This window comes from Lysobacter sp. BMK333-48F3 (genome assembly GCF_019733395.1).
Taxonomy (GTDB): Bacteria; Pseudomonadota; Gammaproteobacteria; order Xanthomonadales; family Xanthomonadaceae; genus Lysobacter.
In genome coordinates, this window is record NZ_JAIHOO010000001.1 from 2,657,844 (window position 1) to 2,714,333 (window position 56,490).

The following is a 56,490-nucleotide window of genomic DNA, read 5'->3' on the forward strand; positions in this document are numbered from 1 at the left end:
GCACAACGTGCAGGCGCTGGACGCCTGGTACGGCAAGCTGCCGGCGCAGGAGAAGGCGGCGCTGGAATGGTCGCTGGACGATCTGATGATCGGCGGCGAGAGCGAGGCCGCGCGCTTCCCGCCGTACCTGCAACTGGGCAATGCGCGGTTGGCGGTGCGCTACCGTTTCGAACCGGGCGCGGCCGACGACGGCATGACCCTGGCGGTGCCGCTGCACCTGCTCAACGCGCTCGACCCGTCCCAGCTGTCGTGGCTGGCGCCGGGCTTCGTCGCCGACAAGGCCGCGGCGCTGATCAAGTCGCTGCCGAAGATCCTGCGCCGCAATTTCGTCCCGGCGCCGGACTTCGCCAAGGCCTTCTACGAGGCCCATCCCAAGCCCGAGGCCGACGACCTGGCCGGGACGCTGGCGCGGTTCCTGCGCAAGCTCACCGGGGTGGAGGTGGCGGCGACGGATTTCGAGCCCGACACGATCGAAGCGCATCTGCGCATGAACCTGCGCCTGCTCGACGCGCCGGGCGGGCGCGGCAAGGGCGAGGGCGCGGTGCTGGCCGAATCGCGCGATCTGGACGAGTTGCGCGCGCGCTTCGGCGAGCGCGCCGCGCGCGCGTTCGCGGCGCGCGCCGCCGACGGTCTGGGCCAGCGCGGGCTGACCGTCTTCCCGGAGCAGGCGATACCGGTGTCGGTGCCGGGCGCGGCCGGAGTGCCGGCCTTCCCGGCCCTGCACGACGACGGCGACAGCGTGTCTCTGCGCGTGCACGCCGAGCGCGACGCGGCGCAGCGCGCCCACCCCGACGGCGTGCGCCGGCTGCTGGCGCTGGGCCTGGGCGACAAGCTCAAACAGGCGCGCAAGCAACTGCCGGTGCAGCCCAAGACCGGCTTGTTGTATGCCGCGATCGAATCGGCCGCGCCGCGCCAGGAGCGCGCGTCGGCGACCCGCGACGCGCAGGCCAGTACGCCGCAAGGCCGCGCCGCGCAGGACCGGCCGCGCGACGGCGACCGGCTGCGCGAGGACCTGGTCGACGGCGCCCTGCAATCGCTGTTCGGCAGCGACGAGGAACTGCTGGCGGTACGCGACGCGGCCGCGTTCGAAGCGCGCCGCGAAGCGGTGGCCAAGCGCCTGTTCGGCGAGGCGATGGAGCGGCTGAAGCAGGCCGAGGGCATCCTGACCGCGGTCGCCGAGGTGCGCGCACGGTTGGAATCGCCGTTGATGGGGTGGGCCAGCGGCAACCTCGACGACATGCGCGCGCAACTGGCGACGCTGACCCCGCCGGGCTTCCTGCGCGCGGTGCCGACCTCGGTGTTGGCCGAGTACCCGCGCTATCTGAAGGCCTTGTCGGTGCGCAGCGAGCGCGCCCTGCGCGATCCGGTGCGCGACCAGGCGCGCATGCTCGAACTCAAGCCTTTCGTCGACGCCTACGCGCAGGCCGCGGCGCAGGGGCGCGAGAACGAGGCCGGCTGGCAGTCGCTGCGCTGGGACATCGAAGAACTGCGGGTGTCGCTGTTCGCCCAGGAACTGGGCGTGCGCGGCGGCGTCTCGCCGAAGAAGCTGGCGCAGCGGCTTGCGTCGCTGCGTTCAAGCTAGGGATTGGGATTGGGATTGGGATTGGGGCCTTTTGTAGGAGCGGCGTAAGCCGCGACAACCGCAGCGACATATGCAAGCGCGGTGGCCGAAGCCCGGACGCTCCGGCCTTCGGCCACCGGCGTGGTATCGCACCGCTGCGGCGGTCGCGGCTCACGCCGCTCCTACACGAGCCGTACGATTCCCTACTCCCTATTCCCTATTCCCGTCCCGAATCAATCCAGCCGCTTGACCTTGGCCTTCGGGATCTGGCCTTCGACTTCCAGGTACCAGGCGCCCATCATGCCGGGGCGGATGGTGACCTTGGGCGCGCTGACCGGCTTGCCGATGTACAGCGAGCCTTCGATCACCCGCCAGCGCTGGCCGTTCTCGAGCTGGATCACGTCGCCGTTGGCGAAGCCGCGGAAGTCGCCCTTGACGGTCGAGCTGACCGGGTCGGCCTTGACCTTGGAGAACGGGTCGTTGCGTTCGGCCAGCACTTCGCGCTTGGCTTCGGCGACGACCGCGGTGCGCTCCTGGCTCAGCAACTGGTTGAGCAGGGCCAACTGCTCGGCCGACAGGCCGTCCAGGCCGGTGGCCTTCATCTGCTCGGCGCTGAAACGCTGTTCGACCGGGACGTACTGACGTTCGGCACCGACCGCGCCGGCGGAAACGGCGAGCAGGACGGCAAGGCTCAACGAGGACAGCGCACGCATGGGAAGACTCCAGAAGACGGGCGGAAGGAAAGCGTTGCGGACTTACTTGGTGCGGGTGACCTTGGCGCGGGTGTTGTAACCCTGCACCGCCAGGTACCAGGCGTTGCCGATCAGGCTCGGGGTGATGCGCACCTGCGGCGAATCCAGCTTGACCCCGGGCAGGTTGGCGTTGTCGTCCTGGCGCCATTCCTGGCCGTTGTCGAGCACATAGGTCTGGCCGCGTTCGAAGCCGGCGAAGGCGCCGGTCATGCGCGCTTCGATCGGCTCCCTGGAGCCCGAGCCGAGGAAGCCGCGGTTCTCGTGCTTGACCTGCTCGCGGGTCTCTTCCTTGGCCTTGACCACGGCCTTGCTGGTTTCGCTGTCGAGGGTGCGGTTGAGCCAGGCGTTCAGGTTGGCCAGCTGTTCCGGGCTGAGCCGGTCCAGGCCGGCGGCCTTGAATTGTTCGGCGCTCATCTGCTGCTCGATCTTGGCCTGCGCGAACGCGGCCGGCGCGGCCAGCGCCAGGGCCGCGGCGATGCAGGCGGCGAGCAGCGGGCGCGTCAGGGCGGAGTGAATCGCGGACATCTGTGCTGTTCCTCGGGACGGATGCTCGCTAGTGTAGTCGCTGGTCCCCCTGGCTTCGCACCCGAGCCGCTCCCGTTGTGAACGCGTCCGCCGCCGAACCCCGTCCCGCCCCCGCCGATGTCCTGGCCCTGCCTGCCGCGCGCAGCCTGGCCGCGCCCTTGCGCAAGGCGCTGACCGCGGCGGCGGCCCAGGCGCAGGCGGGCGAGGGCGCGCTGGATGCGCCGGAGGTGGTCGTGGCGACCCTCGACGCGCTGGCCATGCTCGACGCCGACAGCGACACCGTCGCGGCCGCGATCCTGCACGCCTTTCCGGGTTGGGCGGCGGCGTTGGGGCCGGGACTGGAACGCGACTTCCCGGTGGTCGCGGCGCTGCTCGACGGCCAGCGCGCCGCCGGCCAGGTCTGGGCGCTGCACGCCGAACAAGGCCGCCGCTCCGGCACCGAGGGCCTGCGCCGGCTGCTGCTGGCGATCGTGCGCGACCTGCGGGTGGTGCCGATCCTGCTCGCGCGCCAGCTCGCGCGGATGCGCCACGCCGACCGGCTAGCGCCGGACACGCGCCGCGAACTGGCCGCGCTGACCCGCGACATCCACGCCCCGCTGGCCAACCGGCTCGGCATCTGGCAGCTCAAGTGGGAGCTGGAGGACCTGGCGTTCCGCTACCTGGAGCCGCAGACCTACCAGAAGATCGCCCGCCTGCTCGACGAGAAGCGCGGCGACCGCGAACGCTACATCGAGCAGGTCAAGCGCACCCTGCGCGAGGCGATGGCGGCGCAGGGCGTGCAGGCCGACGTCGCCGGCCGGCCCAAGCACATCTACAGCATCTGGAAGAAGATGCAGCGCAAGGACGTGCCGATCGGCGAGCTCTACGACCTGCGCGCGGTGCGGGTGTTGGTCGACGACCTCGGCTCGTGCTACGCCGCGCTCGGCGTGGTCCACGCCCAGTGGACGCCGATCCCGAGCGAGTTCGACGATTACATCGCCCGGCCCAAGCGCAACGATTACCGCTCGCTGCACACCGCCGTGGTCGGGCCGGAAGGCAAGACCCTGGAAGTGCAGATCCGCACCCACGAGATGCACCGCCAGGCCGAGCTCGGCGTGGCCGCGCACTGGAAGTACAAGGAAGTCGGCAGCCACAGCGCCGACGCCGCGTTCGACCGCAAGATCGCCTGGATGCGGCGCCTGCTCGACGCCAAGGGCGGCGACGAGGCGGCGCTGGCCAGCGAGCTGGACACCGAACTGGTCGAGGACCGGGTCTACGTGCTCACTCCCAAGGGCGAGGTGATCGACCTGCCGGCCGGGGCCACGCCGCTGGACTTCGCCTATCACGTGCACACCGAGGTCGGCCATCGCTGCCGCGGCGCCAAGATCGACGGCCGGATCGTGCCGCTGGACCACAAGCTGCGCAGCGGCGACCGGGTCGAGATCCTCACCGCCAAGACCGGCGAGCCGCGCCGCGACTGGCTGGTGGCGGCGAACGGCTTCCTGGCCAGCAACCGTTCGCGCGAGAAGGTGCGGACCTGGTTCCACAAGCTCGACCGCTCGCGTAACGAGAGCGCCGGGCGCGAACTGCTGGACAAGGAACTGCGCCGGCTCGGCCTGCTCGGCGCCGACCTGGCGCCGGCGCGCGAACGCTTCAATCTGGCCAACGACGGCGACCTGTACGTGCAGGTCGCGCTCGGCGACCTGGGTCCGCACCAGGTCGGCCGCGCCCTGCTCGAGCACGAACGCGCCCTGGCCGCGCCGCCGCCGGCGCCCGCGCCGGGCACCGGCGCCGGCACCACGACCGTGCTGACCCCGCCGGCGCCGCGCAAGACGGCCGGCAAGAGCACCGACTTCACCGTCGAGGGCATCGGCAACCTGCTGGTGCAACTGGCGCGCTGCTGCCAGCCGCTGCCGGGCGAGCCGATCGTCGGCTACCTGACCCGCGGCCGCGGCGTCAGCGTGCACCGCCCGAGCTGCGCCGCGTTCGAGCGCCTGGCCGCGGCCCAGCCGCAGCGGGTGCTGCCGGTGGAGTGGGGGCGCAAGGGCAGCGGCTACGAAATCGACATCGAGGTGCTGGCGCTGGACCGCAAGTGGCTGCTGAAGGAAGTCAGCAACGTGATCGCCCAGGGCAATGCCCACGTGATCAGCATCCGCAGCGACGTCGAGCGCAACGGCGCGCAGGTCCGGCTGCGGCTGCGGCTGCGGGTGGCCGACTACGGCCAGTTGTCGACCCTGCTCGGCAAGCTGTCAGCGCTGCCGGGCGTGGAGTACGCGCAGCGGCACTGAACCGGCGCGACCGCCGGCACGAACCGTCGCTGTGACCCGCGTCGACGAGACCGCGGCGCGGCCAGTGCGCCGCATCGCACCGGCATCGCGATCGCGACGCGGCGGTCATCCGCCGGCGCTATCCTGTGCCGGTGAATCCGGATCCGCCGTCGCCGTCGCCCGCCTCTCCCGTACCCATCGAGCCGTCGCCGGGCGACTGGAGCCGGTTGCGTTTCGACGACCAGGCGCCGCCGCGCGAGACCACGCCGCGTCTGCCGCAATGGGGCTTGCGTGCCGGCATCGCGCTGGCGGCGGTGGCGATGCTGATCTTGATCCTGGAACGGCAGGCGCTGTCGGAATGGCTGTGGCCGGACACTCGCGCCCAGGTCTTGCGCGAGCAGGCGGCGCAGGCGCTGGCGCAAGGACGGCTCAGCGCCGCCGACGGCCGCGGCGCGCGCGAACTCTACGAAGCCGCGCTGGCGTTGGACCCGGACCGCAACGACGCCCGCGCCGGCCTGGCCCGGGTCGGCCTGGCCGCGTTGGCCCAGGCCGAGGCGGCGATCGCCGCCGGCCGTTTCGACCAGGCGCGCGAGCGCCTGAGCCTGGCGCGCGAACTGGCCACCCCGCGCGACCGGGTCGAACCGCTGGCGCAAAAGTTGCGAGAACGCGAAGCCGCGCACGCCGGGCTGGACCGGCTGGTCGCCGCCGCCGCGGCCGCGCGCGCGCAAGGCCGGCTCGACGGCGAGCCCGACGCGGCGCTGCCGTTGTACCAACGCGTGCTGGAACTGCAGCCGCAGCACGATGCCGCCCTGGAAGGACGCGACGACACCCTGGCCGATCTGCTGCAACAGGCGCGCGCGGCCCTGCAGCGCGGCGAACTGGCGCGCGGCGCGCAGGAGGTGCAGCGGGTGCAGGCCGCCGATGCCGGCCATGCCGACCTGCCGGACGCGCTGGCGCAGTTGGAAACCCAGGTCGAGCGCCACCGTCGCGACAGCGAGCGCGCGCTGCGGCGCGGACGCCTGGAGCAGGCCGCGGCCGGTTACCAGGATCTGCTCGCGGTGCATCCGGACGACGAGGCGGCGCGCCGCGGCCTGATCCAGGTGGCCGAAGCGCATGCCGCGCGCAGCGAGCGCTACGCCGCCGACTTCCAGCTCGCCCAGGCCGAGATCGAGCTGGCCCGCGCCCGCGCGTTGGCGGTCGACGCGCCCGCGGTGGCGAGCGCGCGCCAGCACCTGGAACGCGCGCGCGAATCGCGCAAGCGCCTGCAGCAGGAGCCGCCGGCCCTGCGCCGGCATTCCTTGCAGCGGCTGTTGGCCGAGGCGGCGGCGGCCGAACAGCGCGGCGACTTGCTGACCCCGCCCGGCGACAGCGCCTACGACAAGCTGCGCGCGGCGCAGGCGATCGCGCCGCAGGACCCGTCGGTGCGCGCCGCCGCGGCGCGCCTGCTGCCGGCGGCGCGGCGTTGCTTCGAACGCGAACTCAGCGGCAACCGGCTCTCGCGCGCCGGCGAATGCCTGGCCGCGCGGCGCACTCTGGAGGGCGGCGGCAGCGCAGTGCGCGAGGCGGCCGCGCGCCTGGCCCAACGCTGGGTCGCGGTCGGCGACGAGCGCCTGGGCGCCGGCGAACTGCGGGCGGCGCGGGCGGCGGTCGACGCCGCGCAGGCGCTCGATGCCGCTACGCCGGGCCTGGGCGAACTGGCGGCGCGGGTGCGCAGCGCCGAGGCCGCTTCCAACTGAGACCCCTGGATTTGAAGCTCCTGGATCTGAGACGCCTGGACCTCGGCTGAACACGCGTCGCCGGCGCGCTGGGCGATAATGCCGGCCCCGACCCGCCGCGAGTCCCGTCCGCCGTGCCTGCCGCCCGTATTCCATTGGCCGTTTCTCCGCCGTCGCCGCTGCGCGCGCGGGCGGGGCGCGGAGCCGGGCGATGAACCGCTTCGACAGCCACGCCGATCCGGCGCTGCGCGTCACCGTGGTGCTGTGCACCTACAACGGTGCGCGCTACCTCAGCGCCCAGCTCGACAGTCTGCTAGCCCAGGAACGCACGCCGGACCGGGTGACGATCGCCGACGACGCCTCCAGCGACGCCAGTTGGACCTTGCTCGAAGCCTTCGCCGCGCGCGCCCGCGCGCGCGGCATCGAGGTCGATCTGCAGCGCAATCCGCGCAACCTGGGCTACCTGCGCAACTTCGAGGCGGCGCTGGCCCGCACCGGCGGCGGGCTGGTGTTCCTATGCGATCAGGACGACGTCTGGCATCCGAACAAGATCGGCGATTTCGTCGAACGCTTCCGCGCCGACCCCGGACTGACCGCGCTGCACAGCGACTCGCGCCTGGTCGACGGCGAGGGCCGCGATCTGGGCGGACGCATGTTCCAGGTCCTGGAAGTGGCCGACGGCGAGCTGCAGGCCCTGCACGAGGGTCGCGGTTTCGAGGTGCTGGTCCGGCGCAACATCGTCACCGGCGCGACCATGGCGATGCGCCGCGAACTGATCGACCGCGCCTTGCCGATCCCCGCCTTGCCGAGCCTGGATTCCAGCCGCCTGGGCTGGGTCCACGACGAGTGGCTGGCGCTGATCGCCGCCGCGACCGGCCGCATCGATTGCATCGAGGCGGCGACGATCGACTACCGCCAGCACGGCAACAACCAGATCGGCGCGCGCCGGCGCAGCCTGGCCGAGCGCCTCGGCGGCGGCAGGCAGCGCCGCGAGCACATGCAGGCGATGGTGGCCAAGCTGGAGTCGCTGCGCGCGCACCTCGACCGCGCCGGCCTGGCGGTCGACGCCGGCAAGCGCGCGGTGCTCGACGAGCGCCTGAACCATCTGCAACTGCGGCTGGGCCTGTCGCGGCGTTTCCTGCAACGCTGGCCGCTGATCCGCGAAGAGTGGCGCCATGGCCGCTACCGGCGCTACTCGGCCGGCCTGCGCTCGCTGGTCTGCGACCTGCTGGGGCTGCGTTGATGGTCGCCGCGGCCGCGCATCCCAACGTCATCGACGCGGCCGCCGCCGGCGCCCGCGGTGCCGACGTCAGCGCCGTCATCGTCACCTACCACCCGCAGACCGACCTGCTCGACGGCGTCATCGCCGCGGTGCAGGGCCAGGTCGGGCAACTGCGGATTTTCGACAACGCCAGTCCCGACCCGGCCTTGGACGCTTACTTCGAGGGCCTGCGCGCGCGCGGCATCGAGGTGTTCCGCTCGCCGCGCAACGTCGGCCTGGGCAGCGCGATCAATCACGCCGCGCGCGCCGCGGGCGAAGCCGGCTACCGCCATGTGCTGTTGATGGACCAGGACAGCACGGTCGATCCGGACATGGTCGCGCAATTGCGCGACGCGCTGGATCGCCTGCGCGCGCAAGGCCCGGTGGCCGCGGTCGGGCCGCAGTTCCGCGACGCCCGCACCGGCGCGGTCGCGCCGTTCGTACGGATCGGCTTCCCGCTCAACCGCAAGCTCTACGGCGGACCGGGGCAGACGGTGGACTGCGATTTCCTGATCACCTCCGGCAGCCTGCTGCCGCTGGACGTGCTCGGCGCGGTCGGCGGCATGGACGAAGGCTTGTTCATCGATAACGTCGACATCGAATGGAGTTCGCGCGCGCGCCATCGCGGCTACCGCCTGTACGGGGTTTGCGACGCCGGCATGCAGCACCGCATCGGCGACCTGGTGCCGCTGGCCTCGTGGTTGCCGTTGCGCACCGTGGTGCACAGCCCGACCCGGCTGTACTACATGATGCGCAACCGGGTGTTGTTGTATCGCCGCGCCGAAGTGCCGCGGCGCTGGGCCGCGCAGGACCTGCCGCGGCTGCTGCTGAAGTTCGCCGGCACCGCGGTGTTCCTGCGCCCGCGCCTGGGCTATCTGCGGGCGATGCTGCGCGGGCTGCGCGACGGCCTGTGCGGGCGGGACGGGCCGATGCCGAGCGACCGGGCCGGCCGCCAGGGCCGAAGCCCCGATCCGAAGCGATAGACCCGCGCGCCGGCCGCCTGCCGGGAGGCTGCGTCTGCCCCCCGCGCTGCTGCCGTGTCCGGCTGGGATCGGCACGCGGCCGGGCTTTGCCCATCCTGGCGACAGCCCCGGCCGAGCCCTCGCAACGCCCCGTCGCGCGCGCTGGCGCGGACCGGTCTGAACGCCGCCGCACCGCACCGTCGGCCCCGGCCCGGCCCGCGAACGCCTGCGCTAGACTTGCCGCGACTCCCCGTACGGTAAGCCCGTGGCCCGCATCGATTACGACGAAGACCAGCACGACGACGACAGCGACGACGGCCGCGCGCCGACCTGGCGTCGCCGGCTGGTGACCTGGGGCCTGGCCGCCGCCGGTCTGGGCTTGGGGTTCCTGATTCCGTACACGCTCTACCTCAATCATGAAGTCGGGCAGCGTTTCGGTCAGCTGCGCTGGCAGATCCCGACCCGGGTGTATGCGCGCCCGCTGGAACTGGCGCCGGGCCTGGCCCTGGATGCGGCCACGCTGAAGACCGAACTGGACGCCGCGTCCTACCGCGAAGACGGCGGCGCCCGCCCGGGCACCTATGCCCGCGACGGCGGCCGTTTCACCATCGCCAGCCGCGGCTTCAACGACGTCGACGGCAAGGTCGCGCCGCGCCGGATCGAAGTCACCGTGTCCGCCGGCCGCGTCGCCGCGCTGCGCGACCTGACCACGCGCAAGGCGCTGCGGGTGGCGCGCCTGGACCCGGCGCGGATCGCGACCCTGTACGGGCAGAAGCAGGAAGAACGCCGGCTGGTGCGGATCGAGGAAGTGCCCGAGTTGCTGGTCACCGGCCTGCAGGCGGTGGAAGACCGCGATTTCAACCACCACCTCGGCATCGATCTCAGCGGCATGGCGCGCGCGGCGTTCAAGAACGTCGCCGCCGGCCGCGCCAAGCAGGGCGCCAGCACCCTGACCCAGCAGCTGGCGCGCAGCGGCCTGCTCGGCATCGGCCAGGAGCAGACCCTGACCCGCAAGGGCAAGGAAATCATCTACGCCCTGTTGATCGAGGCGCGCTACGACAAGCGCACCATCCTGGAGGCGTATTTCAACCAGGTCTATCTCGGCCAGCGCGGTTCGCAGGCGATCCACGGCGTCGCCGCGGCTTCGGAGTTCTGGTTCGGCCGCGACCTGCGCGATCTCAACACCGAGCAGATCGCGCTGTTGATCGGCATCGTCCGCGGCCCCTCGTACTACGATCCGCGGCGCAATCCCGAGCGCGCGCTGGAACGGCGCAATTTCGTCCTCGGCGAAATGCACGAAACCCAGCTGATCGACGACAAGGAATATCAGCGCGCGCTCAAGACCCCGCTCGGCATCAGCCAGAACCCGGGCAACATCGCCGCCAACCGCTTCCCGGCCTACGTCGACCTGGTCCGCCGCCAGTTGGCCCGCGACTATCCGGCCGACGCGCTGGCCGGCGCCGGCCTCAGCGTGATGAGCGGCATGGCGCCGTCGGCCCAGGCCCAGGCCGAGGGCGCGGTGGCGCGCACGCTCAAGCGCCTGGACAGCAAGCGCCGTCCGCCGCTGCAGGCCGGTCTGGTGGTCACCGACGTGCACAACGGCGAAGTGGTCGCGGTGGTCGGCAGCCGCGAGTTCACCCAGCACGGTTTCAACCGCGCGGTCGAGGCGCAGCGCCCAGTCGGTTCGCTGCTCAAGCCTTTCGTGTACCTGTTGGCGCTGGCCCAGCCGGGCCAGTTCAACCTGGCCTCGTGGGTCGACGACTCGCCGGTGACGGTCAAGCTCGGCCGCGGCCGCAACTGGAACCCCGGCAACTCCGACGGCCGCAGCCACGGCATGGTGCGGATGGTCGATGCGCTGGCCATGTCCTACAACCAGGCCACGGTGCGGATCGGCATGCAGGTCGCGCCGGAGCGGATCGCCGACCTGATCAAGACCCTGGCCGGGATCGAGGCGCCGAACAATCCGTCGCTGATCCTCGGTGCGGTCGACCAGAGCCCGTACGCGATGGCGCAGCTGTACCAGTTCCTGGCGTCCGGCGGCGAAATCCAGCCGCTGCACGCGGTGCGCGGCGTGCTCGACGCCAGCGGCAAGGCGGTCAAGCGCTACGACAAGGAACCGGCGCCGGCGCAGGAAGGCGACGCGATCGCCGCGCGCCTGATCACCATCGCCCTGCAGCAGGCGGTCAGCAACGGCACCGGCCGCCAGCTGATCGGCGATGGCCTCGGCCGGCTGGCGCCGGCCGGCAAGACCGGCACCAGCAACGACGGCCGCGACAGCTGGTTCGCCGGCTGGACCGGCGATCACCTGGCGGTGATCTGGGTCGGCAACGATCAGAACCAGACCACCGGCCTGTACGGCGCCACCGGCGCGATGCGGGTGTGGTCGTCGATCTTCGCCCGCCTGCCGAGCGCGCCGTTGAAGGTCACCGACAAGGGCCTGGACTGGCAGTCGGTGATCGGCACCCACGTCACCGACGCCAGCTGCGCCGGCGCGCGCCGCTTCCCGTTCGTGACCGGCTACGCCCCCGAGTACGCGCCGTGCCCGGCGCCGCAGCCGGAAGGCGGCGAAGAGTCCGGCGGCGGCTGGCGCGAATGGTTCGGCCTCGGCCGGGACAAGGACGAACCCGCGCAACCGGCGCCGTCGGATTCCCCGCCCCCGGAGCAGTAAGTCATGAGTCGTAACCTTTTGCGCGCCGTCCCCCGCGGCGCGACGCTGGTCGCGCTGAGCGCGCTGGCCGCAGCCTGTTCGGTCGCGCCGCCGCAGCCCGGCGCGCTGGCCGAAGCCAGTTTCAACGGCGAAGCGGCCGTCGCCGCGGTGCGCGCCGCCGGCGGCGCCGCCGCGCGCGAACTCGACGTGCAGCCGATCCGCGACGCCCAGGTCGAGGACCTGCGCCAGCAGGCGGCGCAGTTGGAGCGCGCGCGCAAGTACGCCGAAGCCGCGGCCGCTCTCGATCAGGCGCTGCAGCTCAACCCCAGCGACCCCGCGCTGCTGCAGGAACGCGCCGAGGCCGCCTTGCTGCTGCACCGGCTCGACGACGCCGAGCGCTACGCCCAGCAGGCGTTCGACGGCGGCTCGCAGGTCGGGCCGCTGTGCCGGCGCCATTGGGCGACGATCGCCCGCGCCCGCCAGGGCAAGCTCGACGGCGTCAACGCGGCGATGAAGCTGGCCCAGCGCCAGGAGCATTACGATGCGCTGCTGCCGCAACGCACCCAACTGACCCAGGCCGGCAAGCAGGCCCAGGCCCGCATCGACGCGTGCACGGTCGCCGCGCCTCCACGCTACTGATCTTTCGTCTATGGAAACCAGCCGCCTTGGCGTAGCCAGTCGTGCCGCGCTGAGCGAAGGCGGCGACCTGGCGAGCAAGATCGCCGCCTTCGCCCCGCGAGCGGCGCAGCAGGACCTGTCGGTCGCGATCGCCGACGCCTTCGAAGCGCGTTCGACCCTGCTCGCCGAGGCCGGCACCGGCACCGGCAAGACCTTCGCCTACCTGGTGCCGGCGTTGCTGTCCGGGCTCAAGACCATCGTCTCCACCGGCACTCGCGCGCTGCAGGACCAGCTGTACCACCGCGACCTGCCGCGGGTGCGCGATGCGCTCGGCACCGGGCTCAAGACCGCGCTGCTCAAGGGCCGGGCCAACTACCTGTGCCGCTACCGCACCGAGCAGGCCAAGGGCGAGCCGCGCTTTTCCAGCCGCGAATACGCGGCGCAGTTCCAGCGCATCGTCGCCTGGTCCGGCCGCACCCGTTCGGGCGACCTGGCCGAACTGGAGGCCTTGGCCGAGGACTCGCCGCTGCTGCCGATGGTCACCTCGACCGCGGAGAACTGCCTGGGCAGCGAGTGCCCGATGTACGCCGACTGTTTCGTGGTGCAGGCGCGCCAGCGCGCCCAGGCCGCCGACCTGGTGGTGGTCAACCACCATCTGCTGCTGGCCGACCTGGCGCTGAAGCAGGAAGGTTTCGGCGAAATCCTGCCCGGCGCGCAGGCGTTCGTGGTCGACGAGGCGCACCAGTTGCCCGAACTGGCCGGGCAGTTTTTCGGCGAGGCGATCAGCGCCCGGCCCCTGGTCGAACTGGCGCGCGACGCGCTGGCCGAATGCAAGCAGGTGCCGGGCACGCTGGCGGCGATGCAGGCGCCGGCGCGCGAACTGGAGCAGTCGGTGCGCGCCTTGCGCGCGGCGATGGACGAACTGCCGGTGCGCGCGACCCGGCGCCGCGCCGCCGAACTGCCGGCGGTGGAGGAGGCCTTCGACGGCCTGCAGGCGGCGCTGCTGACCCTGGAGGAAGCGCTGGAACCGTTGCGCGCCTCGGCGCCGGGCTTCGAAAGCTGCCACGCGCGGGCGCGCGACTTCTCCGCGCGGCTGCGGCGCTGGCGCGGTTTTCCGCCGGCGCTGCCGGCGGTGGTCGAGGGCGCGGATGCGCCGGCTTCCGACGAGGCCGCAGGCGAGGGCGATGCGCCGGCGCGCGCAGTGCAGCGTCCGCCGAGCCAGGCCGCCTCCATCGGCGACGACGAGGCGGCCGATGGCGAACCCGGCGCCGACGGCAAGCGCGAACGCCCGCGCGGCGGCGGCAGCGTGCGCTGGTACGAGCTGACCGCGCGCGGCTTCCGCCTCAGCCGTACCCCGCTGGACGTGTCCGGGCCGCTGGCCGAGCACCGCGAACGCTCGCGCGCGGCCTGGGTGTTCACCTCGGCCACGCTCGCGGTCGGCGGCCAGTTCCAGCACTACGCGCGCAAGCTCGGCCTGGACGGGCCGCGCACCCTGCTGGCGCCGAGCCCGTTCGATTGGCAGAACCAGGCTTTGCTGTACCTGCCGCCGGGCCTGCCCGACCCGATGGTGCGGCACTACAACGACAGCATGGTCGATCGGATCCGGCCGGTGCTGGAAGCGTCCGGCGGCCGCGCCTTCGTCCTGTTCGCCTCGCACCGCGCCCTGCGCGAAACCGCCGAGTTGTTGCGCGACGGCCCCTGGCCGCTGTTCGTCCAGGGCGAGGCGCCGCGGCACGTGCTGCTGGAGCGCTTCCGCGCCTCCGGCAACGGCGTCCTGCTCGGCGCGGCCAGCTTCCGCGAGGGAGTCGACGTCGCCGGCGAAGCGCTCAGCGTGGTGGTGATCGACAAGCTGCCGTTCGCCGCGCCCGACGATCCGGTGTTCGAGGCGCGCCTGGAAGCGATCCGCCGCAGCGGCGGCAACCCGTTCCGCGACGAGCAGCTGCCGCAGGCGGTGATCGCGCTCAAGCAGGGCGCCGGCCGGCTGATCCGCAGCGAGACCGACCGCGGCGTGCTGGTGCTGTGCGACCCGCGCCTGACCACCAAGACCTACGGCAAGACCTTCCTCGACTCGCTGCCGCCCTTGCCGCGCAGCCGCCGGATCGAGGACGTGGCCGATTTCTTCGCCGGCCGCCCGCTGGCCCTAGAATCGGTTTCGTCCGCGCCGGACGGCGAGGACTACTACTACCGCTGAAGGCGGTCGCGACCAACCTGGGAGACGGGCCATGAGCGAACAGGAACCGACGGCGCGCAAGCCGCGCGTGCACGGATTGGGCGGGGTGTTCTTCAAGGCGCGCGATCCGGCCGCGCTGGCGGACTGGTACCGGCGCCACCTGGACCTGGACGTGCAGCCCTGGGGCGGCGCCCTGTTCCGCTGGCAGCGCGCCGGCAGCGGCCAGGACGCCTGCACGGTGTGGGCGCCGTTCGGCGAGGACAGCGCGTATTTCCAGCCCAGCGACAAGCCCTACATGCTCAATCTGCGGGTCGACGACCTGACGGGCACCCTGCAGGCGCTGCGCGAGGAAGGCTGCACGGTGCTGGAGCGCTACGAGGAATCCGAGCAGGGCAAGTTCGGCTATGCGCTGGATCCGGAAGGCGGGCTGCTGGAGCTGTGGCAGCCGGCGCCGGGGTATTGAGCCGGCCGCGGCGGCCTCGCCCCGCCGCGACGCCGCTCGGGCGATAATCCGCCGATGAAACTTCTGGCCTTCGAAACCTCCACCGAAGCCTGTTCGGTCGCCCTGTGGCTGGACGGCGAGGTGCGCGAACGCTTCGAACTGGCGCCGCGCCGCCATGCCGAACTGTCCCTGCCCTGGGCCGAGGCCCTGTTGGCCGAGGCCGGCATCGCCCGCAGCGAACTCGATGCGATCGCGCTCGGCCGCGGCCCCGGCGCGTTCACCGGCGTGCGCCTGGCGATCGCCGTCGCCCAGGGCATCGCCCTGGCGCTGGACCGCCCGCTGCTGCCGGTGTCGACCCTGGCGACTTTGGCCCTGCGCGCGCCGGCCACGGCGGGCGAGGGCGCGCCGCGACGGGTCTATGCGGCGATCGACGCGCGCATGGGCGAGGTCTATACCGGCGCGTTCGAGCTGCGCGACGGCGAGGCGGTCGCGCTCGACGGCGAGCGCGTCTGCGCGCCGGACCAGGCGGTCGTGCCCGGCGGCGACCCGGGTTGGCTCGGCGTCGGCACCGGTTTCGCCGCTGCCGACGGCGCGCTGGCCCAGCGCCTGGCGCCACGTTTCGACGCGATCGACGCGCAGGCCCTGCCGCACGCCGCCGACCTGGCCCGGCTCGCCGCCGCCGCCTACGCGCGCGGCGAAGCGGTCGCGCCGGAAAAGGTCGAGCCGGCCTACCTGCGCAACAACGTCGCCCTGACCATCGCCGAGCAGGCGGCGTTGCGCAGTCGCGGCGGGTGAGGCCGCACCGCCCTCGAAGGAGAACGAACATGTCGCGCAGCACCGTATGGACGATGGCGCTGATCGCCTGCGCCGCGCCGGCCTGGGGCCAAGCCGAAACCCGCGCCGAAGTCTGGCAGGGCGAGGTCGGCAAGCTGCCGGTGGTGGTCGAGTTGAGCGGCGAGCACACGCTCGATGGCCAGTACTTCTACCGCAAGCATCTGCGCGACCTGGAATTGCAGGGCGTGCGCGACGGCAGCGGCGTGCACCTGCAGGTGCGCGACCGCGACGACCGCATCACCGAGCGCTGGGAGCTGCGCGAACGCGGCGGCGCGCTGGAGGGGCAATGGCGGGCCGGCAAGCGCAGCCTGCCGGTGCGCCTGCAACGGGTCGACCTGGCCGCGCTGCGCGCCGGCAAGAACGGCGAGCGCTACGACCGCGCCGGCGCCCAGGCCGGCGCCTACGATGCCTTGCGCCTGAGCGAGCTGAGCCTGCAGCCGGGACGCAGCGAGGATTTCCAGGGCCATCGGCTGCAATGGTGGAGCGAGCCGCGCAGCGGCATGGACTTGTTCACGGTCGAGTCCGGCTACGACGAGGCCACCCGTTCGCGTTTGAACCGGATCCTGCGCCAGCGCCTGTGGCGTTCGGCGCTCGACGCGCTGCAATGCCGCTCGGCCGAGAACAGCGATTTCGAACAGAGCGTGACGCCGCGCCTGCTCGACCGCCGCTTCCTCAGCGTCAGCCTGATGAGCAGCTACTACTGCGGCGGCGCGCATCCGGACTTCGGCGATGCGCCGCTCAACCTGGACGTGCGCGACGGCCGCGAGCTGGATCTGCAGGACGTGCTCTGGCTCGGCAAGGGCCGGCCGCCGGCCGCCGAGGCCGAGCGCCGCGACTACGACGACCCCGAGTACCAGCGTTTGCGCGACTACCGCGACAACACCCTGGCGCCGTGGATCGTCGCCACCCTGGACAAGCTGCGGCCGCAGGACATGGCGGCGCCGGCGAAGCCGGACGAGGGCTGCGATTACCGCGATACCCAGGTCTGGAACCTGCCGATCTGGCACCTGCGGCCGGAAGGGCTGTATCTCGGGCCGTACTTCGCCCGCGTCGCGCGCGCTTGCGAATATCCAGAGTGGTCGGTGATTCCCTGGCCGCAGGTCGAACGTCATCCGGGCGCGGCGCTGAAGGCGAAGTAAGCCTTCCGGGCATGCCGTCGATGACGGTGTCGGAGCATGAAGTCAGAACGCGAAATCGGAACGCGAACTCGGAGCGGACCATGCAAGCCAGGCATTGGATGCTGTTGTTGGCGACAGTTGCGGCGCAGCCCGGGTTCGCGGCGCGGGCGGAGGCGCCGCCGGCGCGGGTCATGACGGTCGCGACCGCGTCCGGCGCGAGCTGGAGCGGGCTGGTTCACCAGCGCCAGCGGCTCGGCGAACGCTGGGTGCTGAGCTTGAAGCGCGCGCAGGGCCTGCGCATCGACGGCCGGCCGATCGACGCGCCGGTCGGCGCGGACGCCTTCGCCGAAGCGCTGGACGCCGGCCTGCGTGCGGTCGCCGACAGCGGCGGCGCGGTCGACGCGATCCAGGTCGATGCCTTCCTGGTGCGCGAAACGCGCGCGGACTGGATCGCGGCGGTCCGGCGCGCGGCGGGACGGCAGACCGGCATGGTCGGCGCGCGACCCGCGGTCGATCGCGCGGTGTGGCTGGCCTTGCGCGACACGGCCCAGGTCCGCCAGGCCTGCGTCGTCGCCCAGCGCCACGGCTGGCGTTGCGCCGAACCGGCGGTCGCGACCGATCCGGTCGTCTATCGCCCCGGTTTCGTCGGCCAATCGTGGCGGCGGGTGGCGTCCGACGCCGACGCCGGCCTGGCCGAGACGATGTGGTTCGAGATCGTGCTGAGCCGCGTGCCTTCATCGCCGGGCCGGCTGCCGGGAGAATGACTTTGCCCGGATCGGAAGCCGACGATGCGGTCCGGGCGGTCCATCCGGTCCAACTGATCGCGCAAGGGCGGCGCGTATGGCTGGCCTGGCAGTCCTGCGACGCGCCGGAGCAGGCCTTGCTCAAGGGGTGCAGCGGTGTGCTGTGGGCGCCGACCCAATCGGGCTTGATCGAGCTGTGTCGGGCCGTGCGCGAGCCTCTGCGGATCGAGGACGAGACCACGTTCGACTTCGATGCCGTGCTGGCCGGATTGATCGCCCGGGCGCCGCTCGGCGGCGAAAGGGTCATCGATTGCTGGAATCTGGCGCTCGATCTGCGCACCAGCCTGGAACCCGGCCTGCAGGCCTCGCTGGCCATCGACGAGCCTGGCTACTGGGACAGCTACGACCGATTCTTTTCCCTGACCTCGGCCGGCGAAATGATCGATTTCGAGCCTTGCGAACCCGGTGACGCGGATTTCGACCGCGCCGCGGAAGTGTTGTCGAGCGCGATGGTGCTGCTGCTGGCCTTGACCGAAGGGCGTGCGGCGCGCGGCCTGTCGTGAGGGGCGGTCGCGCCTGCCGGGCTTACTCGTCGACCAGCGCCCCAGCCGGCAGGAAATTCCAGGTCCGGGTCACGTGCAGGATGTCCGGATCTTCTTCGGTCTTGGGCAGGGGCGGGTAGGGCTCGGCCAGGCGGGCGATGCGCAGGGCCGAGGCGTCGAGCAGGGCGATGCCGCTGCTGCGGATGATGTCGGCGCGCTCGACGCTGCCGTTGCGGCGCACCGCGACGCTGATCACCACCTGGCCGGCGAGGCGGCGGCGGCGGGCTTCGTCGGGGTAGTTGAGGTTGCCGACCCGTTCGACCCGGTCGACCCACTCGCGCAGGTAGCCGGCCCAGGCGTACTCGGTGGTGCTGGCGGAGACGAATTTGCGCGTCGGCCGCTTGGCGTAGCGTTCCGAGCGCATGTGGATCTCGGCGGCCAGGCGCGCCATCTCGATGTCGTGCTCGATCTTGCGCTCGCCCGGCGGCAGCGGCCGTTCGGCCGGGGTCGGGGTATTGCGGTCGCGCGGGGCGACGGTTTCGCCGCGGGTGCTGCTGACCACCCGCGCCACCGGCTGCGGCTGCGCGCTCGGCGACTGCGCGCGCAGCGCCATCTGCGCTACCCCCGCCTCGGCCTGCGGCGCCGGGCCGGACTGGTTGTCGCGCGGGCGGGTGCTCTTGTCGTGCTCGCCGCCGCCCTGGTTGTTGGCCTGGGCCAGGAAATCGGCCTGCTTGGGCGTCAGCGCGGTCTGGGTCTGGGTCAGGATCACGTCCAGGGTCGGCACCACCGGCGCAGCCTGTTCCAGGGTGTAGCCGACCCCGAGCAGGAGGATGCCGTGGACCAGCACCGACAGGACCATGGTCGCGCCGAAGCGCTGCGGCTCGCCTAGGCCGGTGCCGGGAAGCGTGGGGGCGGCGACGCTCATGCGGCGCGGGCGGCGGCCACGCGCGATTCGATCGCGTCGAACAACAGGCCGGCGATGTTGAGGCCGAACTGGGCGTCGAGCTCGCGGATGCAGGTCGGCGAGGTGACGTTGAGCTCGGTCATGTAGTCGCCGATCACGTCCAGGCCGACGAACAGCATGCCGCGCCGCTTCATCTCCGGGCCGACCTGGGCCGCGATCCAGCGGTCGCGCTCGCTCAGCGGCCGGCCGCAGCCTAGGCCGCCGGCGGCGAGGTTGCCGCGGAACTCGTCGCCCTGCGGAATCCGCGCCAGGGCGTAGTCGACCGGCACCCCGTCGACCAGCAGGATGCGCTTGTCGCCGTCGCTGATCTCCGGCAGGTACTTCTGCGCCATGGTCAGGTGGCGGCCGCCCTCGGTCAGGGTCTCCAGGATCACGTTGACGTTCGGCTCGCCGGCGCTGAGCCGGAAGATCGAGCGCCCGCCCATGCCGTCCAGCGGCTTGAGCACCGCCTGCTGGTGGAAGGCCAGGAATTCCTTCAGCTCGGCCGCGCTGCGGGTGACCAGGGTCGCCGCGCAGCACTGCGGGAACAGCAGCGCAGCCAGCTTCTCGTTGTAGTCGCGCAGGCCCTGCGGATCGTTGACCACGAAGGCGCCGGCGCGCTGGGCGATGCTGAGGATCTGGGTGTCGTGCAGGTACTCGGCGTCGACCGGCGGGTCCTTGCGCATCAGCACGATGTGGCGGCCATCCAGTTCAATATGTGACCAGGATCCCAGTTTGTACCAGCCGTCGGCCTCGTCGCGGACCTGCAAGGCCGCCACCTTGGCCATCGCATGCCCGCCGTGCAGGCTCAAACCGCCCGGCTGGACATACCACAGACGATGTCCGCGGCGCTGCGCTTCCAGTAGCATTGCGAATGTCGAGTCCTTGGCGATCTTGATCGACCCGATCGGGTCCATCACGACGACGATGTCCAACGGCATGGGAACGAAATCCTGAAAGATTGACGGCGATGGTAGCAGGGAGGTCGCCGGTATCTGTCATGATGTTGGGGTCGGAAACGGTCGCGCTGCGTCCATTTTCGACACGCGGCGATCAGGCCACCGCGCCATGCGACCCGACGACGATACGCCGGCCGACGGAAGCGGCTGGACCGGTAGCGGGCGGCGCGCAGGGGACTGGGGTCCGGACCTTAACCGGTCACGAAAACGCCGCGTATTCAGCTTTCCAGGCACGGAATGCGCGCTTGACAGCCTGCGTGCGGCTTGGAATAAAGACGGCTTCGCGGCGCCTGGGGAAAACAAGGCGTTCGCAATGGGGGATACAAAGAATGCTCGACGAGGTTCGTAGCGGCAGCCTCGATGGTCTCAGGGTCATGGTGATCGACGATTCCAAGACCATCCGTCGAACCGCCGAGACGCTGTTGAAACGCGAAGGATGCGAGGTGGTCACGGCCATCGACGGATTCGAAGCGTTGGCCAAGATCGCCGATCAGCAGCCGCAAATCATTTTCGTGGATATCATGATGCCGCGTCTGGACGGTTATCAGACGTGCGCGCTCATCAAGAACAACCAATTGTTCAAGGGCACGCCGGTCATCATGCTGTCGTCCAAAGACGGCCTGTTCGACAAGGCCCGGGGCCGCATCGTCGGTTCCGAGCAATACCTGACCAAGCCATTCACGCGCGAGGAGCTCCTCGACGCGATTCGCAAGCACGTACACGCCTGACCGGGGGGTAGGGCACAGCATGGCACGCATCCTGCTTATCGAGGATTCGCCGACGGATACGGCGGTCCTGACCCAGTTGCTCAAGCGCAACGGGCATGAGGTTTCAACCGCAGGAAGCGCAGAGGACGGCATCGAAGCGTGCAAGCGCGAGTTGCCGGACCTGGTGATGATGGACGTGGTGCTGCCGGGCATGAACGGGTTCCAGGCTACGCGCGCGCTCAGCCGCGACGCGCAGACCAGCGCGATCCCGGTTCTGATCGTCAGCACCAAGGGCATGGAGACCGACCGCGCCTGGGGCATGCGCCAGGGCGCCCGCGACTACATCGTCAAGCCGCCGCGCGAAGACGAGCTGATCGCACGCATCAACGCACTACTTGCCGGGTAACAGAGACGATGACGTTCAAGCCGCCGTTCGATGTGCTGACCGATTACGAGCGCCGCAGCCTGGCGCACGTGCCCGGCCTGCCCGAACAGCTCGATGCGCCCGGCCTGTGGCGCGGCGTCGGCTACCGCATCGGCACGCGGCGGCTGGCGTCCACCTTCTCCGAGGTGGTCGAAATCCTGTCGCTGCCGCAGCTCACCCACGTGCCCGGTTCGCAGCCGTGGATGCTGGGCCTGGCCAACGTGCGCGGCAGCCTGCTGCCGATCGTCGACCTCAAGCAGTTCCTCGAGGGCGAGCGCACGGTGCTGCACGAGAGCCAGCGCGTGCTGCTGGTGCGCCAGCCCGGCGGCGACGTCGCGGTGCTGATCGACGAGCTCTACGGCCAGCGCAGCTTCAACGAAACCCAGCAGGTCGCAGTGGAAGACGTCGCCGAACAGGGGTTCGCCGACGGCCGCTACGCCCATTTCATCGACCGGGCCTACCGCCTGGACGATCAGCCGTGGGGCATCTTCAGCCTCGAACGGCTGGCCCGCACGCCCGAATTCCGACAAGCAGCGGCCTGAAGCCGCTCTCCAATCAGCCCGTAATTAGCCAGTACACCGAGGTTCGCGAACCATGAGCACTGTGATGGACAACGCCGGCAAGAGCCGCCTTCTGGGCGCCAATACCTGGCTGATCGTGCTGGGCATATCGGTGCTGGTGTTCGGTCTCAATACAGGCTATGCGACCTGGAAAGCGGCGCGCCTGGGCGGCGCCAGCTCGGCCGCGTCGAGCCTGCAGGTCAACTCGCAGAAGCTCGCGGTGCAGGGGCGCGAGGCGGTCGGCGGCAACAAGGACGCCTTCACCGAATTCAAGAAGACCAAGTCGGCCATCGACGGCGACATCCGGCAGCTCAACGACAACTTCGGCAGCACCGCCGGCGTGTCGGGCCCGATCGAGACGGTGACCAACGGCTGGGAGCCGATGGGCAAGAGCGCCGACCAGGTGATCGCCTCGGAGAAGGCGGTGCTGGCCCTGGCCGGCAACGCCGACAGCTTCTCCAGCCGCGTGCCGCAGCTGCAGGCGCGCCTGGACGAACTGGTCCGGGCGATGTCGGCCTCCGGCTCGCCGTCCTCGCAGGTCTACATCGCCCTGCGCCAGGTGGTGCTGTCGGCGACCATGGCCCGCCGAATCACCGAAATCCGCGCCGGCGGCAGCGGCGCCGGCATGGCCGGCGAAGCCCTGGTCCGCGACGCGACCGTGTTCGGCAACGTCCTCACAGGCCTGCGCAAGGGCGACGCCTCGTTCGGCGTGACCGCGCTGTCCAACGGCGGCGCGCTCGCCGCGCTGGGCCAGGCCGAGGCGCTGTGGCTGGAAATGAAGAAGGACCTGGACGCCATCTCGGCCAGCTCGAAGGAGCTGTTCCAGGCCCAGGCCGCGGCCGAATCGATCACCGGCGGCTCGGAAAAGCTGCTCGGCGAGAGCGAGACGCTGTTCAGCGCCTTCACCGCCTTCGGCTCGCTGCGCGACAAGAGCTTCTTCGGCAACATCTGGCTGTCGATCGTCTCCGGTCTGGCCGCGCTGGTCGCCATCGCCGGCTTGCTGTTCTCGCTGAACTACGCCCAGCAGCGCCGCTACCAGACCACCAAGGAACTCAACGACCGTAACCAGGAGGCGATCATGCGCCTGCTGGACGAAATGGGTTCGCTCGCGGAAGGCGACCTGACGGTGAAGGCGACGGTCACCGAAGACATGACCGGCGCGATCGCCGACTCGATCAACTTCGCCGTCGAGCAGCTGCGCAGCCTGGTGCAGACGATCACCGACACCTCGGTGCAGGTGGCGTCCAGCGCCCAGGAGACCCAGGCCACCGCGATGCACCTGGCCGAAGCGGCGGAACATCAGGCCCAGGAGATCAACTCGGCCTCCGACCGCATCAGCGAAATCGCGGCCTCGATCGACCAGGTCTCGAAGAACTCGGCCGAATCGGCGGACGTGGCGCAGCGCTCGGTGCAGATCGCGACCAAGGGCGCCGGCGTGGTGCGGCAGACGATTCAGGGCATGGACTCGATCCGCGACCAGATCCAGGAAACCTCGAAGCGAATCAAGCGACTGGGCGAAAGCTCGCAGGAAATCGGCTCGATCGTCGAACTGATCAACGACATTTCCGAACAGACCAACATCCTGGCGCTCAACGCGGCGATTCAGGCCGCCTCGGCCGGCGAAGCGGGCCGCGGCTTCGCGGTCGTGGCCGACGAAGTGCAGCGACTCGCGGAACGCGCGTCCAACGCAACCAAGCGAATCGAGACGCTGGTCCAGACAATTCAGTCCGACACCAACGAAGCTGTCAGCTCGATGGAGCAGACGACCTCCGAAGTGGTCGCGGGCGCACGACTGGCCGAGGACGCGGGTACCGCGCTGGGCGAGATCGAAAAGGTGTCGTCGGACTTGTCGAACCTCATTCAGGGCATTTCCAGCGCCGCGCAGCAGCAGTCCAGCGCGGCCTCGAACATCACCCAGACGATGAACACGATTCAGCAGATCACCTCGCAGACCTCGCAGGGCGCCAACCAGACGGCGGCGTCGATCGGAAACCTGGCGCAGCTGGCGGCCGACCTGCGCCGTTCGGTCGCCGACTTCAAGCTGCCGGCCTGATCGGGGCCGGACGCTACGGCTCAGGCATTGCGGTTCGAGACGGATCAAAAGAAGGGTTGTACCGAGGATGAAGCTTCCGACACATCGCTGGCCGAGCCAGGAGACGGGTCTGCAGAACCCCGCTGACGGGCGGGTGTGGGCATGACCGCGTTGCGCGAAGCGATCGACACCACCACGCTGGGCTGGATCAAGCCCGAGCTGGACGAGACCTTGCGCCAGGCGCGCCAGGAGATCGAAGCGTTCGCCGAAGAACCCGGCGACGCTGCGCGCATGCGGGTGTGCGCGAACCATCTGCACCAGGTGCACGGCACCTTGCGCATGGTCGAGCTGTACGCCCCGGCGATGGTGGCCGAGGAAATGGAGCGGCTGGCGATCGCCCTGCAGCAGGGCCAGGTCGCCGACCGCGACGAGGCCTGCGCGGCGCTGATGCGCGGCGTGGTCTTGCTGCCCGACTACCTGGAACGCCTGCAAGGCGGTCACCGCGATATTCCGATCGTGCTGCTGCCGCTGTTGAACGAACTGCGCGCGACCCGCGGCGAGTCCGGCCTCAGCGAGAGCGTGCTGTTCGCGCCCAATCTGGATCGGCCGCTGCCGGCGCATCTGCCGCCGCCGTTGCCGGTCGCGGCCGCCGCCGGCCGCAACGCCAGCGCGCCGCACCTGGCCGCGCTGCGCGACGCCCTGGCCGCCTGGCCGGAAGAGGGCGCGCCGGCCCATCCGAACCAACTGGCTTCGGCCATCGACGGCCTGCTCGCCGACGTGGTGCTGGAGCCGGTGCGGCGCATGCTGTGGGTCGCCTCGTCGGTGGCCCATGCCGTGCGCGACGGCGCGCTGGAACCGACCCGCGCCCTGCGCCAGGCCTTCGGCGGCGTCGAGCGCGAAGCGCGCCAGCTGCTGTCCGACGACGGCTTCAGCGCGCCGCGCGGCGAGCCCGCGGCCGAACCGACCCGGCAGCTGCTGTACCACGTCGCCCATAGCGACGGCCGCCATCCGGCCCTGGACGACCTGCGCCAGACCTTCGAACTCGCCGCGCACCTGCCCAGCGAATCCGAACTCGAACACGCCCGCGGCAGCCTCAGCGGCCGCAACCGTGCCCTGCTCGACACCGTCGCCGCGGCGATCAAGGAAGACCTGCTGCGGGTCAAGGACGCGCTCGACCTGCATCTGCGCACCAACCAGACCGATCCGGGCGAGCTGCGGCCGCAGGTCGAGGCCCTGGCCCGGGTCAGCGACACCCTCGGCATGATGGGCCTGGGCATGGCCCGCACCGTCGTACTGCAGCAGCGCGACGCGATGAACGAGATCGTCGACGGCCGCCGCGCCGCCGACGAAGGCACCCTGCTCGATGTCGCCGGCGCCCTGCTGTACGTCGATGCCTCGCTGGACGACCAGGTCACCCGCCTGGGCCTGCCCGACGAGCGCGGCGACGAGGACCTGCTGGCCGGCGAGGCGCGCAAGGTGCTCGACGTGGTCGCGCGCGAAGCCATCGCCAATTTCGGCGACGCTCGCCAGGCCTTCGTCGCCTTCGTCGAGACCAAGTGGGACCACGAAGAACTCAACGAAGTGCCGCGCGTGCTCGACGAAGTCGCCGGCGCCTTGCGCATGATCGAGCTGCCGCTGGCGGCCGATTACCTGACCGGCATCAAGCGCTACACCGAAGTCGAACTGATCGGCCGCCGCCGCGTGCCCAGCGGCCAGCAGCTCGACACTCTCGCCGACGCCCTGGCGAGCCTGGAGTACTACCTCGAAGCGCTGCGCGAGCAGCGCCCGAACCGCGACGACATCCTCGACATCGCCCGCCAGAGCCTGGAAGCGCTGCGCTACTGGCCGCTGCCGGACGTGATCCGGGTCGAAGCCCCGGCGCTCGCGCCGGTCGAGGCGACGCCGGCTGCCGCCGCATCCGTCGCGCTCGCGCAGGACCCGGCCGCCGAGGCGCAAGACAGCGTCCGGACCGACGCCGTTGCCGCCGATCCGGCGCCGAACCTCGATGCGAGCGGGTTCGCCGCCGTCGCTGACGGCACTGCCCGGGACGAGGTCGCGGCGCAGGCCGCCAGCGTCGAATCCGCTGCGCAAGCGGTGGCCGAAACGCCGGCCGTCGAAACCTCGATCGTCGCAAGCTTGGCCGCCGAAGCTGCTGCGGTCGAAGCTCCTGCCGTCGAAGCCGCTGCGGTCCAGACCGCATCGATCGACGCGGGTTCGGTCGCAACCGGCGCCGCCGAGCCCGCGCTCGCGGCGACCCCGGTCTACGGCGGTTTCGAACAGGTCGACGATATCGACGACGAGGTTCGCGAGATCTTCCTCGAAGAGTTCGAGGAAGAGATCGGCAACCTCGACCAGTTGCTGCCGGCCTGGCGCGAAGCGCCGGAAGACCTGGCGCGGGTGCAGCCGGTGCGGCGCGTGTTCCACACCCTCAAGGGCAGCGGCCGCCTGGTCGGCGCCAAGACCCTGGGCGAGTTCAGCTGGAAGATCGAGAACCTGCTCAATCGCGTGCGCGAGCACGGCCGCGCCTCCAGCCCGGAAGTGATCGACCTGGTCGAGCACGCGCATCGCGCCCTGCCGGGCTTCTACGCCGCGCTGCGCAACGAAGCCCCGCTCAGCATCGACGTGTCCGGCCTGGAAGCGCACGCCGATCTGCTCGCCAGCGGCGAGGAAGCCTTCTACCAGCCTCCGCAGCCCGTCGTCGCGGCGCCGGCCGAGCCGGAAGCGGTCGCCGACGCCGAAGCGCCGAAGCCGATCGTCGACGGTCCCTACGTGCCGGCCGCGGTCGACCCGGTGCTGCTGGAGATCCTGGACGGCGAAGTCGCCGGCCACCTGGTCACCATCGAAGCCTGGCTCAACGCATCGCAGACCCAGCCGCAGCGCGCCAGCGATGCGCTGCAGCGCTCGATCCATACCTTGAACGGCGCGTTCGCGATGACCGAAGTGCCGGTCATCACCGACGTCACCGCGCCGACCGAAGCCTACGTCAAGCGCCTGCTCGCCAGCGGCGCGCCGGCCAGCGCCGAAGGCGTGGCCGCGCTGGGCGCGGTCGCCGCGGCGATCCGGGTGACGGTGCAGGCGTTGAAGTCGCCGGCCCCGCACGTACCGCTGTTCGTCGGCCTGCCCGAGCGCATCGAAGCGCTGCGCGACAGCCTGCCGGATGCGCGCGCGCCGATCGTCGTCGACGACGAGATCGATGCCGCGATCGACAACGATGCCGACGCCGACGCGTCGACCGAACTGACCGCGGTGCACGACCTCAGCGCCTTCGGCGAGGACGCGCCGGCGCAGGAAACGAAGCAGGACGAGCCCGAACTCGCCGAGTCGTCGGTCGCCAACGGCATCGACCTGGACCTGGACGATTCCGCGCTGGAAATCGGCCTGGACCGCCTGCCGGGCGAGTTCGATCCGATCACTGCCCGCGCCCTGGGCCTGGTCGGCGGCAGTTCCATCGCCGCCGCCGAAGCGCAGCGCGTGGAAGCCGAGCGCCTGGCCGCGGAACGGGCCGAAGCCGAACGCCTGGCTGCGGAACGCGCCGAAGTCGAGCGCCTGGAAGCCGAACGCCTCGCCGCCGAACAGGCCGAGGCCGCACGTCTCGCGGCCGAACAAGCCGAAGCCGAGCGCCTGGAAGCCGAACGCGTCGCGGCCGAACTGGCCGAGGCCGAGCGTCTGGCCGCCGAGCAGGCCGAAGCCGAGCGTCTGGAAGCCGAACGTGTCGCGGCCGAACAGGCCGAGGCCGAGCGTCTGGCCGCCACGCGTTCGGCTTCCAGGCGCTCGGCTTCGGCCTGCTCGGCGGCCAGACGCTCGGCCTCGGCCTGCTCGGCGGCGAGACGTTCGGCCTCAAGACGTTCGGCTTCGGCTTGTTCCGTCGCCAGGCGCTCGGCTTCGGCCTGTTCGGCGGCGAGGCGTTCGGCTTCCAGGCGTTCGGTTTCGGCGCGTTCCGCAGCCAGGCGTTCGGCTTCGGCCCGTTCCGCGGCCAGGCGCTCGGCTTCCACGCGCTGCGCTTCGGCGGCGGCGATGGAACTGCCGCCGACCAGGCCCAGGGCGCGGGCAGTGATCGGATCGAACTCGCCCGGCAGGCGGTCCAGGCCGATTTCCAGCGCGGAATCGTCCAGGTCCAGGTCGATGCCGTTGGCGACCGACGACTCGGCGAGTTCGGGCTCGTCCTGCTTCGTTTCCTGCGCCGGCGCGTCCTCGCCGAAGGCGCTGAGGTCGTGCACCGCGGTCAGTTCGGTCGACGCGTCGGCGCAGGAAACGAAGCAGGACGAGCCCGAACTCGCCGAGTCGTCGGTCGCCAACGGCATCGACCTGGACCTGGACGATTCCGCGCTGGAAATCGGCCTGGACCGCCTGCCGGGCGAGTTCGATCCGATCACTGCCCGCGCCCTGGGCCTGGTCGGCGGCAGTTCCATCGCCGCCGCCGAAGCGCAGCGCGTGGAAGCCGAGCGCCTGGCCGCGGAACGGGCCGAAGCCGAACGCCTGGCTGCGGAACGCGCCGAAGCCGAGCGCCTGGAAGCCGAACGCGTCGCCGCCGAGCAGGCCGAGGCCGAGCGTCTGGCCGCCGAACAGGCCGAAGCCGAACGTCTGGAATACGAACGCCTGGAAGCCGAATACGCCCAGGCCGAAGCGCCGGCGCAGGATTCGTTCGCGGCCGCCGATGCGGTCGAGGCGCCGGCCGCCGGATCCGTCGCCGTCGCTGGCGCGAGCGGCGCTTCGCTGCTGGCCGCGTTCGACGCCGATCCGGATCCGGACGAGGCGCTGGATCTGAGCGAACTCGACCCCGAACTGGTCGACATTTTCGTCGAGGAAGGCGGCGACCTGCTCGACCACTCCGACGGTCTGCTGGCGCAACTGCGCGAAACCCCGAGCGAGCGCGAGCCGCTGGTCGGCCTGCAGCGCGACCTGCATACCCTCAAGGGCGGCGCGCGCATGGCCGGCATCATGGCCGTGGGCGAACTCGGCCACGTCATGGAGTCGCTGCTCGAGTCGGTGGTCGACCACCGCACCGAACTCGGCCGCGACGGCATCGTCCTGCTCGAGCGCGGTTTCGACCGCCTGCATGCGATGGTCACCCGGGTCGGCGCGCGCCGCGCGCTGGCCATGCCGGCGACCCTGATCGCCGCCTTCGACGCGCGTTCGCGCGGCGAAGCCCTGCCGTTCCTGGCCGCAGCCGTCGCCGAACCGGCGCGCGCGAGCGCGCCGGCGGCGCAGCCCGCGCAGCCGGCGATCGAGGGCGGCCTCAAGCCGCTGTCGGCGCCGATCAGCGAAGCGCCGCTCAACGACGACGACGACATCGGCGTGCGCGCGCCGCAGGAGCAGGTGCGCATCCGCGCCGACCTGCTCGACCGTCTGGTCAACTACGCCGGCGAAGTCGCGATCTATCGCGCCCGTCTGGAGCAGCAGCTGGGCGCGTTCCGCGGCGCGATCGCGGAAATGGCCCAGACCAACCTGCGCATGCGCGACCAGCTGCGCCGCCTGGAAATCGAGACCGAAGCGCAGATCATCGCCCGCTACCAGCGCGAGGGCGAGGCCGGCGACCAGGCCTTCGATCCGCTGGAACTGGACCGCTTCTCGACCCTGCAGCAGCTGTCGCGCGCGCTGACCGAATCGGCGGCCGACCAGACCAGCCTGCAGAACACCCTCGACGACCTCACCCGTCAGTACGAAACCCTGCTGCTGCAGCAGTCGCGAGTCAGCTCGGAACTGCAGGAAGGCCTCATGCGCACGCGCATGGTGCCGTTCGACACCCTGCTGCCGCGTTTGCGCCGCGTGGTCCGCCAGGCCTCCAGCGAGCTCGGCAAGCAGGTCGCGCTGAAGCTGGAAGGCACCCAGGGCGAACTCGACCGCAACGTGCTCGAACGCATGACCGCGCCGCTGGAGCACATGCTGCGCAACGCGGTCGCGCACGGCCTGGAGCGGCCGGAGCAGCGCCGCGCCGCCGGCAAGGCGGACGAAGGCACGGTGCGCATCGCGGTGCGCCGCGAAGGTTCCGAAGTCGTGCTGGAAGTGGCCGACGACGGCGCCGGCCTGGACCGCGCGGCGATCCGCCGCCGCGGCGAAGAGCGCGGCCTGATCCGCAGCGATGCGGTGCTGTCCGACGCCGACCTGGACGCGCTGATCCTGGAGCCGGGCTTCTCCACCGCCGACGAGGTCAGCCGTCTGGCCGGCCGCGGCGTCGGCATGGACGTGGTCGCCAGCGAAGTGCGCCAGCTCGGCGGCACCCTCGACATCCATTCCCGCCCCGGCCTGGGCGTGCATTTCACCCTGCGCCTGCCGCAGACCCTGGCGGTCACCCAGGCGGTGTTCGTGCGCATCGGCGACTCCACCTTCGCCGTGCCGATCGCCTCGGTGCGCGGCGTCGGCCGGCTCTCGCGCGAACTGCTCGAGCAGGGCGAGGTGGCCTACCGCTACGGCGGCGAGGACTACCCGGTCCACGACCTGGGCCTGCTGGTCGGCCATGCGCCGGCCAAGGCCGAAGGCCAGCTGCAGATGCCGCTGCTGCTGATCCGCTCGGGCGACCTGCGCGCCGCGGTGTCGGTCGACCAGGTGGTCGGCAACCGCGAAATCGTGGTCAAGCCGGTCGGTCCGCAGGTGGCTTCGGTGCCGGGCATCTTCGGCGCGACCATCATGGGCGACGGCCGCGTGGTGGTGATCCTCGACGTCGCGCCGCTGGTGCGCCGCCGCACCGTGCTGCTGCAGGACTTCGCTCAGGCCGCGGCGCCGCCGCCGGCTCCGGCCGAACACCGCCGCGTGCCGCTGGTGATGGTGGTCGACGACTCGGTCACCATGCGCAAGGTCACCGGCCGCGTGCTGGAACGCCACAACTTCGAGGTCATGACCGCGAAGGACGGCGTCGATGCGCTCGAGCGCATGGCCGAGCGCGTGCCCGACCTGATGCTGCTCGACATCGAAATGCCGCGCATGGACGGCTACGAGCTGGCCACCCAGATGAAGGCCGACGCGCGCATGCGCGAGGTGCCGATCGTGATGATCACCTCGCGTACCGGCGAGAAGCACCGCCAGCGTGCGTTCGAGATCGGCGTCGAGCGCTACCTCGGCAAGCCCTACCAGGAACCGGAATTGATCCGTAACGTGTACGAACTGCTTGGAATTTCCCGTAGTCATGGCTGAAGCAGAACGTCGCGTAGCGTTGTTGGCGCGGGCCGGCGTGGCCCGCGACCGTTTGCGCAGTGCGCTCGGCGATGCCGGCGCGAACCTGGTGCTGGAAGGCGATCCGACCTCGCTGGATCCGGCCGCGCTCGACGCGGCCGACCCGGACGTGGTCGTGGTCGTGCTCGATCCCGCCACCGAGGATGCGCTGGACCGGTTCGAGGCAGTGCTGGTCGATCCGTCGATCGAGGTGCTGTTCGAAGAAGCCGAGCTGACCGTGGCCCGCGAGGGCTGGGACGAAGCGCGCTGGGCGCGCCATCTGGCCGCCAAGCTGCACCGGCACGACGACGTGCTGCCGCCCGGGCGCGAGCCCGAGCCGGAGCCCGAGCCGATGTTCTCCGCCGACGCTTTCCAGCGTCCGAGCTCGCCGGCCTCGGCCCTGGCCCAGGACGTGCAGACGATCGACTTCGATCCGGCGTCCAGCGAGATGTCGCAGGATCCCTCGGCGTTCATCGCCGCCGAGCAGATCGGCGAACTGTCGCGGCTGGCTCCGCCGCCGCGCGCTAGCGAAGCGCCGGCGGACGATGCATCGGATCTGCCGGCCGCCGAGCCGGCGGGCGAATTCGACATCGGCCGCCTGACCCTGGAAGCGATCGAGACCCAGTCCGCCGTGCCGGGCCAGCCGAAGCCGTACGTGGGCGAGCCGGAATGGAACGACCAGCGGATCGATGCCGGCCAGATCGAGGTCGAGTACCTCGATGAGGGCCTCAGCGATGCCGGGCTCGCCGAATCGAAGTTCGGCGAGCTGGAGCTTGCCGATCTTGAGCAGGCCGATCTGGGGCAGGCCGATCTTGAGCAGACTGATCCGGAGCGCATCGACGCCGGGCAGGCGCCGGTCGCCGACACGCCGCTGGAACTGGACGACATCGGCGACATCGCCGCCTGGCAGCCGCCCAGCCATCGCCTGGACGACGAACTGGTCGATCTGGACCGCAAGTTCGCCGACGCCGGCACCTCGATCGAGCTGGAAGAGGACGCGCACTCGGCGTCGTCCGCCGCCTCCGGCGCGGTCGCGCCGATCGATTTCGACGACGGCCGCGGCGGCGATGCCGGCGCCGAAGCCCAGTCCTTCGCCGGCGGTTTCGACTTCGATTTCGCCGCCGACCCGCTGCCGCTGGAAAAGGCCGCCGCACCGCCGCCGCCGGCGGTGCCGGACTGGTCCTTCAGCGACGAGGCCAGCCTGATCGGCGCGGCCAGCGGCCAGTCGCCGGCGCCGACCGCGCCGGGCCTGGACGCGCACGATCTGGAAGAGATCGAGCGACGCATTTCCGGCCTGGAACTGGTCGACGACCGCGCTCCGGTATCGACCCGCAGCGGTGCGGTGCTGGTGTTGGCCGGCATCGGCGGCCCCGACGCGGTGCGCCAGCTGCTCGGCGCGCTGCCGGAGAACTTCGGTCGCCCGGTGCTGGTCCAGCAACGCCTCGACGGCGGCCGCTACGACCGCCTGGTGGCGCAGATGCAGCGCGCGACGCCGGTGCTGGTCAAGCTCGCCGAACCCGGCGCGCGCACCATCGACGGGGTGATCTACATCCTGCCGGCCGGCGTCGGCGTGGATGCCGGCGACAGCGGCATCCAGTTCGTCGAGGACGGCGGCGAGGTGCTGGACGCCTTGCCGGCCGCGGACAGCGCCGTGCTGTTGTTCAGCGGCGCCGATCCGGCCCAGGTCGACCCGGCGATGAAGCTGGCCGTGCACGGCGCATTGGTGCTCGGCCAGGCGCCGGACGGTTGCTACGACGCGGCGGCTGCGGCCGCGGCGATCGCGCGCGGCGCCGGCCAGGGCCAGCCGGCCGAGCTGGCGGCCAAGCTGGCCGCGCGCTGGTCGACCCGCAGCCCGCTGTAAAGAAAGCGCCGCGCGCCGCTGCGGCGGCGCTCGGCGACGCCGCGGCCTCGGGCCGCGGCCCGCATCAACTTCCGGCAGCATCCCGCTGCCGCAGCAGCACCGTAAGGCCGCGCGATCCGCGGCGAGGACGCGAGCGATGTCGAACGACGACCAGCAACACCCGGCCACCGAAAGCGCAAGCCAGGCCGACATCCGCGGCGTGTTGATCCAGGTGGCCGGCGCGCGTCTGCTGCTGCCCAACGCGACCATCGCCGAGGTGTTGTCGTACGCGCCGCCGGCGCCGGTCGAAGGCGCGCCGCGCTGGTTGCTGGGCCGGATCCGCTGGCGCGGCTGGCAGCTGCCGTTGATCGCGTTCGGCGAACTGTCCGGGCTGGCCTCCGAACAGGGCGGCCTGGGCAGCAAGGTGGTCGTGCTCAAGGCGCTCAGCGCGGCCTCGCGCCTGCCTTACTTCGCCCTGCTGACCCAGGGCTTCCCGCGCCTGGTGACGGTGTCGAGCCAGACCTTGCTGGTCGACGGGGTCGAAGACGAAATCCTCCCGCACGGCGTGCAGGCGCGCGTGCTGCTCAACGACGACCGCGCCCTGCTGCCCGACCTGGAAGCGGTCGAGGCCTTGATCGGCGAAGCGCTCGCGCAGGCGGCGTGAACCGCGACGCCGCGCAGGCGCAGCCAGCGAGCGCGCCCAAGCGCTACGCCTCGGTCGATGCGCTGCGCGGCCTGACCGTCGCGGCGATGCTGCTGGTCAACAATCCAGGCGACTGGAGCCATGTCTACGCGCCGCTGCTGCACGCGCAATGGCACGGCTTCACTCCGACCGACCTGGTGTTCCCGATGTTTTTGTTCATCGTCGGGGTATCGATTTCGCTTGCGCTGATGCCGCGACGCGAAGCCGGCGCCGCACCGGCGACGTTGTTGCGTCCTGCGCTGTGGCGAGCCGCGCGCATCGTCGGCCTGGGCCTGCTGCTGCACCTGTGCGCGATGTGGGCGACCGGGCACGAGGCCTTGCGCCTGCCCGGCGTGCTGCAGCGGATCGGCCTGTGTTTCGCCGCAGCGGCGCTGATCGCGCTGTATCTGCCGGCGCGAGCGCAATGGCTCGGCTTCGCGGCCTTGCTCGGCGGCTATGCCTGGCTGCTCGCCGGAGGCGGCAGCTATGCGCCGTTCGAGAACATCGCCAGTCGCCTCGACTATGCGTTGTTCGGCGTCCACGTGTACCAGATCGATCCGGCCAGCGGCCGCGGCCACGATCCCGAAGGCCTGGTCTCGACCCTGGGCGCCCTGGCCACCACCGTGCTCGGCCTGCGCGCCGGCGATTGGCTGCGCCACGGCGATCTGCGCGCCCTGTTGGCGGCCGGCGCGTTGGCGCTGGCTGCGGGCTGGGTGCTGGGGCAGTGGCAGCCGATCAACAAGAACCTGTGGACCCCGGCCTACGTGCTGTGGGCCGGCGGCTGGTCGTGCTGGATCCTGGCCCTGTGCCACTGCCTGATCGACGTGCGCGGTTGGCCGCCGCTGGGGCGCAGCTTCGGCGTCAACGCGATCGCCGCCTACGCCGGCTCGGCCCTGCTGCTGTACGCGTTGATCGGGCTGGGCTGGTTGGAACCGATCTACCGCCACGGCTTCGCCGACTGGATGACGCCGCGCTTCGGGCCGTACCTGCCGTCGTTGGCCTTCGCCCTGGTCTTCGTCGCGCTGTGGTGGGGCGTGGTGACCGTACTCGACCGGCGCCGGATCTATTTCAAGATCTGAGTGCAGCTGCCGGTGGGTTGCGGCAGACGGCGACCGCGATAGCCTCGGCGACAGCGACAGCGACAGCGACAGCGACAGCGACAGCAACAGCGACAGCAACAGCAACAGCAACAGCAACAGCAAATCCCCCGCGCCCGCTGCGCAGGCGCCGCCCCCTTTTTCAAAGGGGGCAACAGCCGTTCGCCGCGTTGCCGTTGCCTCCTTTCAGTGGGGGCAACAGCCGTTCGCCGCGTTGCCGTTCCCTCCCTTCAAAGGGGGAAACAGCAGTTCGCCGCGTTGCGGTTCCCCCCTTTGAAAAAGGGGGGCTAGGGGGGATTTGCTTTTCGCTCTCCAGCGCGACGAAAGCTCGTCCCCGACTGTTCGCTCATAGGCCGCCTGCCGAGTCGGCAAACCGCTCCGAGCGGTTCAAGCCAGATCGCCGAACCGCGCCTGCAGCGCCGCGATCGCGGCCAGGCCGGCGGTTTCGGTGCGCAGGATGCGCGGCCCCAGGCGCAGGCCCTGGAACCCGGCGTCGCGCAGTTGCTGGCGGTCCAGCGGCGACCAGCCGCCTTCCGGGCCGATCGCCAGGACCACCGGCGCGGACAGGTCGACCGCGAGCGTGGCGAAGGCCAGTTCGCCCTCGGGGTCCAGGATCAGGCGCAGCCCGCCCGGAGACAGCGCCGCCAGGGTCGCCGCCAGCGCGCGCGGCGCGGCGACCTGCGGCACGCGCGCGCGGCCGCTTTGTTCGCAGGCCGAGGCGACCACGCTGCGCCAATGCGTCAGGCGTTTCTCCGCGCGCGCCTCGTCGAGCTTGACCTCGCTGCGCTGCGACCACAGCGGCTGCACCTGGGCCACGCCGAGCTCGGTCGCTTTCTGCAGGATCAGGTCCATCTTCTCGCCGCGGGCGATGCCCTGCAGCAGCACCAACTGCAGCGGCGATTCGCGCTCGACCGCTTGCACCGACTCGATCGCCACCCGCAGCTCGCGCTTGCCCAGCGCGACAATGCGGCCGTGGTAGTCGTTGCCGTCGCCGTTGAACAGCACGCAGGCATCGCCGACCTGATGCCGCAGCACCCGCGCCAAATGGGTGGCCGGCGCTTCCGGCAGCACGATCTCGCGGCCGGCGCCCAGATCGGCGTCGACATGGACTCGGGTCAGGCGCATGCGGCGGCCTCCTGCACGGCGTGGTCGATCGCCTCGCGGGTAGTGCGGGCGAGCAGCTCCAGCGCTTCTTCGTCGATCGAGTACGGCGGCATCCAGTACAGGGTGTCGCCGAGCGGGCGCAGCAGCACGCCGCGTTCGAGCGCGGCGCGGTAGGCGCGCAGGCCGATCCGCGCCGCCGGGTCGAACGGGCTGCGCTTGTCGCCGCCGCGGGTCAGCTCGAAGGCGACGATCATGCCGGCCTGGCGCACGTCGGCGACCTGCGGATGGCCGGCGAACTCGGCCGCGGCGCGGGCCATGCGCGCGGCGATGGCGCGGTTGCGCACCACCACGTCGTCGTCGCGGAAGATGTCCAGCGTGGCCAGCGCCGCGGCGCAGGCCAGCGGATTGCCGGTGTAGCTGTGCGAATGCAGGAAGGCGCGTTCGCGCGAGTCGTCGAGGAAGCCGTCGTAGATCGATTGGGTGGTCAGCACCGCCGCCAGCGGCAGCGCGCCGCCGGTCAGGCCCTTGGACAGGCACAGCAGGTCCGGCATGACCCCGGCCTGTTCGCTCGCGAACATCGTGCCGGTGCGGCCGAAGCCGACCGCGATCTCGTCGGCGATCAGGAACACCCCGTGCGCGTCGCACAGCTCGCGCGCCAGGCGCAGATAGGACGGGTCGTGCATGCGCATGCCGCCGGCGCACTGCACCCGCGGCTCCAGGATCAGCGCGCAGACTTCGCCGGCATGGCGTTCGAGCAGATCGCGCAAAGCCGCGGCGGCGACCTGGGCGCGTTCGGCCGGGCTCTGGCCCGGCTCGGCCAGGTAGGCGTCCGGCGATGGCGCGAACAGGGCCTCGGCCAGCAGCGGCGCGTAGATGCGCCGGTACAGCGGGATATCGCCGACCGCCAGCGCGCCCAGGGTCTCGCCGTGGTAGCCGTTCTCCAGGGCGATGAACTTGGTCCGACCCTCGACGCCGCGGTTGCGGAACCAGTGGAAGGCCATCTTCAGCGCCACCTCGACCCCGGCCGAGCCGTTGTCGGCGTAGAACACCTTGCTCAGCGGCGCGCGCCCGTCCTGGCGCGGCGCGATCGCCAGCAGGCGCTCGGCCAGTTCCACCGCCGGCGCATGCGAGCAGCCGGCCAGGATCACGTGTTCCAGGGTACGCGCCTGGGTCGCGATGGCCTCGGCGATGCGCGGCTCGGCGTGGCCGAACAGGTTGGTCCACCAACTGGAAATCGCATCCAGATAGCGGCGCCCGTCGCGACCGATCAGCCACGGGCCGCGGCCGCTGGCGATCGGCAGCAAGGGCAGGGTGTGGGGGTGTTCGCGCATCTGGGTGCAGGGGTGCCACAGCACCGCCAGATCGCGTTCGCGCCAGGCCTGCGCCGCGTCGGCGGCGCCCGGCTCTGTTAGCATCGTGGGGTCGTGAGTGATCTCTCGCATTCCCCCATTATCGTGCCTTTCCGCTCCCCGCTCATGCCCGGAGCCGCGCCATGACCCGGCGGCTGCCGATCATCCACCAGATCACCGAGCACGAGGCCGGCCCGTACCGGCTGGAACGGCTCGACCTGGAGTTCTCCAACGGCGAACGCCGTCGCTACGAGCGCCTGCACGGCCGCGGCCACGGCGCGGTGGTGGTAGTGCCGATGCTGGACGAGGACACCGTGCTGCTGGTGCGCGAATACGCCGCCGGCGTGCACCGTTACGAGCTGGGCCTGGTCAAGGGCCGGATCGACGAAGGCGAGACCGCGCTGCAGGCCGCCGACCGCGAGCTCAAGGAAGAGGCCGGCTACGGCGCGCGTTCGCTGACCGTGCTGCGCTCGCTGACCCTGGCGCCGACCTATATGAGCCATCAGGCGCAACTGGTGCTGGCGCGCGATCTCTACCCCGAGCGTCTGCCCGGCGACGAGCCGGAGGAACTCGAAGTGGTGCCGTGGAAGCTCGACGACCTGCACGAGCTGATCCTGCGCGAAGACTTCTCCGAAGGCCGCAGCATCGCCGCGCTGTTCATCGCCCGCGAATGGCTGCGCAACGGCCAGCCGCATCCGGAGCCGGCGGCATGAGCGCGGCGCCCGCGCCGCTGCTGTCCGCGGCCCAGGTCGAGGGCGCGATTTCGATCGCCCGCGCCGCGGCCGCGGCGATCCTGCAGGTCTACGACGGCGAGTTCGAAGTCGAGCGCAAGTCCGACGCCTCGCCGGTCACCGCGGCCGACCTGGCCGCGCATCATCTGATCCTCGACGGACTGGCCGAGCTGACTCCGGACATTCCGGTGCTGTCGGAAGAGTCCGCGCACGAGGTCGATGCCGAGCAGCGCCGCGCCTGGCCGCGGCTGTGGCTGGTCGATCCGCTCGACGGCACCCGCGAGTTCGTCAAGCGCAACGGCGAGTTCTCGGTCAACCTGGCCCTGATCGACCAGGGCGTGGCGGTGTTCGGCCTGGTGCTGGCGCCGGTCGGGGGCGCGCTGTGGCACGCCCAGCGCGGCGGCCCGGCGTATCGCCGCGACGGCGACGCCGAGCGCGAGATCCGGGTGCGTTCGCCGGCGGCGCGGCCGCTGCGGGTGGCTGCCAGCCGCTCGCATTTCAGCGAGCACAGCGAACAATTCATGGTCCGCGCGCATCGCGCCGCGCCGGACGGCATCCGCATGGTCAGCCTCGGCTCGTCGCTGAAGTTCTGCCGCATCGCCGAAGGCGAACTGGACCTGTATCCGCGCTTCGGCCCGACCAGCGAGTGGGACACCGCCGCCGGCCAATGCGTGCTCGAGGCCGCCGGCGGCGCGCTGGTGGACCCGCAGGGACGGCCGTTCCGCTACAACCAGCGCGCGCATATTCTCAACGGCGACTTCGTCGCCCTCGGCGATCGCGATCTGCCGTGGAAGGAGTGGCTCGATGGCTGAAGTACTGCAACTGCCGCCGGGCATCGCCGGCCTGCTGGCGATCATGGCCCGGCTGCGCGACCGCGACGGCGGTTGCCCCTGGGACATCGAACAGACCTTCGCCACGATCGCGCCGTACACGATCGAGGAAGCCTACGAAGTCGCCGACGCGATCGACCGCCAGGACCTGGCCTCGCTCAAGGACGAACTCGGCGACCTGCTGTTGCAAGTGGTGTTCCATGCGCGGATGGCCGAGGAGCAGGGCGCGTTCGCCTTCGACGACGTGGTCGCGGCGATCAGCGACAAGATGGTGCGCCGGCATCCGCATGTGTTCGGCGACGCCAGCTTCGAGGACTCCGAGGCCCAGACCGTGGCCTGGGAAGAACAGAAGCGGCGCGAGCGCGAGGCGGCGGGCGAGGCCGACACCTCGGTGCTGGCCGGCATCGCCCGCGGACTGCCGGAATGGCAGCGCGCGGTGAAGCTGCAAAAGCGCGCCGCCACGGTCGGCTTCGACTGGCCCGACGTGCGCCCGGTGATCGCCAAGCTGCACGAAGAGATCGAGGAAGTGCGGGTCGAATTCGACGCGGTCGCCGCCGCGCCGGACGACGCGCAGGCGCGCGACCGGCTGGAGGACGAGATCGGCGACCTGCTGTTCGTCTGCGCCAATCTCGCCCGCCACGGCAAGGTCGACGTCGGCGCCGCGCTGCGCCGCGCCAACCTGAAGTTCGAACGCCGCTTCCGCAGCATGGAAGTGCTGGCGGCGCAGGACGGCCTGTCCCTGGCCGAGCTGCCGCTGGAAGGCCAGGACGCGTACTGGGACCAGGCCAAGCGCGCCGAACGCGACGACTGAGCGCATGCTCAAGACCCTGGCGCTGTTCGTGCTGACCGCGCTGGCGGAGATCGTCGGCTGTTACCTGCCGTATCTATGGTTGCGCAAGGCCGGCAGCGCCTGGCTGCTGTTGCCGGCCGCGGCCGCGCTGGCCGCGTTCGCCTGGCTGCTGACCCTGCATCCGACCGCATCGGGGCGGGTCTACGCGGCCTACGGCGGGGTCTACGTCAGCGTCGCGATCTTCTGGCTGTGGTGGGTCGACGCGGTGCGGCCGACGCGCTGGGACCTGCTCGGCGCCGGGCTGTGCCTGGCCGGCATGGCGGTGATCATGTTTGCGCCGCGCGGCGCTTGAGCCGAAGCCTGCGAGCGGCGCGTGTACCGATGGACAAGGGGGACGCGTGCGTTGTTTGATTCTGGGGCTCGCGCTGGCGGTCTTGTGCCTGGGTAGCGGGCGGGCGCACGCCGCGGCGGAGGACGATCTGCTCGTTTTCGTCGGCGAGCGGATATCGGTGAAGCGGTTCGAGCCGGTCCTGGGACTGAACGAACTGCTGATGGACGCCGCTTTCAAGGCCCGGTTCCGCATCCGCCAGGTGCTGCACGGCAGTTACCGCGGCGAGGTCGTCGCTTTCGAGGCCTACGATCACTACGGCTGGCCTGGGTTTTCAGGCGTGGCGAACTCGTTGCTGTTCGTTTCACGGGTCGGCGATACCTACTACCAGCACAAGTACCAGTACTACCCCGTGTTCCGGACCGCGGACGGTGGCTGGGCCGGTTGCGGCCCGGTGGGCGAAAACAATGCGCGGGCCCGCCGCGGCGTCGCTGAGGCCAGGCCGATCGCATTCGCCGAAGCGGCCTTTCATCCGCTGCGGGAGGAATGGTCGAGCGCCACGCGCAGGAAGTTGTTCGCGCGTCGTCATTTCAGATTGGTCGGCAATCGCGCCTATTGCCTGAGCGGAACTCCGGTACAGGAGTTGTTCGAGGCCAAGAAACGCAGCTCGCTGCGCGAGGACGGTTTGTTCGGCGGCCGCGCCGACTAGGCGCCGAGGCGGGTACTTGATTCGCCGCCCGAGCGGGTTCAGGATCGAACGGTACGGATGCGCCACGACCGGAGGGACCATGGCCGAGCGTTTCGCCAGTTTCCGCGAGTTCTACCCGTTCTATCTCAGCGAGCACAGCAACCGCACCAGCCGCCGGCTGCACTTCGTCGGCAGTTGCGGAGTCTTGTTGCTGCTCGCGCTGGCGATCGCGCAGGGGCGGCCTTGGCTGCTGCTGGCGGCGCTGGTGTGCGGCTACGGCTTCGCCTGGGTCGGGCATTTCTTCTTCGAGAAGAACCGGCCGGCGACGTTCAAGCACCCGCTGTACTCCTTCGTCGGCGACTGGGTGATGTTCAAGGACATCCTGACCGGCAGGATCAAATTCTGAGTTTCCACCGGCCGCCGCGCGCGCCTGCGGCGGCGCTTTCAAGGACGATCGCGATGAAGTCCACTGTGTTCGGCTGCGCGCTGCTCCTGGCCGCGCTGCCGTCGTTGGCGTCGCCGGCCGCGGCGCCGGACCGGCCGATGCGCAAGTCCGCCTGGCTGGCCGAGGCGATGGACAGCAAGACCTGTCCTATCGTCTCGATCCGCCTGGTCGGCGAGAACCCGCGCGCGGCCGACGGCGAGGACACGATCGCCACGATCTGGCGCAGCGCCGAGGACGAACTCGCCGACCTCGATCGCTGGCCGACCCTGTATCTGTCGTTGGCCGGGCGCCCGTTGGCGCTGCGCCGCGTGCCGCCGGCCGGCGACGTCGAAAGCGCGGCGCTGAGCGGCGAGACGCTGCTGCGTTGGTCGGCGTCCAGGCAAGGCGTTTCCGCGAGCCTGCGTTTGCGCGCGCCGCGCCTGTGGGTGGAGAACGACGGCGCCTGGACCGAGGTCGCGCCCGCGCGCATGCGCCAGGCGCGCGAGGCGATGGATGGGGCCAGCACCCGCAGCGTATGGGTCGGTCACCTGACCCTGGTCAGCGCGGCCGGGCGCTGGCAGGCGCCGGTGCGGGTGGAGTCGCTGTGCGGGCCCTGAGCCGCTGCTGGCTCAATCCAGGAAGATCAGCCAGGCCGCGACCACGATCAGGGCGAAGCCGGCCCAATGGTTCCACTTCAAGGGCTCGCCGAGATACCAGGCGGAGAAGCCGGCGAACACCAGCAGGGTGATCACTTCCTGCATGCCCTTGAGCTGCGGCGCCGAATACACCGCGCTGCCGAGCCGGTTGGCCGGCACCTGCAGGCAGTACTCGAACAGGGCGATGCCCCAGCTGACCGCGATGGCGACGGTCAGCGGCGAGGACTTGTACTTCAGATGTCCGTACCAGGCGAAAGTCATAAAGACATTCGAGCCGAGCAACAGCAAGATCGGATACAGACGGTCGGCAAGCATACGGCGAGTTCCGGAGTGGATCGCCCAGCGTAGCGGGGGCCTTCACGGGCCGTCCACCTTGGCGAGGGCAACCTTCACAAAACTGAAGGAATGGAGAGGCTGTATGCAGGGTACGAGAGACGGGGGCCTGGTCCTCATCGTCGAAGACAACCGCAACATCTCCGAAATGGTCGGCGAATATCTGGAAAGTCGCGGATTCGAGGTCGATTACGCCGCCGACGGCGTGGACGGCTACCGCCTCGCCACCGAGAACAGTTACGACGTGGTGGTGCTCGACCTGATGCTGCCGCGCATGGACGGCATCGAGGTATGCAAGAAGCTGCGTGAAGAGGCCCGCAAGTCGACCCCGGTGCTGATGCTGACCGCACGCGACACCCTGGACGAGAAGCTGACCGGCCTCAGCGCCGGCGCCGACGACTACCTGACCAAGCCGTTCGCGATCCAGGAACTGGAAGCGCGCCTGCGCGCCCTGATCCGGCGCGAACGCCGCCAGGTCGGCGGCGAGGTGCTCAAGGTCGCCGACCTGGTGCTGGACCCGGCCAGCCTGCGGGTGACCCGCGGCGGCAGCGAACTGCAACTCTCGCCGATCGGCCTGCGCCTTTTGACCATCCTGATGCGCGAGTCGCCGCGCGTGGTCAGCCGGCAGGAGATCGAGCGCGAGATCTGGGGCAACGGCTTGCCCGACTCGGACACCTTGCGCAGCCATCTCTACAATCTGCGCAAGACCATCGACAAACCTTTCGACAAGCAACTGCTGCATACGGTGCAGAGCGCCGGCTATCGCGTTGCGGACATCTCGCAGCCGCCGGACTGACCTATCGACACCGTGCCGCAAGGGTTACCGCGCAAGATCAAGCTTGCTTTCATCCTGCAGGCCTTGATCGGCAGCGTCGCGATCACGCTGGGCATTCTCCTGGCGGGGTTGGCGGTGCGCCACGTGGTGCTCGAGCAGCGCATGCAGCGCGAAGCCGACGACTACTGGGCCGGGCGCGAGCGCGACCCGAACTACCCCTTGCCGCGGACCTCGACCACCCGCGGCCACTTCGTCGCCGCCGGCGGCAACGACTCGCAGTTGCCGCTGGGGATCCGCAACGTCGATTCGGGGCTGCACAACCTGCCCGGCGGCGGCCGGGTGGTGCTGGTGGACCGGCGCGAAGCCGGCACCTTCTACATGATCTACGCCACCGACCTGATCGACGAGGCGATCCTCTACACCGGCCTGTTCTCGCTGCTGTTCTCGCTGCTGACCACCTACCTGATCTCCTGGCACACCTACCGCACCTCCAAGCGCCTGGTCTCGCCGGTCAGCTGGCTGGCCAACGTGGTCAGCCAATGGGACCCGCGCGATCCCGACACCAGCCTGATCGAGCCGATCAAGTTCCCCTACGACCCCGGCAGCGAAGTGCGCCGGCTGTCGAGCGCGCTCAGCGGCCTGGCCGAACGGGTCAGCGACTTCGTCCAGCGCGAGCGCGACTTCACCCGCGACGCCAGCCACGAGCTGCGCACCCCGCTGACGGTGATCCGGGTCGCCACCGACCTGATGCTGGCCGACCCGGACACGCCGGTGCGCGCGCAGCGATCGCTGCTGCGGGTGCAGCGCGCCGGCCGCGACATGGAGGCGGTGATCGACGCCTTCCTGATCCTGGCCCGCGAATCCGACGTCGAGCCGCAGTCGGAAGAGTTCGCGGTGCGCGACATCGTCGACAACGAGATGGAACGGCTGCTGCCGCTGCTCAACGGCAAGCCGGTCGAGCTGCACCTGTACGACGAGGGCGGGCCGCGCCTGGTCGCGCCGCCGCATGCGCTGGGGGTGATGATCGGCAACCTGCTCAGCAACGCGGTGCGCTTCACCGACCAGGGCCGGATCGACGTGCGCCTGAGCCGCGACAGCGTCGAGATCCGCGACACCGGCATCGGCATGTCGGTGGAGACCCTGACCAAGGCCTTCACTCCGTTCTACCGCGCCGATTTCTCCTCCGGCGACGGCAAGGGCATGGGCCTGTCGATCGTGCGCCGGCTGGGCGAGCGCTTCGGCTGGCCGGTGACCCTGACCAGCGCGCCGGGCCAGGGCACCACCGCGGTGATCCGGTTCCGTCCCGGCAGCGCCACCGTCAGCTTCGGCCCGCCGCCGCGCCGGCCCGAACTCTGAACGTCGCGCCCGCGCCGGACGCCGGCGCCTGCGACGGTTTCGCCGCGATCCGAATCCTTGGGCAGAATCGTTCGTGCGCTTCGGCGCGACGGTGCCGCCGCTTCGATCCCGGCTGAACCGTCGCTGCGCCGCCGCGTCCGTGCCGTCGTCGCCGCCCGCGCCGGTGTCAACCGCATTCAGCCTCGTGCGTTGGCGCCTGCATAACCATCGAAACCAGCCTCATGAGCGCAGCCAAGCCGTCCTCCCCGTCCCGACCGACTGCCGCCGCGCGGCCGCGCAAGTCGCCCTGGCCGCAACGGCTGCTGATCGCGGCGGTGCTGGCGGCGCTGGCCGGCGGCGGCTGGTACTACTACCGCAAGCACAACGCCGCCGAAGCGGCCGGCGCCTACCGCACCGCCAAGATCGAGCGCGGCGACATCCGGGTGGCGATCTCGGCCACCGGCGCGCTGGCGGCGATCTCGACCGTCGACGTCGGCAGCCAGATCTCCGGCCAGGTCACCGACGTGCTGGTCGATTACAACGACCGGGTCAGCAAGGGCCAGGTGATCGCGCGCATCGACCCGGCCACCTACGAGGCGCAGATCGCCCAGGGCTCGGCGCAGATCGAGAACGCGCGCGCCGGCCTCGCCACCGCCCAGGCCACCCTGCGCAACGCCGAACTCGACTACCAGCGCAAGGCCGAACTGGCGGCCAAGCAACTGGTCTCGCGCAGCGACGCCGACCTGGCCCGCGCCGCGCGCGACCAGGCCCGCGCCCAGCTCAACGGCGCCCAGGCCCAGATCCAGCAGCAGATCGCCTCGACCCAGACCACCCGGCTCAACCTGCAGCGCACGGTGATCCGCGCGCCGGTCGACGGCGTGGTCCTGACCCGCAGCGTCGAGCCCGGCCAGACCGTGGCCGCCAGCCTGCAGTCACCGGTGCTGTTCCAGATCGCCGAGGACCTGTCGAAGATGGAGATCGTGCTGGCGATCGACGAGGCCGACATCGGCCAGGTCAAGGCCGGCCAGGGGGTGAACTTCACCGTCGACTCCTTCCCCGACCGGCGCTTCCGCGGCCAGGTGCAGCAGGTGCGGCTGTCGGCGACCAACACCAGCAACGTCATCACCTATCCGGTGGTGGTCTCGGTCGACAACCCCGACGGCGCGCTGCTGCCGGGCATGACCGCCAACGCCGAGATCGAAGTCAGCCGCCGCGACGGCGTGCTGCGGGTCAGCAACGCCGCGCTGCGCTACAAGCCGGCCGACGAAGACGCCGCCGGCGCCGGCAACGCCGGCCCGAACGGCGGCGTGCGCGGCGGCCTCGGCAACGATCTGCCGCAGGTGGCGCAGGCGCTGAAGCTGACCGCCGAACAGCAGGCCGCGTTCGACGCCGCCCTGGCGCAGATGAAGCAGCGCATGGCCGCGCGCACCGCGGCGCCGGCGGCCAGCGCGGGCGGGCCGCCGGGCGGCGGCGCGCCGATCATCATCGGCGGCCGCGGGCCGGGCGGCGGCGGTGGCGGCGGCAACAACAACCGCAACCGCAGCGGCGGCGCGATGTCCGGCGCCGCGCGCCAGCGCGTGCTGGAACGCTTCAACCAACAGTTCGGCGCCTTCCGCGGCCTGCTCGACGACGGCCAGCGCGCGCGCTGGGACGCCGAGATCGCCAACCTGGTGACCGCGCGCCGGGTGCCGCTGTACAAGCTGGCCGGCGGCAAGCCCGAGCCGGTGGTGGTGCGGGTCGGGGTCAGCGACGGCAGCTGGACCGAGGTTTCCGGCAACGTGCGCGAAGGCGACGAGATCGTGGTCGGCAGCGGACGCACCGCTCCATGAGCGAGTTCGCCGACACCCATCCGGTGATCGAGACCCGCGCGCTGGGCAAGGTCTATTCGCCCGGCAGCGAGGCCGAGGTGATCGCCTTGCACGGCGTCGATCTGTCGATCGCGCGCGGCGAGTTCGTCGCGATCATGGGGCCGTCGGGTTCGGGCAAGTCGACTCTGATGAACCTGATCGGCTGCCTGGATACGCCCAGCAGCGGCACCTATCTGTGCGACGGCGTCGACGTCGCCAGCCTGGACGCGGAAGAGCGCGCGATCCTGCGCCGCGACAAGATCGGCTTCGTGTTCCAGGGCTTCAACCTGCTGCCGCGGATGAACGCGCTGGAGAACGTGGCCATGCCGATGGGCTATGCCAACGTGCCGCGCGAGGAACGCTTGCAGCGCGCCCAGGCGGCGCTGGAAGCGGTCGGCCTGGGCGGCCGCGCCGGGCACCGGCCGAGCGAGCTGTCCGGCGGCCAGCAGCAGCGCGTGGCGATCGCCCGCGCGCTGATCAACCGGCCGCCGATCCTGCTCGCCGACGAACCGACCGGCGCGCTCGACACCCGCACCGGCGAGGAGATCCTGGCCCTGTTCAAGCGCCTGCAGGCCGAAGACCACACCGTGGTGCTGATCACCCACGACCCGGACGTGGCCGCGCACGCCGGCCGCACCTTCGTCATGCGCGACGGCGAGCTGCACGAGCAGGAACGGGAGCAACAGCAACAGCAACAGCAACAGCAACAGCGAGACCTGGAGCGATGAACTTCTTCGAAGTGCTGCGCACCGCGGTGTTCGCTCTGCGCGGCAATTGGCTGCGCAGCGCGCTCACTTCGCTGGGCGTGATCATCGGCATCGCCGCGGTGATCGTGATGGTCTCGGTCGGGCAGGGCACCCAGTCGGAAATCGACAAGCTGGTGTCGGGGCTGGGCTCGAACCGGCTCGACATCAGCTCGGGCGGCGGCGGCCGCGGCAGCGGCGGCGTGCGCCTGAGCGCGTCGAGCTTCTTCACTCTCACCGAAGCCGACGCCGAGGCGATCGGCAACGAGATCGGCGAGGTGCAATACGTCGCCGCGTCGCTGCGCGGCGGCACCCAGGCGGTGTACGCGGAGAACAACTGGTCGACCCAGTGGCAGGGCGTGCAGGCCGACTTCTTCGACATCAACGGCTGGAGCATCGCTTCCGGCGCTGCGTTCGAAGCGCGCGACTACGGCAGCGGCGCCAAGTCGGTGATCCTCGGCGAGACCGTGCGCCGCGAACTGTTCGGCGACGAGGACGCGATCGGCCAGACCGTGCGCCTGGGCCGGGTGCCGTTCACCGTGGTCGGCACGCTCAAGCCCAAGGGCCAGGGCGGCTTCGGCCAGGACCAGGACGACGTGGTGCTGGTGCCGCTGGAGACCGGGCGCCGGCGCCTGCTCGGCGCGATGGGCCTGCCGACCGGCGCGGTGATGCAGATCGCGGTCGGGGTGGGCCGCGCCGAGGACGTGGCCTACGCGCAGGAGCAGATCGAAAGCCTGCTGCGCCAGCGCCACCGGATCCAGCCCGGCGCCGACGACGATTTCAGCGTGCGCAACATCGCCGAAGTGGTCGCGACCCGCACCCAGACCACCCGGCTGATGTCGCTGCTGCTCGGTGCGGTGGCGACGATTTCGCTGATCGTCGGCGGCATCGGCATCATGAACATCATGCTGGTCTCGGTGACCGAGCGGATCCGCGAAATCGGCCTGCGCATGGCGGTCGGCGCCGGCCCCGGCGACATCCGCCGCCAGTTCCTGGCCGAGGCGATGCTGATCTCGCTGATCGGCGGCGCGCTGGGCATCGCGATCGGCGTGGTCGGCACCTTGCTGGTGAGCAAGTTCGGCGCCCTGCCGGTGGCCTTGAACGGCCAGGTGATCGGCCTGGCGGCGGGGTTCTCGATCGCCACCGGCCTGTTCTTCGGCTATTACCCGGCGCGCAAGGCCTCGCAGCTGGATCCGATCGAGGCGCTGCGCCAGCAGTGAGCCGCGCCGCGCGCGCGACTACGACCACAGGCACGGGCGCGCACCGGCGCGCCGTGCCATCGTGCCGGCGACGACCCGGAGCGGAGCGCACATGAGCAAGCGGTGGCTGGCGGTGCTGTGGCTGTGGCCGTTGTTCGTGTTCGGCGCGGCGCCGACGCCGGCGCCGGGCGCGGCGGCCGCGACGAGGGTGATCGTGCTCGGCGTCGACCACGGCGTGCAGCTGGTGTCCGAGCGCGACCGCCCGGCCGCGCTGGATGCGTTCCTGGACCGGGCCCGGCCCGATGCGATCTGCATCGAGCGCACGCCCGAGGCGTTCGCCCGCGGCGATTTCTACGAGTTCACCTACGAGGCCCAGGACGTGGCGGTGCCGTTCGCGCGCCGCCACGGCATCGCGTTGTGCCCGATCGATTGGGAGCCGCCGGTCGAGGACCAGAAGCTGGGCTTCGGCCTGGCCCTGGACGCGCCGCCGGAACTGCGTCCGCTCAAGGGCTTCATGGGCTTTCTGAGTTTCGGTCAGGAGGCCTTGCAGCGCGACTTCTTCCATGCCGACGATCCGGCCCGGCTGGACAAGGTCAGGACCTGGGCGGCGACGCCGGCGGCGCGCGCCAGGCACGACCTGCCGCGCCGGTTGTATCTCTACCGCACTTATCTGCAGGCGCAACGCATCGCCGCGGCGGCGCGCGCGCATCCGGGCGGCACGGTGGTGGTGGTGATCGGCGAGTTCCACAAGCACGACATCGAGGCGATTCTCGCCGAGCAGCCCGGCCTGCGCCTGGTCCAGCCGTCGTCACTGGGACGGCCCGACGCGCGAGCCGTCGAGGCGCACGACCGGCTCGAGTACCGGACCGCCGTCGCCAGCTTCAATCTGCTCGGCGTGCAGGCCGCGAGCGGTGCGGTGGATTACGCCTATGTCGGCCGCGCGGTCGCCGCGCTGGAAGCCGCCGGCGCCACGCCGCAGTCGCGCTTGTTCCGGCTGCGCCTGGACCGGCTGCAGGGCCGGATCGGCCGCGACGCGGCGATCGCCGGCTATCGCGCTCTCGCCGCCGAGGCCGGTGCGGCGGGTTTCGCCTGGACCGGGGTCAAGGACGCGGCGCGGGTGGATTCCTGGTTCGATCCGTTCGGCAATCTGGACGTGCGCCGGCGGGCCTTGCTGGAGGCGGCGCGCGAGACCCGGGCGGGCGGCGATGGCGCCGGTGCCGACGCGCTGCTGGCGGCCTGCGTCGAGAGCCTGAGCCCGCGCCAGCGCGAGCAACTGCGCGGCTATTGGCAGCGCGACATCGCCGCCGCGAAACCGCCCGCCTCCCTGTAGGAGCGGCGCCCCGCAGGGATTTCCTTCGGTCACAAGCCACGACCGCCATCTCGTCCGTTCGCCGCGTCTTTGTCCTGCGCCCCCTGTAGGAGCGGCGCAAGCCGCGACCGCGCTCTCGCCCGTTCGCCGTGTCTTTGTCCTAAGCCCCTGTAGGAGCGGCGTAAGCCGCGACCGCGCTGCTGCGGTCTCGCGGCGTCTGTATTCGAAGGCTTCAAAAGCAAAGCTTCCGTCCGCAAGCGGCCGGGTCACTTTCTTTGTCCAAGGCGACAAAGAAAGTAACCAAAGAAAACGCCATGGCTGTTTCGAGTCAAAAGCCACTATGGGACGAGGCTCGCGCGGGGCTGCTCCGCACAGGCCATCCCTGGCCTGGCTGCGCACGGGCCGCATCCCTGCGGCCCGCCCTCCGGGGCTGCTTTTGTCCTCGCGAGGTCGGTTCTGCGCCAAGCTGTTCGCGGCAACGGCAACGGCAACGGCAACGGCAACGGCAAGGGCAAGGGCAAGGGCAAGGGCGGCTGTTGTCGCGGATGCGATGGCTGCGGCCGGGCCGGTCATCGTCGCTGCCTCGGTTCCGGCGGTATGCGCCGCGGCCTGGACCCCGGGGCCGCCGACGGGCCGGGCGGCCGCCGCCGCGGGGGCAGGGTCATCGGGCTTGTGGCAAAATCCCCGGCCGTAGCGGTTTCGGCCGCGTCCGCCTGGCCGTCCGGCCTGCCATCGAGATCCTCTGCCATGCCCATCGCCGCGCCGTTCCCTCCCGAACGCCCGTGCTGCCGCAGCACGATCGCGACGACGGAGCGCCGGCATGGCTGACGAATACGGGCACCTGCCGCGCGGTCCGGGACGGATCCTGAAGGCCGCGACCTGGTCGTTCCAGGGGCTGCGGGCGGCCTGGCTGCACGAATCCTCGTTCCGGCTCGAGGTCTACCTGTTCCTGGTCCTGGCGCCGGTGGGCTGGTACTTCGGCCAAACCGGGGTCGAGCGGTCGCTGCTGATCGGTTCGATCCTGCTGGTGTTGAGCGTGGAACTGCTCAACTCGGCGGTCGAGGCGGTGATCGAGCGCTACGGCCCGGAGTTCCACGAGCTGGCCGGGCGCGCCAAGGACATGGGCTCGGCGGCGGTGTTCGTGCTGTTGATGAACGTGCTGCTGACCTGGGCCGCGATTCTCGGCCCGCGGCTGTGGACCCATCTGATGGGCTGAGCGCCGGGACGGCGCCGGTTCCGTGTTTCTTCCGGCCGCCCCCGCGGCCGCAGGCGCGCCTCGCGGCGCGCCGACCGCGGTTCGCGCCGCGGGTTTTCCGTTATCGACATTCTTTGAGGCAGGCCCCACGTGATTGAATTGCTGACCGATCCGCAAGTCTGGATCACCCTGATCACCCTGAGCGCGATCGAGATCGTGCTCGGCATCGACAACCTGGTGTTCATCTCGATCGCGGTCAGCAAGCTGCCGTTCGACCAGCGCGAGAAAGCGCGCAAGTTCGGCATCGCGGTGGCCTGCATCAGCCGTATCGCCCTGCTGCTGACCCTGGCCTGGCTGGCCGGGCTGACCAGCGATCTGTTCCACGTGTTCGGACAGGGCATTTCGGTGCGCGACCTGGTGCTGATCCTGGGCGGCGCCTTCCTGCTGGTGAAGGGGGCGATGGAGATCAAGGACCTGATCGCCGGCGAGGACGAGTCCGAGGACGTGCACACCAAGCCGGCGGCGTCGTTCATGATGGTGATCGCGCAGATCGCGGTGATCGACATCGTGTTCTCGCTGGACTCGGTGATCGCCGCGGTCGGCATGGCCAACCACACCCCGGTGATGGTCGCCGCGATCCTGCTCGCGGTCGGCGTGATGCTGCTGGCGGCCAAGCCGCTGGGCCATTTCATCGACAACAATCCGACCATCAAGATGCTGGCGCTGGCCTTCATCGTCCTGGTCGGCGTGTATCTGATCGCCGACGGCTTCGAGATCCACATCCCGAAGGGCTATATCTACGGCGCGATGGGCTTCTCGGCTTTGGTCGAGTGCCTGAACCTGTGGGCCCGCCGCCGCGCCACCCTGCGGCTCAGCACCGAGTAAGCGCCGCCGCACCGCGCAGCGTCCAGGCGAAGGCCGGCAAGCGATTGCCGGCCTTCGTCGTTTGGGGGCGGAGGGGGTTAAGCACACTTAACCCCCTCCGTCCCTGTCGTCACACCGCGTCCATTGCGTCCGCCCCGGGGCGGGTGCTGCAATGCGGCCGTCGCCCGCGCAACCAGGAGCCGCGCCATGTTCCGTGCCTTGATCGTGCTTGCGTTGACCGCGCTGCTCAGCGGCTGCGGCTACAACAGCATCCAGCAGAAGGACGAAGCGGTGACCGCGGCCTGGTCGCAGGTGCTCAACGTCTACAAGCGCCGCGCCGACCTGGTGCCGAACCTGGTCGCGACCGTGCGCGGCTACGCCAGCCACGAGCAGCAGGTGCTGACCCAGGTCACCGAGGCCCGGGCCAAGGTCGGCAGCATCAACGTCAACGCCGACGATCCGGCCTCGCTGAAGCAGTTCGAGCAGGCCCAGGGCGAACTGCGCGGCGCGATCGGCCGGCTGCTGGTGGTCAGCGAGAACTACCCGCAGCTCAAGGCCGACCAGAGTTTCCTGAGCCTGCAGACCCAGCTGGAAGGCACCGAGAACCGGATCGCGGTCGAGCGCCAGCGCTATATCGGCGCGGTCCAGGACTACAACACCTACATCCGCCAGTTCCCGACCAACCTCACCGCCAAGCTGTTCGGCTACGCCACCAAGCCCAACTTCACGGTCGAGAACGAGGCCGAAATCCAGCAGGCGCCGAAGGTCGATTTCGGCCAGCCCGCCGCGCCCGCCCAGGCGCAGCCGGCGCCGTCGCAGGGCTGAGCCGCCGATGGCGGCGTCCGCCGCAATCCTCCCGCGTCGCGGCCGCAGCGCTCTGGCGGCGTTGCTGGCCGGACTGTGGCTGCTCGCGCTGACGAGCCTGCCTGGGCCGTTGCGGGCGCAGGCCCTGCAACCGATCCCGGCGCTGACCTCGCCGGTGGTCGACACCACCGCGACCCTCGACGCCGACGCCCGCGCGCGCCTGGAAGCGCAGGCGCGCGAGCTGCAGCGGCGCAAGGGCAGCCAGTTGCAGGTGTTGATGGTGCCGACCACCGCGCCGGAAGACATCGCCGCCTATGCGGTGCGCGCCTACGAGCAGTTCCGCCTCGGCCGCAAGGGCGTCGACGACGGCGTGCTGCTGGTGGTGGCCAAGGACGACCGGCGGGTGCGGATCGAAGTCGGCTACGGCTTGGAGGGCGCGATCACCGACGCCCAGTCCGGACGCATCATCCAGGAATACCTGGCGCCCCGATTCCGCAGCGGCGACTACGCCGGCGGCCTGAGCGAGGCCACCGCGATGCTGGTGCGGCTGATCGACGGCGAACCGCTGCCGGCGCCGATGGCCTCCGGCCAGGGCGGAGGCGGCGAGGACGGCGGCGACGGCTGGCTGCTGGCGGTGTTCATCGCCGTGTTCGGCGCCCAGTTCGTGCGCGCCTTGCTCGGCCGGCTGCCGGCGCTGCTGCGCGGGGCGATCACCGCCGCGGTGGTCGGCGGCGTCGCCTGGCTGTTGTCGCTGGCCTGGTGGCTGGTCGGCCTGTGCGCCCTGATCGGCCTGTTCGCCGGCCTGGGCGTGTGGGACACCGCCGGCAACAGCGGCGTCCTGCTGTACCTGCTGCTGGCCGAGCACCGGATCGAAATCGTCGCCGACCGCGGCTATGCGGCGCGGGTCGGCGACGAGCGCTGGCAGGCGGTCTGCGATGCGATCCAGCGCGGCCTGGCCGCGGGCGAGGCCGAACCCGCGGTGCTGGCCGGCATCGCCGCCTTGAGCGAGATCGTCGCCGAACATTTCCCGCGCGATCCGGCCGACCGCGCGGGAAATGTTCGGCGACGATCTCGCTCAAGGCGGCGATGCCGGCCAGCACCGCGGGTTCGGCCTCGCCCGCGGCCAGGCCGCGCTGGATCGCATCGCAGACCGCCTGCCAGCGCTCGTCGCCGACCCGCGCCGCATAGCCGCGGTCGGCGACGATTTCGATCCGGTGCTCGGCCAGCAGCAGGTACAGCAGGACGCCGCTGTTGCCGGCGGTGTCCCACACGCCCAGGCCGGCGAACGCCGCCCGCGCCGCCTCGCGCGCATCGCGCCCGGCCCATAGCGCGCGCCAGGACAGCCGCTCTTCGACCGCGAAGCAGACCTGGCCGCGATGGCGCGCCTCGCCGGCGGCGATCGCCGCGGCGATCGCCGCCGGCGAGGCGCGCCATCGCGGCCAGGTCTGCTTCGCGGTCGAAGAGCGGCTGTCCTGGCGCGCGCTATGGGCCGGGCGCGATGCGCGCGAGGCGGCGCGGGCGGCGTTCGCCGGCCTGGGCGTGTGGGACACCGCCGGCAACAGCGGCGTCCTGCTGTACCTGCTGCTGGCCGAGCACCGGATCGAAATCGTCGCCGACCGCGGCTATGCGGCGCGGGTCGGCGACGAGCGCTGGCAGGCGGTCTGCGATGCGATCCAGCGCGGCCTGGCCGCGGGCGAGGCCGAACCCGCGGTGCTGGCCGGCATCGCCGCCTTGAGCGAGATCGTCGCCGAACATTTCCCGCGCGATCCGGCCGACCGCGCGTCCGCCGGCAACGAGCTGCCGGACCGGCCGGTGCTGTTGTAACCAGGTCCGCAGCGGGCTTCGAAACCGCACCGCCGGGCGGCGCGCAGCGGCCGCAACCGGCACCCCGGGTACAGGCCCGGTCGGGCACAATACGACGGTCATCGTCCCCCGAGCCGTCCCCGCCGCATGATCATCCTGCACCAGATCGATCCGATCGCCCTGAGCCTGGGCCCGCTGCAAGTCCACTGGTACGGGATCATGTATCTGCTCGGCTTCGTCACCGCCTGGTGGCTGGGCCGGCAGCGGGTCCGCGCCGGGCGCCTGCCCGGGGTCGGCGAACAGGCCTACGGCGATCTGCTGTTCTACGCCATGCTCGGCGTGGTGCTCGGCGGGCGCATCGGCTACGTGCTGTTCTACAACTTCGCCGAGCTGGCCAAGGATCCGTTGATGCTGTTCCGGATCTGGGAAGGCGGCATGAGCTTCCACGGCGGCCTGCTCGGGGTCATGGCCGCGGTGCTCTGGTGGTCGCGCCGGCACCGCACCCATTTCTTCGACAGCATGGATTTCATCGCCCCGCTGGTGCCGCCGGGGCTGGGCTTCGGCCGGCTCGGCAACTACATCGGCGGCGAGTTGTGGGGCAAGCCCACCGAGGCCGGCTGGGGAGTGATCTTCCCGCGCGCGCCGGAGTTCGCCGGCTGGACCAGCGAGCAGTTGCAGACCCAGTTCGCCGCCGGCGCGCTGGAGCGCTTCGCCCGTCATCCTTCGCAGCTGTACCAGGCGGCGCTGGAAGGCTTGGTCATGTTCCTGGCGCTGTGGTGGTTCTCGCGCAAGCCGCGTCCGCGCTACGCGGTGTCCGGCCTGTTCGCGCTGCTGTACGGCTGCTTCCGCTTCCTGGTCGAATTCGTCCGCGTGCCCGACGCGCAGATCGGCGACCACGGCTATCTGGCGTTCGGTTGGCTGACCATGGGCCAGGTGCTGAGCCTGCCGTTGATCGTGCTCGGCCTGTTCTGGCTGTGGCTGTCGACCCGTTCGCCGACCTTGCAACCGCAACTGCCGGCTGCGGCCGAACCGGCGAAGGGCTGAGCCATGCAGGCGTATCTCGATCTGCTGGGTCATGTGCTGGAGCGCGGCAGCGACAAGTCCGACCGCACCGGCACCGGCACCCGCAGCGTGTTCGGCTGGCAGATGCGCTTCGATCTGAACCAGGGTTTCCCGCTGGTCACGACCAAGAAGCTGCACCTGCGCTCGATCGTGCACGAGCTGCTGTGGTTCCTGAAGGGCGAGACCAACATCGCCTACCTCAAGCAGAACAAGGTCAGCATCTGGGACGAGTGGGCCGACGCCGACGGCGAGCTGGGCCCGGTATACGGCAAGCAGTGGCGGCGCTGGTCCGGCGCCGACGGGGTCGAGGTCGATCAGATCCGCTGGGTGATCGACGAGATCAAGCGCAATCCGGATTCGCGGCGGCTGATCGTCAGCGCCTGGAACGTCGCCGACCTGCCGCGGATGGCGCTGATGCCCTGCCACGCGCTGTTCCAGTTCTACGTGGTCGACGGCAAGCTCAGCTGCCAGCTGTACCAGCGCAGCGGCGACATCTTCCTCGGCGTGCCGTTCAACATCGCCAGCTACGCCTTGCTGACCCACATGGTCGCGCAGGCCTGCGGCCTGGGCGTCGGCGATTTCGTCCACACCCTCGGCGACGCGCATCTGTATTCGAACCACTTCGAACAGGCGCGCGAGCAGCTCGCGCGCGCGCCGCGCGCGCTGCCGACGCTGAAGCTCAATCCGCAGATCCGCGACGTGTTCGAGTTCGGCTACGACGACATCGCGATCGAGGGCTACGACCCGTGGCCGGCGATCAAGGCGCCGGTTGCGGTCTGAGCGGCGCCCGCGCTCGGCCGAGGCCTTGCGCGGCCCGCCCCGAGGCCGCCGTCCGCCCCTGTTTACGGAGCCCGCGCGCATGACCCGACTGGTACTGATCGCCGCCCTCGACCGCAAGCTCGCCATCGGCCGCGACAACGCCCTGCCGTGGCGGCTGGCCGACGATCTCAAGCGCTTCAAGGCCCTGACCCTGGGCAAGCCCTTGCTGATGGGGCGCAAGACCGCGTTGTCGCTGGGGCGCGCGCTGCCGGGCCGGCGCAACCTGGTCCTGACCCGTTCGGCGCGGGCGCCGTTTCCGGGCATGGAACCGGTCGGCTCGGTCGAGGAAGCGGTCCAGGGCGTGCAGGCCGAAGGCGCGGCGGAGCTGTGCGTGATCGGCGGCGGCGAGGTCTATGCGCTGTGCCTGCCGGCGGCGGCGCAACTGCACCTGACCTGGGTCGATACCGAGGTCGACAACGCCGACGCCTATTTCCCGCGCTTCGACCGCGAGGAATGGCGGGTGACCGGGCGCGAGTCGCATGCGGCCGATGCGCGCAACGAGTTCGCCTTCGAGTTCGTCGACTACCTGCGCGTCGGCATGGACTGAGCGTCCGGCGCTACTGCGCCGCGGCGGCGGTTTGCGCGCCGGCGTCGGCGCGCCGGGCCCAGGCGGCGATGTCCTGCGGCCGCGGCCGGTAATGGCCGCTGATCGGATAAGCGAACAGCAGATCTTCTTCCTGGGTGCCGCGGGCGATGTTGTGCAGGATCAGCGGCCGGCCGCTCCAGCCGCGGCGTTCGGAGACGATGCCGATGTGCGGCAGTCCGCCCGGCAGGGTCCAGGTCACCAGGTCGCCGGCGCGGTAGTCGCCGGCGCGCTCGCTCGGCGGACGCGACCAGCGCTGGCGTTCGAACCAGCGCCGCAGGTTGGGCACCCGGCGGTGGTCGATGCTGCGGTCGGTGCCGGCCGCGCCCCATAGCTTCGGGTAGGCGGCGAAGTCCGCGCGCATGTCCTCGTGCACGGCCTGCTGCAGGTCCA

General features: G+C 70.9%; 49 protein-coding genes and 2 pseudogenes (2 of these 51 running past the window's edge). 42 read left to right on the top strand and 9 right to left on the bottom strand.

Annotated elements, in window-relative coordinates:
• Window positions 1-1,582: the 3' end of an ATP-dependent RNA helicase HrpA gene (gene hrpA / locus K4L06_RS11245; protein WP_221671472.1), read on the top strand. 2,549 nt of this gene lie to the left of the window's left edge; 1,582 of the gene's 4,131 nt are visible here — the last part of the coding sequence; its start codon lies off the left edge, out of view; its stop codon occupies window positions 1,580-1,582.
• Window positions 1,583-1,794: 212 nt separating this feature from the next.
• On the opposite strand, the gene K4L06_RS11250 is transcribed toward hrpA, so the two are convergent.
• On the bottom strand, window positions 1,795-2,274 hold the full coding sequence (locus tag K4L06_RS11250) for a hypothetical protein (RefSeq protein WP_221671473.1): 480 nt from the start codon (window positions 2,272-2,274) through the stop codon (window positions 1,795-1,797).
• A 42-nt stretch (window positions 2,275-2,316) separates the two neighbouring features.
• Entirely contained in the window at window positions 2,317-2,838 is a 522-nt protein-coding gene (locus tag K4L06_RS11255; protein ID WP_221671474.1) for a hypothetical protein, read from the bottom strand.
• A gap of 77 nt (window positions 2,839-2,915) precedes the next feature.
• Between K4L06_RS11255 and K4L06_RS11260 the strand changes: the two genes are divergently transcribed.
• The 12 genes from K4L06_RS11260 (at window position 2,916) to K4L06_RS11315 (ending at window position 18,157) form a co-directional block, all read left to right on the top strand.
• Window positions 2,916-5,105, top strand: coding sequence for a bifunctional (p)ppGpp synthetase/guanosine-3',5'-bis(diphosphate) 3'-pyrophosphohydrolase (locus K4L06_RS11260; protein ID WP_343225753.1), 2,190 nt, complete (start codon window positions 2,916-2,918; stop codon window positions 5,103-5,105).
• A gap of 125 nt (window positions 5,106-5,230) precedes the next feature.
• Window positions 5,231-6,820, top strand: coding sequence for a hypothetical protein (locus tag K4L06_RS11265; protein ID WP_221671475.1), 1,590 nt, complete (start codon window positions 5,231-5,233; stop codon window positions 6,818-6,820).
• Window positions 6,821-7,010: 190 nt separating this feature from the next.
• The gene (locus K4L06_RS11270; protein WP_255595070.1) at window positions 7,011-8,042 is read left to right on the top strand and encodes a glycosyltransferase family 2 protein; all 1,032 of its coding nucleotides are present in this window, start codon (window positions 7,011-7,013) and stop codon (window positions 8,040-8,042) included.
• Window positions 8,042-9,043, top strand: a complete 1,002-nt coding sequence (locus K4L06_RS11275; RefSeq protein WP_221671476.1) for a glycosyltransferase family 2 protein — start codon at window positions 8,042-8,044, stop codon at window positions 9,041-9,043. The genes K4L06_RS11270 and K4L06_RS11275 overlap by 1 nt, the downstream gene beginning before the upstream one ends.
• A 253-nt stretch (window positions 9,044-9,296) precedes the next feature.
• Window positions 9,297-11,690 (top strand): penicillin-binding protein 1B, encoded by a 2,394-nt coding sequence (gene mrcB / locus K4L06_RS11280; RefSeq protein ID WP_343225816.1) that lies wholly within the window; start codon window positions 9,297-9,299, stop codon window positions 11,688-11,690.
• Window positions 11,691-11,693: 3 nt separating this feature from the next.
• Window positions 11,694-12,308: a hypothetical protein gene (locus K4L06_RS11285; RefSeq protein ID WP_221671478.1), complete on the top strand. Its 615-nt coding sequence runs from the start codon at window positions 11,694-11,696 to the stop codon at window positions 12,306-12,308.
• A 10-nt stretch (window positions 12,309-12,318) separates the two neighbouring features.
• Window positions 12,319-14,478 carry an ATP-dependent DNA helicase gene (locus tag K4L06_RS11290; protein WP_221671479.1) on the top strand — a complete coding sequence of 720 codons (2,160 nt, stop codon included), beginning with the start codon at window positions 12,319-12,321 and terminating at the stop codon, window positions 14,476-14,478.
• A gap of 31 nt (window positions 14,479-14,509) precedes the next feature.
• Window positions 14,510-14,920 carry a VOC family protein gene (locus K4L06_RS11295; protein WP_221671480.1) on the top strand — a complete coding sequence of 137 codons (411 nt, stop codon included), beginning with the start codon at window positions 14,510-14,512 and terminating at the stop codon, window positions 14,918-14,920.
• Between the two features lie 54 nt (window positions 14,921-14,974).
• Entirely contained in the window at window positions 14,975-15,694 is a 720-nt protein-coding gene (gene tsaB, locus K4L06_RS11300) for a tRNA (adenosine(37)-N6)-threonylcarbamoyltransferase complex dimerization subunit type 1 TsaB (RefSeq protein WP_221671481.1), read from the top strand.
• A 29-nt stretch (window positions 15,695-15,723) separates the two neighbouring features.
• On the top strand, window positions 15,724-16,872 hold the full coding sequence (locus K4L06_RS11305; protein ID WP_221671482.1) for a hypothetical protein: 1,149 nt from the start codon (window positions 15,724-15,726) through the stop codon (window positions 16,870-16,872).
• Between the two features lie 80 nt (window positions 16,873-16,952).
• Complete coding sequence (locus K4L06_RS11310; RefSeq protein ID WP_221671483.1) at window positions 16,953-17,615, top strand: hypothetical protein; 663 nt, start codon at window positions 16,953-16,955, stop codon at window positions 17,613-17,615.
• Window positions 17,612-18,157, top strand: a complete 546-nt coding sequence (locus tag K4L06_RS11315) for a hypothetical protein (protein ID WP_221671484.1) — start codon at window positions 17,612-17,614, stop codon at window positions 18,155-18,157. The genes K4L06_RS11310 and K4L06_RS11315 overlap by 4 nt, the downstream gene beginning before the upstream one ends.
• A gap of 22 nt (window positions 18,158-18,179) precedes the next feature.
• Here the strand turns inward: K4L06_RS11315 and K4L06_RS11320 are convergent, their stop codons facing one another.
• Together K4L06_RS11320 and gshB are read right to left on the bottom strand one after the other, a co-directional pair.
• Window positions 18,180-19,061 carry an energy transducer TonB gene (locus tag K4L06_RS11320; protein ID WP_221671485.1) on the bottom strand — a complete coding sequence of 294 codons (882 nt, stop codon included), beginning with the start codon at window positions 19,059-19,061 and terminating at the stop codon, window positions 18,180-18,182.
• Complete coding sequence (gshB, locus tag K4L06_RS11325) at window positions 19,058-20,020, bottom strand: glutathione synthase (protein WP_221671486.1); 963 nt, start codon at window positions 20,018-20,020, stop codon at window positions 19,058-19,060. The genes K4L06_RS11320 and gshB overlap by 4 nt, the downstream gene beginning before the upstream one ends.
• 347 nt (window positions 20,021-20,367) lie before the next feature.
• Between gshB and pilG the strand changes: the two genes are divergently transcribed.
• The 8 genes from pilG (at window position 20,368) to K4L06_RS11365 (ending at window position 34,508) form a co-directional block, all read left to right on the top strand.
• Window positions 20,368-20,766 (top strand): twitching motility response regulator PilG, encoded by a 399-nt coding sequence (pilG, locus tag K4L06_RS11330; RefSeq protein WP_031372856.1) that lies wholly within the window; start codon window positions 20,368-20,370, stop codon window positions 20,764-20,766.
• Between the two features lie 19 nt (window positions 20,767-20,785).
• Complete coding sequence (locus tag K4L06_RS11335; RefSeq protein WP_064747629.1) at window positions 20,786-21,151, top strand: response regulator; 366 nt, start codon at window positions 20,786-20,788, stop codon at window positions 21,149-21,151.
• Between the two features lie 8 nt (window positions 21,152-21,159).
• The gene (locus K4L06_RS11340; RefSeq protein ID WP_221671487.1) at window positions 21,160-21,711 is read left to right on the top strand and encodes a chemotaxis protein CheW; all 552 of its coding nucleotides are present in this window, start codon (window positions 21,160-21,162) and stop codon (window positions 21,709-21,711) included.
• A 52-nt stretch (window positions 21,712-21,763) separates the two neighbouring features.
• Window positions 21,764-23,782: a methyl-accepting chemotaxis protein gene (locus K4L06_RS11345; protein WP_221671488.1), complete on the top strand. Its 2,019-nt coding sequence runs from the start codon at window positions 21,764-21,766 to the stop codon at window positions 23,780-23,782.
• A 141-nt stretch (window positions 23,783-23,923) separates the two neighbouring features.
• A complete protein-coding gene (locus tag K4L06_RS11350; protein ID WP_221671489.1) occupies window positions 23,924-30,889 on the top strand; it encodes an Hpt domain-containing protein in 6,966 nt (2,321 codons plus the stop codon).
• Entirely contained in the window at window positions 30,882-32,768 is a 1,887-nt protein-coding gene (locus K4L06_RS11355) for a chemotaxis protein CheB (protein WP_221671490.1), read from the top strand. Before K4L06_RS11350 ends, K4L06_RS11355 begins: the two co-directional genes overlap by 8 nt.
• Before the next feature lie 136 nt (window positions 32,769-32,904).
• Window positions 32,905-33,411: a chemotaxis protein CheW gene (locus tag K4L06_RS11360; protein WP_221671491.1), complete on the top strand. Its 507-nt coding sequence runs from the start codon at window positions 32,905-32,907 to the stop codon at window positions 33,409-33,411.
• Entirely contained in the window at window positions 33,408-34,508 is a 1,101-nt protein-coding gene (locus tag K4L06_RS11365) for a heparan-alpha-glucosaminide N-acetyltransferase domain-containing protein (RefSeq protein ID WP_343225754.1), read from the top strand. The genes K4L06_RS11360 and K4L06_RS11365 overlap by 4 nt, the downstream gene beginning before the upstream one ends.
• Before the next feature lie 405 nt (window positions 34,509-34,913).
• On the opposite strand, the gene K4L06_RS11370 is transcribed toward K4L06_RS11365, so the two are convergent.
• Both K4L06_RS11370 and bioA read right to left on the bottom strand, forming a co-directional pair.
• Complete coding sequence (locus tag K4L06_RS11370; protein WP_221671492.1) at window positions 34,914-35,651, bottom strand: 16S rRNA (uracil(1498)-N(3))-methyltransferase; 738 nt, start codon at window positions 35,649-35,651, stop codon at window positions 34,914-34,916.
• Window positions 35,642-37,045, bottom strand: a complete 1,404-nt coding sequence (bioA, locus tag K4L06_RS11375; protein ID WP_221673604.1) for an adenosylmethionine--8-amino-7-oxononanoate transaminase — start codon at window positions 37,043-37,045, stop codon at window positions 35,642-35,644. Before bioA ends, K4L06_RS11370 begins: the two co-directional genes overlap by 10 nt.
• 77 nt (window positions 37,046-37,122) lie before the next feature.
• Between bioA and nudE the strand changes: the two genes are divergently transcribed.
• The 7 genes from nudE (at window position 37,123) to K4L06_RS11410 (ending at window position 41,387) form a co-directional block, all read left to right on the top strand.
• Window positions 37,123-37,692, top strand: coding sequence for an ADP compounds hydrolase NudE (nudE, locus tag K4L06_RS11380; RefSeq protein ID WP_221671493.1), 570 nt, complete (start codon window positions 37,123-37,125; stop codon window positions 37,690-37,692).
• On the top strand, window positions 37,689-38,522 hold the full coding sequence (gene cysQ, locus K4L06_RS11385) for a 3'(2'),5'-bisphosphate nucleotidase CysQ (RefSeq protein ID WP_221671494.1): 834 nt from the start codon (window positions 37,689-37,691) through the stop codon (window positions 38,520-38,522). Before nudE ends, cysQ begins: the two co-directional genes overlap by 4 nt.
• Complete coding sequence (mazG, locus tag K4L06_RS11390) at window positions 38,515-39,351, top strand: nucleoside triphosphate pyrophosphohydrolase (protein WP_221671495.1); 837 nt, start codon at window positions 38,515-38,517, stop codon at window positions 39,349-39,351. The genes cysQ and mazG overlap by 8 nt, the downstream gene beginning before the upstream one ends.
• Before the next feature lie 4 nt (window positions 39,352-39,355).
• Entirely contained in the window at window positions 39,356-39,682 is a 327-nt protein-coding gene (locus tag K4L06_RS11395; RefSeq protein ID WP_221671496.1) for a YnfA family protein, read from the top strand.
• Between the two features lie 46 nt (window positions 39,683-39,728).
• Window positions 39,729-40,367, top strand: coding sequence for a hypothetical protein (locus tag K4L06_RS11400; RefSeq protein WP_221671497.1), 639 nt, complete (start codon window positions 39,729-39,731; stop codon window positions 40,365-40,367).
• Window positions 40,368-40,446: 79 nt separating this feature from the next.
• Window positions 40,447-40,752: a DUF962 domain-containing protein gene (locus K4L06_RS11405; protein ID WP_221671498.1), complete on the top strand. Its 306-nt coding sequence runs from the start codon at window positions 40,447-40,449 to the stop codon at window positions 40,750-40,752.
• Window positions 40,753-40,805: 53 nt separating this feature from the next.
• Window positions 40,806-41,387 (top strand): hypothetical protein, encoded by a 582-nt coding sequence (locus K4L06_RS11410; protein ID WP_221671499.1) that lies wholly within the window; start codon window positions 40,806-40,808, stop codon window positions 41,385-41,387.
• A gap of 12 nt (window positions 41,388-41,399) precedes the next feature.
• Here K4L06_RS11410 and K4L06_RS11415 read toward each other — a convergent pair whose 3' ends face one another.
• Window positions 41,400-41,741, bottom strand: a complete 342-nt coding sequence (locus K4L06_RS11415) for a DMT family protein (protein WP_221671500.1) — start codon at window positions 41,739-41,741, stop codon at window positions 41,400-41,402.
• A gap of 103 nt (window positions 41,742-41,844) precedes the next feature.
• Here K4L06_RS11415 and K4L06_RS11420 point away from each other — a divergent pair, with 103 nt between their 5' ends.
• From K4L06_RS11420 to K4L06_RS11465, 10 genes and pseudogenes are all read left to right on the top strand, one after another.
• A complete protein-coding gene (locus K4L06_RS11420) occupies window positions 41,845-42,555 on the top strand; it encodes a response regulator transcription factor (RefSeq protein ID WP_064746936.1) in 711 nt (236 codons plus the stop codon).
• Window positions 42,556-42,567: 12 nt separating this feature from the next.
• Window positions 42,568-43,890, top strand: a complete 1,323-nt coding sequence (locus tag K4L06_RS11425) for a HAMP domain-containing sensor histidine kinase (protein ID WP_221671501.1) — start codon at window positions 42,568-42,570, stop codon at window positions 43,888-43,890.
• A gap of 221 nt (window positions 43,891-44,111) precedes the next feature.
• The gene (locus tag K4L06_RS11430) at window positions 44,112-45,698 is read left to right on the top strand and encodes an efflux RND transporter periplasmic adaptor subunit (RefSeq protein ID WP_221671502.1); all 1,587 of its coding nucleotides are present in this window, start codon (window positions 44,112-44,114) and stop codon (window positions 45,696-45,698) included.
• Window positions 45,695-46,444, top strand: coding sequence for an ABC transporter ATP-binding protein (locus K4L06_RS11435; RefSeq protein ID WP_221671503.1), 750 nt, complete (start codon window positions 45,695-45,697; stop codon window positions 46,442-46,444). The genes K4L06_RS11430 and K4L06_RS11435 overlap by 4 nt, the downstream gene beginning before the upstream one ends.
• A complete protein-coding gene (locus K4L06_RS11440) occupies window positions 46,441-47,679 on the top strand; it encodes an ABC transporter permease (protein WP_221671504.1) in 1,239 nt (412 codons plus the stop codon). Before K4L06_RS11435 ends, K4L06_RS11440 begins: the two co-directional genes overlap by 4 nt.
• A gap of 91 nt (window positions 47,680-47,770) precedes the next feature.
• On the top strand, window positions 47,771-48,988 hold the full coding sequence (locus K4L06_RS11445; RefSeq protein ID WP_221671505.1) for a hypothetical protein: 1,218 nt from the start codon (window positions 47,771-47,773) through the stop codon (window positions 48,986-48,988).
• A 799-nt stretch (window positions 48,989-49,787) separates the two neighbouring features.
• On the top strand, window positions 49,788-50,183 hold the full coding sequence (locus tag K4L06_RS11450; RefSeq protein WP_221671506.1) for a diacylglycerol kinase: 396 nt from the start codon (window positions 49,788-49,790) through the stop codon (window positions 50,181-50,183).
• A 129-nt stretch (window positions 50,184-50,312) separates the two neighbouring features.
• Window positions 50,313-51,047, top strand: a complete 735-nt coding sequence (locus K4L06_RS11455) for a TerC family protein (RefSeq protein ID WP_221671507.1) — start codon at window positions 50,313-50,315, stop codon at window positions 51,045-51,047.
• Between the two features lie 186 nt (window positions 51,048-51,233).
• A complete protein-coding gene (locus tag K4L06_RS11460) occupies window positions 51,234-51,851 on the top strand; it encodes a LemA family protein (protein WP_221671508.1) in 618 nt (205 codons plus the stop codon).
• A 7-nt stretch (window positions 51,852-51,858) separates the two neighbouring features.
• Window positions 51,859-52,314 (top strand): annotated as a pseudogene (locus K4L06_RS11465) (TPM domain-containing protein); the annotation flags it as partial.
• A gap of 565 nt (window positions 52,315-52,879) precedes the next feature.
• Here the strand turns inward: K4L06_RS11465 and K4L06_RS22785 are convergent.
• Window positions 52,880-53,242: pseudogene (locus K4L06_RS22785) on the bottom strand (TPM domain-containing protein); the annotation flags it as partial.
• On the opposite strand from K4L06_RS22785, the gene K4L06_RS22610 reads away from it, so the two are divergent.
• The 4 genes from K4L06_RS22610 (at window position 53,229) to K4L06_RS11485 (ending at window position 56,061) form a co-directional block, all read left to right on the top strand.
• Window positions 53,229-53,654 (top strand): TPM domain-containing protein, encoded by a 426-nt coding sequence (locus K4L06_RS22610; protein WP_343225817.1) that lies wholly within the window; start codon window positions 53,229-53,231, stop codon window positions 53,652-53,654. The pseudogene K4L06_RS22785 and the gene K4L06_RS22610 sit on opposite strands and share 14 nt — an antisense overlap.
• A gap of 126 nt (window positions 53,655-53,780) precedes the next feature.
• Window positions 53,781-54,677 carry a prolipoprotein diacylglyceryl transferase gene (lgt, locus tag K4L06_RS11475; protein WP_221671509.1) on the top strand — a complete coding sequence of 299 codons (897 nt, stop codon included), beginning with the start codon at window positions 53,781-53,783 and terminating at the stop codon, window positions 54,675-54,677.
• A gap of 3 nt (window positions 54,678-54,680) precedes the next feature.
• Window positions 54,681-55,475: a thymidylate synthase gene (locus tag K4L06_RS11480; protein ID WP_221671510.1), complete on the top strand. Its 795-nt coding sequence runs from the start codon at window positions 54,681-54,683 to the stop codon at window positions 55,473-55,475.
• A 79-nt stretch (window positions 55,476-55,554) separates the two neighbouring features.
• Window positions 55,555-56,061 (top strand): dihydrofolate reductase, encoded by a 507-nt coding sequence (locus tag K4L06_RS11485; RefSeq protein WP_221671511.1) that lies wholly within the window; start codon window positions 55,555-55,557, stop codon window positions 56,059-56,061.
• Between the two features lie 10 nt (window positions 56,062-56,071).
• Here K4L06_RS11485 and K4L06_RS11490 read toward each other — a convergent pair whose 3' ends face one another.
• Window positions 56,072-56,490 carry the 3' portion of a DUF1287 domain-containing protein gene (locus K4L06_RS11490; RefSeq protein WP_221671512.1) on the bottom strand. The gene runs 337 nt beyond the window's last position, so the window shows 419 of its 756 coding nt (coding positions 338-756); the start codon falls outside the window, past its right edge — the gene reads right to left on this strand; it ends in the stop codon at window positions 56,072-56,074.

Coding starts and splice junctions, on each gene's coding strand:
- K4L06_RS11250 (WP_221671473.1), bottom strand. CDS start 2,274: ATGCGTGCGCTGTCCTCGTTGAGCCTTGCCGTCCTGCTCGCCGTTTCC.
- K4L06_RS11255 (WP_221671474.1), bottom strand. CDS start 2,838: ATGTCCGCGATTCACTCCGCCCTGACGCGCCCGCTGCTCGCCGCCTGC.
- K4L06_RS11270 (WP_255595070.1), top strand. CDS start 7,011: ATGAACCGCTTCGACAGCCACGCCGATCCGGCGCTGCGCGTCACCGTG.
- K4L06_RS11275 (WP_221671476.1), top strand. CDS start 8,042: ATGGTCGCCGCGGCCGCGCATCCCAACGTCATCGACGCGGCCGCCGCC.
- K4L06_RS11285 (WP_221671478.1), top strand. CDS start 11,694: ATGAGTCGTAACCTTTTGCGCGCCGTCCCCCGCGGCGCGACGCTGGTC.
- K4L06_RS11290 (WP_221671479.1), top strand. CDS start 12,319: ATGGAAACCAGCCGCCTTGGCGTAGCCAGTCGTGCCGCGCTGAGCGAA.
- K4L06_RS11295 (WP_221671480.1), top strand. CDS start 14,510: ATGAGCGAACAGGAACCGACGGCGCGCAAGCCGCGCGTGCACGGATTG.
- tsaB (WP_221671481.1), top strand. CDS start 14,975: ATGAAACTTCTGGCCTTCGAAACCTCCACCGAAGCCTGTTCGGTCGCC.
- K4L06_RS11305 (WP_221671482.1), top strand. CDS start 15,724: ATGTCGCGCAGCACCGTATGGACGATGGCGCTGATCGCCTGCGCCGCG.
- K4L06_RS11310 (WP_221671483.1), top strand. CDS start 16,953: ATGCAAGCCAGGCATTGGATGCTGTTGTTGGCGACAGTTGCGGCGCAG.
- K4L06_RS11315 (WP_221671484.1), top strand. CDS start 17,612: ATGACTTTGCCCGGATCGGAAGCCGACGATGCGGTCCGGGCGGTCCAT.
- K4L06_RS11320 (WP_221671485.1), bottom strand. CDS start 19,061: ATGAGCGTCGCCGCCCCCACGCTTCCCGGCACCGGCCTAGGCGAGCCG.
- gshB (WP_221671486.1), bottom strand. CDS start 20,020: ATGCCGTTGGACATCGTCGTCGTGATGGACCCGATCGGGTCGATCAAG.
- pilG (WP_031372856.1), top strand. CDS start 20,368: ATGCTCGACGAGGTTCGTAGCGGCAGCCTCGATGGTCTCAGGGTCATG.
- K4L06_RS11335 (WP_064747629.1), top strand. CDS start 20,786: ATGGCACGCATCCTGCTTATCGAGGATTCGCCGACGGATACGGCGGTC.
- K4L06_RS11340 (WP_221671487.1), top strand. CDS start 21,160: ATGACGTTCAAGCCGCCGTTCGATGTGCTGACCGATTACGAGCGCCGC.
- K4L06_RS11345 (WP_221671488.1), top strand. CDS start 21,764: ATGAGCACTGTGATGGACAACGCCGGCAAGAGCCGCCTTCTGGGCGCC.
- K4L06_RS11350 (WP_221671489.1), top strand. CDS start 23,924: ATGACCGCGTTGCGCGAAGCGATCGACACCACCACGCTGGGCTGGATC.
- K4L06_RS11355 (WP_221671490.1), top strand. CDS start 30,882: ATGGCTGAAGCAGAACGTCGCGTAGCGTTGTTGGCGCGGGCCGGCGTG.
- K4L06_RS11360 (WP_221671491.1), top strand. CDS start 32,905: ATGTCGAACGACGACCAGCAACACCCGGCCACCGAAAGCGCAAGCCAG.
- K4L06_RS11370 (WP_221671492.1), bottom strand. CDS start 35,651: ATGCGCCTGACCCGAGTCCATGTCGACGCCGATCTGGGCGCCGGCCGC.
- bioA (WP_221673604.1), bottom strand. CDS start 37,045: ATGCTAACAGAGCCGGGCGCCGCCGACGCGGCGCAGGCCTGGCGCGAA.
- nudE (WP_221671493.1), top strand. CDS start 37,123: ATGACCCGGCGGCTGCCGATCATCCACCAGATCACCGAGCACGAGGCC.
- cysQ (WP_221671494.1), top strand. CDS start 37,689: ATGAGCGCGGCGCCCGCGCCGCTGCTGTCCGCGGCCCAGGTCGAGGGC.
- mazG (WP_221671495.1), top strand. CDS start 38,515: ATGGCTGAAGTACTGCAACTGCCGCCGGGCATCGCCGGCCTGCTGGCG.
- K4L06_RS11395 (WP_221671496.1), top strand. CDS start 39,356: ATGCTCAAGACCCTGGCGCTGTTCGTGCTGACCGCGCTGGCGGAGATC.
- K4L06_RS11405 (WP_221671498.1), top strand. CDS start 40,447: ATGGCCGAGCGTTTCGCCAGTTTCCGCGAGTTCTACCCGTTCTATCTC.
- K4L06_RS11410 (WP_221671499.1), top strand. CDS start 40,806: ATGAAGTCCACTGTGTTCGGCTGCGCGCTGCTCCTGGCCGCGCTGCCG.
- K4L06_RS11415 (WP_221671500.1), bottom strand. CDS start 41,741: ATGCTTGCCGACCGTCTGTATCCGATCTTGCTGTTGCTCGGCTCGAAT.
- K4L06_RS11420 (WP_064746936.1), top strand. CDS start 41,845: ATGCAGGGTACGAGAGACGGGGGCCTGGTCCTCATCGTCGAAGACAAC.
- K4L06_RS11430 (WP_221671502.1), top strand. CDS start 44,112: ATGAGCGCAGCCAAGCCGTCCTCCCCGTCCCGACCGACTGCCGCCGCG.
- K4L06_RS11435 (WP_221671503.1), top strand. CDS start 45,695: ATGAGCGAGTTCGCCGACACCCATCCGGTGATCGAGACCCGCGCGCTG.
- K4L06_RS11440 (WP_221671504.1), top strand. CDS start 46,441: ATGAACTTCTTCGAAGTGCTGCGCACCGCGGTGTTCGCTCTGCGCGGC.
- K4L06_RS11445 (WP_221671505.1), top strand. CDS start 47,771: ATGAGCAAGCGGTGGCTGGCGGTGCTGTGGCTGTGGCCGTTGTTCGTG.
- K4L06_RS11450 (WP_221671506.1), top strand. CDS start 49,788: ATGGCTGACGAATACGGGCACCTGCCGCGCGGTCCGGGACGGATCCTG.
- K4L06_RS11460 (WP_221671508.1), top strand. CDS start 51,234: ATGTTCCGTGCCTTGATCGTGCTTGCGTTGACCGCGCTGCTCAGCGGC.
- lgt (WP_221671509.1), top strand. CDS start 53,781: ATGATCATCCTGCACCAGATCGATCCGATCGCCCTGAGCCTGGGCCCG.
- K4L06_RS11480 (WP_221671510.1), top strand. CDS start 54,681: ATGCAGGCGTATCTCGATCTGCTGGGTCATGTGCTGGAGCGCGGCAGC.
- K4L06_RS11485 (WP_221671511.1), top strand. CDS start 55,555: ATGACCCGACTGGTACTGATCGCCGCCCTCGACCGCAAGCTCGCCATC.